Origin of the sequence: Streptomyces sp. GbtcB7, assembly GCF_019091445.1 — a bacterium.
Classification (GTDB): domain Bacteria; phylum Actinomycetota; class Actinomycetes; order Streptomycetales; family Streptomycetaceae; genus Streptomyces; species Streptomyces mirabilis.
Genome location: NZ_JAGXJM010000008.1, coordinates 55,020 through 111,524, shown reverse-complemented (window position 1 = coordinate 111,524; position 56,505 = coordinate 55,020). Strand labels below are relative to the sequence as shown.

The 56,505-nt window shown below is 70.7% G+C and carries 52 protein-coding genes, 1 tRNA gene and 1 riboswitch (2 of these 54 running past the window's edge); of the genes, 24 read left to right on the top strand and 29 right to left on the bottom strand.

Features of this window, described 5'->3' with window-relative positions; genetic code table 11:
- Both KVT44_RS15500 and KVT44_RS15495 read left to right on the top strand, forming a co-directional pair.
- Window positions 1–878, top strand: the 3' portion of a protein-coding gene (locus tag KVT44_RS15500; protein WP_254649431.1) for a hypothetical protein. 4 nt of this gene lie to the left of the window's left edge; 878 of the gene's 882 nt are visible here — the last part of the coding sequence; the start codon falls outside the window, past its left edge; the stop codon is at window positions 876–878.
- 59 nt (window positions 879–937) lie between these two features.
- Window positions 938–1,618 (top strand): Uma2 family endonuclease, encoded by a 681-nt coding sequence (locus KVT44_RS15495; protein WP_254649430.1) that lies wholly within the window; start codon window positions 938–940, stop codon window positions 1,616–1,618.
- On the opposite strand, the gene KVT44_RS15490 is transcribed toward KVT44_RS15495, so the two are convergent.
- From KVT44_RS15490 to thrC, 6 genes are all read right to left on the bottom strand, one after another.
- Complete coding sequence (locus tag KVT44_RS15490) at window positions 1,606–3,135, bottom strand: carboxylesterase family protein (protein WP_308314024.1); 1,530 nt, start codon at window positions 3,133–3,135, stop codon at window positions 1,606–1,608. The genes KVT44_RS15495 and KVT44_RS15490 overlap by 13 nt on opposite strands.
- A gap of 241 nt (window positions 3,136–3,376) precedes the next feature.
- Window positions 3,377–4,540: an NADH:flavin oxidoreductase gene (locus KVT44_RS15485; protein WP_217567470.1), complete on the bottom strand. Its 1,164-nt coding sequence runs from the start codon at window positions 4,538–4,540 to the stop codon at window positions 3,377–3,379.
- A 151-nt stretch (window positions 4,541–4,691) separates the two neighbouring features.
- Entirely contained in the window at window positions 4,692–6,314 is a 1,623-nt protein-coding gene (gene groL, locus KVT44_RS15480) for a chaperonin GroEL (RefSeq protein WP_054235146.1), read from the bottom strand.
- 344 nt (window positions 6,315–6,658) lie between these two features.
- On the bottom strand, window positions 6,659–6,865 hold the full coding sequence (locus KVT44_RS15475) for a cold-shock protein (RefSeq protein ID WP_019057200.1): 207 nt from the start codon (window positions 6,863–6,865) through the stop codon (window positions 6,659–6,661).
- A gap of 460 nt (window positions 6,866–7,325) precedes the next feature.
- Entirely contained in the window at window positions 7,326–7,601 is a 276-nt protein-coding gene (locus KVT44_RS15470; RefSeq protein WP_030941262.1) for a MoaD/ThiS family protein, read from the bottom strand.
- Between the two features lie 121 nt (window positions 7,602–7,722).
- On the bottom strand, window positions 7,723–9,051 hold the full coding sequence (thrC, locus tag KVT44_RS15465; RefSeq protein WP_217567469.1) for a threonine synthase: 1,329 nt from the start codon (window positions 9,049–9,051) through the stop codon (window positions 7,723–7,725).
- 17 nt (window positions 9,052–9,068) lie between these two features.
- Window positions 9,069–9,216, bottom strand: a riboswitch (SAM riboswitch).
- A 179-nt stretch (window positions 9,217–9,395) separates the two neighbouring features.
- On the opposite strand from thrC, the gene KVT44_RS15460 reads away from it, so the two are divergent.
- The gene (locus KVT44_RS15460; protein ID WP_099921975.1) at window positions 9,396–10,340 is read left to right on the top strand and encodes a glucosyl-3-phosphoglycerate synthase; all 945 of its coding nucleotides are present in this window, start codon (window positions 9,396–9,398) and stop codon (window positions 10,338–10,340) included.
- A 113-nt stretch (window positions 10,341–10,453) separates the two neighbouring features.
- On the top strand, window positions 10,454–11,851 hold the full coding sequence (locus tag KVT44_RS15455) for a trehalose-6-phosphate synthase (RefSeq protein ID WP_217567468.1): 1,398 nt from the start codon (window positions 10,454–10,456) through the stop codon (window positions 11,849–11,851).
- A 23-nt stretch (window positions 11,852–11,874) separates the two neighbouring features.
- Here the strand turns inward: KVT44_RS15455 and otsB are convergent, their stop codons facing one another.
- From otsB to KVT44_RS15440, 3 genes are all read right to left on the bottom strand, one after another.
- On the bottom strand, window positions 11,875–12,741 hold the full coding sequence (gene otsB / locus KVT44_RS15450; RefSeq protein ID WP_217567467.1) for a trehalose-phosphatase: 867 nt from the start codon (window positions 12,739–12,741) through the stop codon (window positions 11,875–11,877).
- 63 nt (window positions 12,742–12,804) lie between these two features.
- A complete protein-coding gene (locus KVT44_RS15445; RefSeq protein WP_060901731.1) occupies window positions 12,805–13,032 on the bottom strand; it encodes a DUF3263 domain-containing protein in 228 nt (75 codons plus the stop codon).
- A gap of 34 nt (window positions 13,033–13,066) precedes the next feature.
- A complete protein-coding gene (locus KVT44_RS15440; protein ID WP_254649429.1) occupies window positions 13,067–14,284 on the bottom strand; it encodes an extracellular solute-binding protein in 1,218 nt (405 codons plus the stop codon).
- 209 nt (window positions 14,285–14,493) lie between these two features.
- Here KVT44_RS15440 and KVT44_RS15435 point away from each other — a divergent pair, with 209 nt between their 5' ends.
- From KVT44_RS15435 to KVT44_RS15420, 4 genes are all read left to right on the top strand, one after another.
- Window positions 14,494–15,450 (top strand): ROK family protein, encoded by a 957-nt coding sequence (locus KVT44_RS15435; RefSeq protein ID WP_217567465.1) that lies wholly within the window; start codon window positions 14,494–14,496, stop codon window positions 15,448–15,450.
- On the top strand, window positions 15,450–16,595 hold the full coding sequence (nagA, locus tag KVT44_RS15430) for an N-acetylglucosamine-6-phosphate deacetylase (RefSeq protein ID WP_095853964.1): 1,146 nt from the start codon (window positions 15,450–15,452) through the stop codon (window positions 16,593–16,595). Before KVT44_RS15435 ends, nagA begins: the two co-directional genes overlap by 1 nt.
- Window positions 16,596–16,742: 147 nt before the next feature.
- Entirely contained in the window at window positions 16,743–17,660 is a 918-nt protein-coding gene (locus KVT44_RS15425) for a 1-phosphofructokinase family hexose kinase (protein WP_217567464.1), read from the top strand.
- 148 nt (window positions 17,661–17,808) lie between these two features.
- Window positions 17,809–18,156 (top strand): peptidase inhibitor family I36 protein, encoded by a 348-nt coding sequence (locus tag KVT44_RS15420; protein ID WP_190170831.1) that lies wholly within the window; start codon window positions 17,809–17,811, stop codon window positions 18,154–18,156.
- 98 nt (window positions 18,157–18,254) lie between these two features.
- Here the strand turns inward: KVT44_RS15420 and KVT44_RS15415 are convergent, their stop codons facing one another.
- On the bottom strand, window positions 18,255–19,232 hold the full coding sequence (locus KVT44_RS15415) for a CBM35 domain-containing protein (RefSeq protein WP_217567463.1): 978 nt from the start codon (window positions 19,230–19,232) through the stop codon (window positions 18,255–18,257).
- A 117-nt stretch (window positions 19,233–19,349) separates the two neighbouring features.
- Window positions 19,350–21,065: a diguanylate cyclase CdgB gene (gene cdgB / locus KVT44_RS15410; RefSeq protein WP_217567462.1), complete on the bottom strand. Its 1,716-nt coding sequence runs from the start codon at window positions 21,063–21,065 to the stop codon at window positions 19,350–19,352.
- Window positions 21,066–21,511: 446 nt separating this feature from the next.
- Here cdgB and KVT44_RS15405 point away from each other — a divergent pair, with 446 nt between their 5' ends.
- A complete protein-coding gene (locus KVT44_RS15405) occupies window positions 21,512–21,994 on the top strand; it encodes a flavin reductase family protein (RefSeq protein ID WP_217567575.1) in 483 nt (160 codons plus the stop codon).
- 30 nt (window positions 21,995–22,024) lie between these two features.
- Here KVT44_RS15405 and KVT44_RS15400 read toward each other — a convergent pair whose 3' ends face one another.
- The 3 genes from KVT44_RS15400 to arfB form a co-directional block, all read right to left on the bottom strand.
- Window positions 22,025–22,999 carry a sigma-70 family RNA polymerase sigma factor gene (locus KVT44_RS15400; RefSeq protein WP_217567461.1) on the bottom strand — a complete coding sequence of 325 codons (975 nt, stop codon included), beginning with the start codon at window positions 22,997–22,999 and terminating at the stop codon, window positions 22,025–22,027.
- An 84-nt stretch (window positions 23,000–23,083) separates the two neighbouring features.
- On the bottom strand, window positions 23,084–23,371 hold the full coding sequence (locus tag KVT44_RS15395; RefSeq protein ID WP_067371743.1) for a hypothetical protein: 288 nt from the start codon (window positions 23,369–23,371) through the stop codon (window positions 23,084–23,086).
- A gap of 108 nt (window positions 23,372–23,479) precedes the next feature.
- Window positions 23,480–23,908 carry an alternative ribosome rescue aminoacyl-tRNA hydrolase ArfB gene (arfB, locus tag KVT44_RS15390; RefSeq protein ID WP_054235131.1) on the bottom strand — a complete coding sequence of 143 codons (429 nt, stop codon included), beginning with the start codon at window positions 23,906–23,908 and terminating at the stop codon, window positions 23,480–23,482.
- 204 nt (window positions 23,909–24,112) lie between these two features.
- Between arfB and KVT44_RS15385 the strand changes: the two genes are divergently transcribed.
- The 4 genes from KVT44_RS15385 (at window position 24,113) to KVT44_RS15370 (ending at window position 26,950) form a co-directional block, all read left to right on the top strand.
- Window positions 24,113–24,688, top strand: a complete 576-nt coding sequence (locus tag KVT44_RS15385) for a TerD family protein (protein WP_054235130.1) — start codon at window positions 24,113–24,115, stop codon at window positions 24,686–24,688.
- A 199-nt stretch (window positions 24,689–24,887) separates the two neighbouring features.
- Complete coding sequence (locus tag KVT44_RS15380) at window positions 24,888–25,535, top strand: hypothetical protein (RefSeq protein WP_217567460.1); 648 nt, start codon at window positions 24,888–24,890, stop codon at window positions 25,533–25,535.
- A gap of 4 nt (window positions 25,536–25,539) precedes the next feature.
- Window positions 25,540–26,361 (top strand): SgcJ/EcaC family oxidoreductase, encoded by an 822-nt coding sequence (locus tag KVT44_RS15375; protein WP_217567459.1) that lies wholly within the window; start codon window positions 25,540–25,542, stop codon window positions 26,359–26,361.
- A gap of 70 nt (window positions 26,362–26,431) precedes the next feature.
- Entirely contained in the window at window positions 26,432–26,950 is a 519-nt protein-coding gene (locus KVT44_RS15370; RefSeq protein ID WP_217567458.1) for an N-acetyltransferase, read from the top strand.
- Between the two features lies 1 nt (window position 26,951).
- Here KVT44_RS15370 and KVT44_RS15365 read toward each other — a convergent pair whose 3' ends face one another.
- Complete coding sequence (locus KVT44_RS15365; protein ID WP_308314015.1) at window positions 26,952–28,379, bottom strand: M1 family metallopeptidase; 1,428 nt, start codon at window positions 28,377–28,379, stop codon at window positions 26,952–26,954.
- A gap of 135 nt (window positions 28,380–28,514) precedes the next feature.
- On the opposite strand from KVT44_RS15365, the gene KVT44_RS15360 reads away from it, so the two are divergent.
- Window positions 28,515–29,015, top strand: coding sequence for a hypothetical protein (locus tag KVT44_RS15360; protein ID WP_099925574.1), 501 nt, complete (start codon window positions 28,515–28,517; stop codon window positions 29,013–29,015).
- Window positions 29,016–29,047: 32 nt separating this feature from the next.
- Here KVT44_RS15360 and KVT44_RS15355 read toward each other — a convergent pair whose 3' ends face one another.
- Window positions 29,048–29,749, bottom strand: a complete 702-nt coding sequence (locus KVT44_RS15355) for a pentapeptide repeat-containing protein (RefSeq protein ID WP_217567456.1) — start codon at window positions 29,747–29,749, stop codon at window positions 29,048–29,050.
- A 184-nt stretch (window positions 29,750–29,933) separates the two neighbouring features.
- Between KVT44_RS15355 and KVT44_RS15350 the strand changes: the two genes are divergently transcribed.
- The gene (locus KVT44_RS15350; RefSeq protein ID WP_217567455.1) at window positions 29,934–30,914 is read left to right on the top strand and encodes a zinc-binding dehydrogenase; all 981 of its coding nucleotides are present in this window, start codon (window positions 29,934–29,936) and stop codon (window positions 30,912–30,914) included.
- A gap of 57 nt (window positions 30,915–30,971) precedes the next feature.
- Window positions 30,972–32,480, top strand: coding sequence for an MFS transporter (locus KVT44_RS15345; protein WP_308314014.1), 1,509 nt, complete (start codon window positions 30,972–30,974; stop codon window positions 32,478–32,480).
- Here KVT44_RS15345 and KVT44_RS15340 read toward each other — a convergent pair.
- From KVT44_RS15340 to KVT44_RS15330, 3 genes are all read right to left on the bottom strand, one after another.
- Window positions 32,469–32,951 carry a GNAT family N-acetyltransferase gene (locus KVT44_RS15340; RefSeq protein ID WP_099921957.1) on the bottom strand — a complete coding sequence of 161 codons (483 nt, stop codon included), beginning with the start codon at window positions 32,949–32,951 and terminating at the stop codon, window positions 32,469–32,471. The genes KVT44_RS15345 and KVT44_RS15340 overlap by 12 nt on opposite strands.
- A 63-nt stretch (window positions 32,952–33,014) precedes the next feature.
- Window positions 33,015–34,421 (bottom strand): FAD-binding oxidoreductase, encoded by a 1,407-nt coding sequence (locus KVT44_RS15335; RefSeq protein WP_217567454.1) that lies wholly within the window; start codon window positions 34,419–34,421, stop codon window positions 33,015–33,017.
- A 10-nt stretch (window positions 34,422–34,431) separates the two neighbouring features.
- Window positions 34,432–35,085 (bottom strand): rhomboid-like protein, encoded by a 654-nt coding sequence (locus KVT44_RS15330; RefSeq protein ID WP_180292952.1) that lies wholly within the window; start codon window positions 35,083–35,085, stop codon window positions 34,432–34,434.
- 34 nt (window positions 35,086–35,119) lie between these two features.
- Here KVT44_RS15330 and KVT44_RS15325 point away from each other — a divergent pair, with 34 nt between their 5' ends.
- Entirely contained in the window at window positions 35,120–36,067 is a 948-nt protein-coding gene (locus KVT44_RS15325; protein WP_308314012.1) for an aminoglycoside phosphotransferase family protein, read from the top strand.
- A 13-nt stretch (window positions 36,068–36,080) separates the two neighbouring features.
- Here KVT44_RS15325 and KVT44_RS15320 read toward each other — a convergent pair whose 3' ends face one another.
- Together KVT44_RS15320 and KVT44_RS15315 are read right to left on the bottom strand one after the other, a co-directional pair.
- Entirely contained in the window at window positions 36,081–37,712 is a 1,632-nt protein-coding gene (locus tag KVT44_RS15320) for an HEXXH motif domain-containing protein (RefSeq protein ID WP_308314011.1), read from the bottom strand.
- A 119-nt stretch (window positions 37,713–37,831) separates the two neighbouring features.
- Complete coding sequence (locus tag KVT44_RS15315) at window positions 37,832–38,002, bottom strand: hypothetical protein (protein WP_159055261.1); 171 nt, start codon at window positions 38,000–38,002, stop codon at window positions 37,832–37,834.
- Between the two features lie 195 nt (window positions 38,003–38,197).
- Between KVT44_RS15315 and KVT44_RS15310 the strand changes: the two genes are divergently transcribed.
- The 4 genes from KVT44_RS15310 (at window position 38,198) to KVT44_RS15295 (ending at window position 41,750) form a co-directional block, all read left to right on the top strand.
- A complete protein-coding gene (locus KVT44_RS15310; RefSeq protein ID WP_054232450.1) occupies window positions 38,198–38,500 on the top strand; it encodes a trypco2 family protein in 303 nt (100 codons plus the stop codon).
- Between the two features lie 3 nt (window positions 38,501–38,503).
- Window positions 38,504–39,619, top strand: a complete 1,116-nt coding sequence (locus KVT44_RS15305) for a trypsin-like peptidase domain-containing protein (protein WP_217567451.1) — start codon at window positions 38,504–38,506, stop codon at window positions 39,617–39,619.
- Between the two features lie 119 nt (window positions 39,620–39,738).
- Window positions 39,739–39,924 carry a hypothetical protein gene (locus KVT44_RS15300; RefSeq protein WP_143687814.1) on the top strand — a complete coding sequence of 62 codons (186 nt, stop codon included), beginning with the start codon at window positions 39,739–39,741 and terminating at the stop codon, window positions 39,922–39,924.
- Window positions 39,925–39,938: 14 nt separating this feature from the next.
- On the top strand, window positions 39,939–41,750 hold the full coding sequence (locus KVT44_RS15295; RefSeq protein ID WP_217567450.1) for an HEXXH motif domain-containing protein: 1,812 nt from the start codon (window positions 39,939–39,941) through the stop codon (window positions 41,748–41,750).
- 10 nt (window positions 41,751–41,760) lie between these two features.
- Here KVT44_RS15295 and fxsT read toward each other — a convergent pair whose 3' ends face one another.
- From fxsT to KVT44_RS15280, 3 genes are all read right to left on the bottom strand, one after another.
- Window positions 41,761–45,663, bottom strand: coding sequence for an FxSxx-COOH system tetratricopeptide repeat protein (fxsT, locus tag KVT44_RS60010; RefSeq protein WP_217567449.1), 3,903 nt, complete (start codon window positions 45,661–45,663; stop codon window positions 41,761–41,763).
- A gap of 415 nt (window positions 45,664–46,078) precedes the next feature.
- Complete coding sequence (locus KVT44_RS15285; protein WP_143687812.1) at window positions 46,079–47,500, bottom strand: hypothetical protein; 1,422 nt, start codon at window positions 47,498–47,500, stop codon at window positions 46,079–46,081.
- 174 nt (window positions 47,501–47,674) lie between these two features.
- Window positions 47,675–47,751: transfer RNA gene (locus tag KVT44_RS15280), tRNA-Thr, on the bottom strand.
- Between the two features lie 225 nt (window positions 47,752–47,976).
- On the opposite strand from KVT44_RS15280, the gene KVT44_RS15275 reads away from it, so the two are divergent.
- The 3 genes from KVT44_RS15275 to KVT44_RS15265 all read left to right on the top strand — a co-directional run bounded on the left by KVT44_RS15275 (window position 47,977) and on the right by KVT44_RS15265 (window position 50,646).
- Entirely contained in the window at window positions 47,977–49,113 is a 1,137-nt protein-coding gene (locus tag KVT44_RS15275; RefSeq protein WP_217567448.1) for an ABC transporter ATP-binding protein, read from the top strand.
- Between the two features lie 255 nt (window positions 49,114–49,368).
- Window positions 49,369–49,818: a hypothetical protein gene (locus tag KVT44_RS15270; protein WP_054232443.1), complete on the top strand. Its 450-nt coding sequence runs from the start codon at window positions 49,369–49,371 to the stop codon at window positions 49,816–49,818.
- Window positions 49,819–49,914: 96 nt separating this feature from the next.
- Window positions 49,915–50,646 carry a nucleotidyltransferase family protein gene (locus tag KVT44_RS15265; protein ID WP_217567447.1) on the top strand — a complete coding sequence of 244 codons (732 nt, stop codon included), beginning with the start codon at window positions 49,915–49,917 and terminating at the stop codon, window positions 50,644–50,646.
- Window positions 50,647–50,819: 173 nt separating this feature from the next.
- Here KVT44_RS15265 and KVT44_RS15260 read toward each other — a convergent pair whose 3' ends face one another.
- The 5 genes from KVT44_RS15260 to ispD all read right to left on the bottom strand — a co-directional run.
- Complete coding sequence (locus tag KVT44_RS15260) at window positions 50,820–52,505, bottom strand: DoxX family protein (protein WP_217567573.1); 1,686 nt, start codon at window positions 52,503–52,505, stop codon at window positions 50,820–50,822.
- 160 nt (window positions 52,506–52,665) lie between these two features.
- Complete coding sequence (gene rlmB / locus KVT44_RS15255) at window positions 52,666–53,607, bottom strand: 23S rRNA (guanosine(2251)-2'-O)-methyltransferase RlmB (protein WP_190170846.1); 942 nt, start codon at window positions 53,605–53,607, stop codon at window positions 52,666–52,668.
- A 144-nt stretch (window positions 53,608–53,751) separates the two neighbouring features.
- Window positions 53,752–55,152, bottom strand: a complete 1,401-nt coding sequence (cysS, locus tag KVT44_RS15250; protein WP_060895218.1) for a cysteine--tRNA ligase — start codon at window positions 55,150–55,152, stop codon at window positions 53,752–53,754.
- A gap of 186 nt (window positions 55,153–55,338) precedes the next feature.
- Window positions 55,339–55,848 (bottom strand): 2-C-methyl-D-erythritol 2,4-cyclodiphosphate synthase, encoded by a 510-nt coding sequence (gene ispF, locus KVT44_RS15245; RefSeq protein WP_099921946.1) that lies wholly within the window; start codon window positions 55,846–55,848, stop codon window positions 55,339–55,341.
- Window positions 55,838–56,505, bottom strand: partial view of a 2-C-methyl-D-erythritol 4-phosphate cytidylyltransferase gene (gene ispD / locus KVT44_RS15240; protein ID WP_217567446.1) — the 3' portion only. The gene runs 85 nt beyond the window's last position; the window shows 668 of its 753 coding nt (coding positions 86–753); the start codon falls outside the window, past its right edge; it ends in the stop codon at window positions 55,838–55,840. Before ispD ends, ispF begins: the two co-directional genes overlap by 11 nt.

Sequence of the window (56,505 nt, the reverse complement as noted above, 5' to 3'; positions counted from 1 at the left end):
CTGAAGCCAACTTTAGTGCTGCCCCCCGCCCTGCGCACGCCCTCCCCCACCCGATGGCCAACCCGGGTTACGGAAAACGCAGCGCCCCGGACCAACGCCCACGCACCAACCACGACTTCGTGCACCTCCCGCCCCGCGAGGCAGCGATCGCCGCGTACGTCGACCGGCTCCCCGACGGCGCCGACATCTCCGTAAAGACGCTGGCCAAGGAGCTCCCGTACGGCCAATGCGCCCTGCGCACCGCTCTCAACAACCTCACTCGGGCGGGCCACTTGCGCCGGGGCCGCGAACATCTGACCGAGTCGGGCGGCTCCCGCTGGGTCACCCGATCGTGGTTCACCCGAACGGCACGCGACGACGGCTGGTGGGCGACGTTCACACGCGGCGACGTACCGCAGGAGCCCCCGGACCGGTCGTCCGCCCCCAACCGCTCCCGCGCCCACATCCTGCTGGCGGCACTGGGCCGCACGACCCCGGCCCTGTCCCTCTCCGCCCGGGACTGCGCCGACCTCGCGCCCCTGCTCACGGAGTGGTTCGCGAGGGGCGCCACCGACGAGCACGTACTCCGGGCCCTGACTGCGGGCCTCCCCGTCCCCGTCCACAGCCCGGCCGCCCTCGTCCGCACCCGCCTGACCGCCAAGCTCCCACCGGAACCCGTACGAGAGACGCCACCACCACGCCCGCCCCTCCGCATCCTGGAGTGCGCGAAGTGCCGGGTTCCGGGCCGCCCGGAGGCCCTGCCCGGCGGCGTCTGCGGGCCGTGCCGGGGCGACACCGCCCCACGTCCCACCGGCCCCCTGACATCCACCGCAGTCCACGCCCACGCCGCCGCGGCCCGCGCGGCGATGGCCGACCGACGAGAAAGGGCACGCGCATGACCGCTCCAACGGTCCGGAAGCACACAGCCGGGGCACGATGGGAGGAAGGAGGCAACACCATGACCCCTGACACCGCCGAACGCCCGCAGATGTCTGCCGAGGACTTCGAAGAACTAGTCCGCAGGGCTCCAAGGGAGCTGCGGAACAGGCTGGAATTCCTCGGGGGAAGGCTGTGCGTCAGGCACGGACCTCTCGACATCGACGAGTTCGAGGAACTCGCCGCTGCAGCCCCCGAGACCGTTCGGCTGGAGTACATCAAAGGAAAACTAGAGGTCAAGGCAATGCCGGACGGCAACCACCGCGAGATCTTCGTCTGGCTGCAGGAGCAGTGCATGCAGTATCGCCCTGACCTTCGCCTGTATCCCGAGTCCGGCATCAAGGCGGAGGCCTACCGCAACGGCCGCGCCCGCACGGATGGGGCCGTCGCGCAGCGGGGCCACTTCAGGGGCCACGGCGAGTGGTCCGACTCCGAAGGCATCCTCATGGCCGTAGAAATCACCTCTCACGACCGGGACACCGACCGCCGAGACCGGGTGGACAAGCCGGCCGGCTATGCGGCGGCCGGCATCCCGATCTACCTCCTCGTCGACCGTGACAACAACACCGTCGTGGTGTTCAGCGAACCCAAGGACGGCCGATACCAGCAGTCCCCCTCCTACCGTTGGGGATCTGTCGTGGAGCTTCCCGCCCCCGTCGGTATCACCCTCAACACCGAGGAACTCAAGGACTACGCCGACTGACCGAACAACGGCAGCGCCCCGAAGTCATGGTGCTCCCAGAGGCGGCGCGAGGTCTCGTGCGGGTACGGGGTGACCGCGGAGTCCGTGTCGAAGACCTGGGTCGGCCGCCGCTCGGTGTCGTACGCGGGCCAGCCCGGGTCTCCGGTCGTGGCGAACGCCGTCCAGGCCGCGCGGAAGCGGGACGACAGGGCCTCGGCCTCCGGGGACGACCCGACCCCGGCGAACAGCATCAGGCCGAGGTCGGCGGCGAAGGTTCCGAACAGCAGCGGTACGTCGAGGCCGTGGCAGGCACCCAGCGCGCCTCCGTAGGCGGGCGCGGGCCAGGCCAGCTCGTAGACGTGCGCGCGGCCACCGCCCGCGATCTGCGCCTCGGCCAGGCGCAACGAGGGCATACGGAACACCGCGTCGGAGTGCACCCACTCGTAGAGCTCCTCGGGAGAGGCGTCAGGGAAAGCGGCGCGGTAGGCCCGCTCGCCGTCAGCCCCGGAGCCTGACCCCGACCCCGGTCCCACTCCCACTCCCGGTCCCGGTCCGAAGGTGCGCAGTGCCGCCGTCGCCTGCTCGTCCGTGATCGTCCCGAGTTGGCCGCCCAGCGCGGCGAACAGCCGGTACTCGTTCCGTGTGTGCCCGACGATCAGTTCCACGTCCCGTGCCGAGCCGGCCGCCAGCGCCTGCCAGGGGGCGGTCGGCAGTACCTCTCCGTCGACGACGGGCGAGAAGGCGGTCAGCGTGTGGGCGACCATGCCCCATCTGTCCTCGAACTCCCGCATCTTGGGCCCCAACGCCTCGCCCACGGCGGTCAGTCGGCGGGGATCCACCGAGGACAGGTCGGCGGCCGTCGGGCGCAGGCCAGCCTCGGCGGCGATGGCGGCGGCGATGTCGCGGGCGAGGTCGTCGGAGAAGAAGGGGCCGGGCACGCTCTGCGCGATCGCCCGGCCGAACAGCCCGGCCGCGCCGGGCATGGCCAGCAGTGAGGCGACGGACCCGGCGCCCGCGGACTCGCCGAAGACGGTGACCCGGCCGGGGTCGCCGCCGAAGGCCGCGATGTTCTCCCGTACCCATTCCAGGGCCGCGACCTGGTCGAGCAGCCCCCGGTTGGCGGGGGCTCCGTCGATCCGGGCGAAACCCTCCACGCCGAGGCGGTAGTTGAGGGTGACGACGATCAGGTCGCCGTCACGGGCGATGCGGCGGGCGTCGTATCCGGGGCTGCCGGAGTGGCCGAGCTTGTAGGCGCCGCCGTAGATCCAGACCATCACCGGACGGCGGGCGGCCGGGTCCGGGTCGGGCGTCCAGACGTTCACGGTCAGCCAGTCGTCGCCCATGGGGGCGTCGATCACCCCGGTACGGCCCTGGAATCCCGACTCCTGCGGGGGCGGCGGCCCGAAGGCGAAGGCGTCGCGGGTGCCGTCCCAGGCGGTCACCGGACGCGGGGCGGCGAACCGCGCGTCCCCCACCGGCGGTTCGGCGAACGGAATACCCCGGAAGACCACCAGCCCGTCCTCCCGGCGACCACGCACCGCACCGGCGTGGGTACGCACCACGCTCGCTCCTGCTGACGTCACGACGGCTCCCTGGGTACGGGTGGAACGGAACGGGTCCTTGAGGGAACAGCGTGCTACGAAACAACCAGGCGATCACCCCCCGGGGATGGGGAGGGTGATCGCCTGGATGCGATTTCGGACAGGTCGGGTCACGTCCGGTCCGATCCGGTCGGGCCGGGTCCGGACGGGGTCAGGTCCCGTCCGGTCGGCCCGAGGTTCAGCTGAGCGTGCTCAGCGCCTTCGGGTCGTACGACCCCAGCTCCTCGAGCCGTCCGTCCAGTACCTTCGCCGCCCACTCCGGGTCCTGGAGGAGGGCACGGCCCACGGCGACGAGGTCGAACTCGTCGCGCTCCAGGCGGTCGAGGAGGTTGTCGAGGGAGGCCACCTTGGAGCTCTCGCCCATGAAGGCCTTGATGAAGTCGCCGTCGAGGCCGACCGAGCCGACGGTGATGGTGGGCTTGCCCGTGAGCTTCTTGGTCCAGCCCGCGAGGTTCAGGTCGGAGCCGTCGAACTCGGGGAGCCAGTAGCGGCGGGTGGAGGCGTGGAAGGCGTCGACGCCGGCGGCGGCGAGCGGGGTCAGGATGGCCTCCAGCTCCTCCGGGGTCTCGGCGAGCCGGGCGTCGTAGTTGTCCGACTTCCACTGCGAGTAGCGGAAGAGGACGGGGAAGTCGGCCGAGACCGAGTCACGGACCGCGGCGACGATCTCCGCCGCGAACTTCGTACGGGCGACGGGGTCACCGCCGTAGGCGTCCGTACGCCGGTTGGTGCCCGCCCACAGGAACTGGTCGAGCAGATAGCCGTGCGCGCCGTGCAGTTCGACGCCGTCGAAGCCGATCCGCTCGGCGGTGGCGGCGGCCTCGGCGAACGCGGCGATGACCTCGTCCAGGTCGGTCTGGGTCATGGCCTTGCCGGTGCCCTCGGTGCCGTCGAGACGGATGCCGGAGGGGCCGACCGCGGGGGCGTCGGCGTACGGCGGCCGTCCCGCCTTGCGCACCATGCCGATGTGCCACAGCTGCGGAACGATCGTGCCGCCCGCCGCGTGCACCGCGTCGGCGACCTTCGTCCAGCCCGCGAGCTGCTCCGCGCCGTGGAAGCGCGGGACGCGGTCGCTCTCGCCCGCCGAGTCGTGGCCGACGTACGTGCCCTCGGTGACGATGAGGCCCACGCCCGCGGCGGCGCGGCGGGCGTAGTACCCGGCCACGTCCTCACCGGGGACGCCGCCCGGGGAGAACTGCCGGGTCATCGGTGCCATCGCGATCCGGTTCGGGACGGTCAGGCCGTTCAGCGAGACAGGGCGGGACAGGATCTCGGCCGCGCGGGAGGCGGGGGCAGTCGTAGACACGTGTGGGGGCTCCTCGGGTACCGGATGGTATGTGCGCATGCATCGATGGTGCGTCAACCACAACTCTCCGGCCGTTCATGTCATTCCGGCCGCCCGGCACGTCGCCCTGTGACCCCGGACACGCCCGAGGGCGGTACCCCCTGTTTCCAGGGAGTACCGCCCTCGGCAGGAAAACCGATCCTCGGAAGGATCAGAAGTCCATGTCACCGCCCGGCATGCCGCCCGGAGCGGCCGCGGAGGCCTTCTCCGGCTTGTCGGCGATGACGGCCTCGGTGGTCAGGAACAGCGCGGCGATGGAGGCGGCGTTCTGCAGGGCAGAGCGCGTCACCTTCGCCGGGTCGATGATGCCTTCGGCGATCATGTCGACGTACTCACCGGTCGCGGCGTTCAGGCCGTGGCCGACGGGCAGGTTGCGCACCTTCTCGACGATGACGCCACCCTCGAGACCACCGTTGACGGCGATCTGCTTGAGCGGGGCCTCCAGGGCGAGCCGCACGGCGTTGGCGCCGGTCGCCTCGTCACCCGAGAGCTCGAGCTTCTCGAAGACCGAGGAGGCCTGGATGAGGGCCACGCCACCACCGGCGACGATGCCCTCCTCGACGGCCGCCTTCGCGTTGCGAACGGCGTCCTCGATGCGGTGCTTGCGCTCCTTGAGCTCGACCTCGGTGGCGGCACCGGCCTTGATGACGGCCACGCCGCCGGCCAGCTTCGCCAGGCGCTCCTGGAGCTTCTCGCGGTCGTAGTCCGAGTCGGAGTTCTCGATCTCGGCACGGATCTGGTTGACCCGGCCCTGGACCTGGTCGGCGGAGCCGGAGCCGTCCACGATCGTGGTCTCGTCCTTGGTGATGACGACCTTGCGGGCACGGCCCAGCAGGTCCAGACCCGCGTTCTCCAGCTTGAGGCCGACCTCCTCGGAGATGACCTCGCCGCCCGTGAGGATGGCGATGTCGCCGAGCATGGCCTTGCGGCGGTCACCGAAGCCCGGAGCCTTGACGGCGACGGACTTGAAGGTGCCACGGATCTTGTTGACGACCAGGGTCGACAGGGCCTCGCCCTCGACGTCCTCGGCGATGATCAGCAGCGGCTTGCCGGACTGCATGACCTTCTCGAGGAGCGGCAGCAGGTCCTTGACGTTGCTGATCTTCGAGTTGGCGATCAGGATGTACGGGTCGTCGAGGACGGCCTCCATACGCTCCATGTCGGTGGCGAAGTACGCCGAGATGTAGCCCTTGTCGAAGCGCATACCCTCGGTGAGCTCAAGCTCCAGACCGAAGGTCTGGGACTCCTCGACGGTGATGACGCCTTCCTTGCCGACCTTGTCCATCGCCTCGGCGATGAGCTCGCCGATCTGGGTGTCGGCGGCGGAGATGGAGGCCGTGGAGGCGATCTGCTCCTTGGTCTCGACATCCTTGGCCTGCTCAAGGAGGGCACCGGAGACGGCCTCGACGGCCTTCTCGATACCGCGCTTGAGAGCCATCGGGTTGGCGCCGGCGGCTACGTTGCGCAGGCCCTCGCGGACGAGAGCCTGGGCGAGAACGGTCGCCGTGGTCGTACCGTCACCGGCGACGTCGTCCGTCTTCTTGGCGACTTCCTTGACCAGCTCGGCGCCGATCTTCTCGTACGGGTCCTCGAGCTCGATCTCCTTGGCGATGGAAACACCATCGTTGGTGATCGTGGGGGCGCCCCACTTCTTCTCGAGGACGACGTTGCGGCCCTTGGGGCCAAGGGTGACCTTGACGGCGTCGGCGAGCTGGTTCATCCCGCGCTCGAGACCGCGCCGTGCCTCCTCGTCGAACGCGATGATCTTGGCCATGTGAAGTGGTCCTCCCGGACTGGGGTGGATTGCTCCGGACCGCGCTGGCGCCCGCGACGGACGGCCTGCCTGCCCCGTGGTTCCTTGCACCACCTGGCCTGCGGGCCTCACCGACCCGGTCCTTCGTTATCACTCTCACCTTCAGAGTGCTAACGCCAATGATTAGCACTCGCCCCTGCCGAGTGCAAGCGCCTTCCCTTGATCCGCAGGTGAGAAGGGGCGCGCAACCCGCGCGTCGCGCCGGTGCGCGAGCGGGCCCACGACAGTGCGCGGGCAGACCGAAGGGCTCGTACCCCATGGGATACGAGCCCTTCGTCACGTCGAACAGTCAGTCGGCGCGTGCTTCAGCTGGTCGCGAGCCGGACCATGTCCGCCTGCGGCCCTTTCTGGCCCTGCGAGATCTCGAAATCGACCCGCTGACCCTCTTCCAGGGTGCGGTAGCCGTCCATCTGAATCGCGCTGTAGTGGACGAAAACATCCGCACCACCGTCGACCGCGATGAAGCCGTACCCCTTCTCCGCGTTGAACCACTTGACGGTGCCCTGAGCCATGCCTAACTCCCCTATTACTGGCCCTTGCACAGGACCGCACTTCGCGGACCCGGGTCAGACCTCACCCCCCAACGGTTGGGGGTGTGCGCCGGAACGCGTCGACCGCGGCTGAATGTATCTGTCCAACTGCCGTCTGCAACAGGTCAATCGGACGAGAATTCCGGGCACGACCGATCGGGAATATAGGGAGAATTTGCGAAGATTCAGGGCAAGTCGGGCCCCATAAAAGCCATATAAGGCTCAAAAGCGCGGGACACTTTGGCTACTTCTTGCCGGACTTCGGGCGCGAACTCATATGCGCCCGGCATGCAAAGTGGAGCGGGTTCCCCAACTGTACCGCGCTCAACCATGCAGAATTGCCCCCTCCGCTTCTCTCGCGGAGGGGGCAATTCGATGAACTCTCGGTAATTGGCATTACCAAGGGTAACTATCTCACCCTGGGTAACGGCTCGCGGGGCGGTCAGCCACCGGCGACGGCGGGGATGATCGAGACGCCCGCGCCGTCCGGCGTCGCCGTCTCCAGACCCTGCTCGAAGCGGACGTCGTCGTCGTTCACGTAGACGTTGACGAACCGGCGCAGCTTGCCCTGGTCGTCCAGGACGCGCGCGGCGATACCCGTGTGGTTCTTCTCCAGATCCGCGATGACCTCGCCGAGGGTCCCACCCTCGGCCGTCACCTCGGCCTGACCACCGGTGTAGGTGCGCAGGATGGTGGGGATGCGGACGTTGACGCTCATGCGGTGACCTCCCGGTCGGATTTTGGCGTACGGATGGGGAGCGCCCCGTCAGGGGCGCGGGGAACTGCGCGACCAGCCCCCACCAGCCCGCAGCCGAAAGACAGCCCTTCCAACGAAGCGCTTACGCAAGCCCAGCTTCCCGGAAGGAGTCCAGGCTCGGACGAATGGTCGCCGTCAGACCCGTGCCGGCCACCGCATCCAGGGTCTTGAGCCCGTCCCCGGTGTTCAGGACCACGGTCGTCAGACTCGGGTCGAGCAGCCCGTTCTCGATCAGCTTCTTGGTGACACCCACGGTCACCCCACCCGCCGTCTCCGCAAAGATCCCCTCCGTACGCGCGAGCAACTTGATCGCATCGACGACCTGCTCGTCGTTCACATCCTCCACGGCCCCACCCGTGCGCCGCGCGATGTCCAGCACGTACGGCCCGTCGGCCGGGTTGCCGATGGCGAGCGACTTGGCGATGGTGTTCGGCTTCTGGGGCCGTACGACGTCGTGGCCGGCCTTGTAGGCGACGGACACCGGCGAGCAGCCCTCGGCCTGGGCACCGAAGATCTTGTACGGCTTGTCCTCGACCAGTCCGAGCTTGATCAGCTCCTGAAGACCCTTGTCGATCTTCGTGAGCTGGGAGCCGGAGGCGATGGGGATCACCAGCTGGTCGGGGAGCTTCCACCCCAGCTGCTCGCAGATCTCGTACGCGAGGGTCTTGGAGCCCTCCGCGTAGTACGGCCGCAGGTTGACGTTGACGAAGCCCCAGCCCTCGCCGGCCGGGTCGCCGATCAGCTCGGAGCAGAAGCGGTTCACGTCGTCGTAGTTGCCCTCGATGCCGACGAGCTCGCCGCCGTAGATCGCGGCCATGACGACCTTGCCCTGCTCCAGGTCGTGCGGGATGAACACGCAGGAGCGGAAGCCGGCGCGGGCGGCGGCGGCGCCCACGGCGCCGGCGAGGTTGCCGGTGGAGGAGCAGGAAAGGGTCGTGAAGTCGAACGCGCGGGCGGCCTCGATGGCCTGGGCGACGACGCGGTCCTTGAAGGAGTGCGTCGGGTTGCCGGAGTCGTCCTTGACGAAGAGCTTGCCGGCCTCGACGCCCAGCTCGCGGGCGAGATTGTCGGCCTTGACCAGCTTGGTCCAGCCGGGGTTGATGTTCGGCTTGTCGGCGACGTCGGCCGGGACGGGGAGCAGCGGCGCGTAGCGCCAGATGTTCGCGGGGCCCGCTTCGATACGTGCCCGGAGCTCTTCGGTTTCGTAGGCCGAGAAGTCGTACGCGATCTCCAGCGGGCCGAAACACTCCTCGCAGGCGAAGACCGGGCCGAGCGGCACGCGGTGCCCGCACTCGCGGCAGGAAAGCGCGGCGGCGGGTCCGAGATCCACACCGACTACGGTGGTGGTGTCGCCCGCGACAGGGTTCGTGGTGCTTGCAACAGTCGAACTTGCAACAGTCTGCGCAGCCATGGAGGCGAGGCCCTTTCTCCTCATCTTCCTCACGACGCACTTCGCCGTGAGACGGATTTGGCACCTTCCCTAGCCGGGAGCCTCGCCACATCAATGTGACAGGAACCAGCTGGAGGGTTGCCGGGGCTTCATCGGGCCGTATCCCTCTGCCCCTCTGGATGAGCGGTATTCGGTTGTGTCGTGCGGGTGGTGCGGTGGTCCGCAAATGATCTACGACATGCGATGGTCATCCGCGTTGTTCAAGACTGTAACCGAAGGCCAGGACAGTTGAGATAGTCGTCCGAACCGCGAGATGGATCACACCGTGAGACACCGGGTGATCAGACAGTGAGGAGCCGCAGACTGTGCTGAAGGAAACTGAGCGCTGGCTGAGCAATCGCTCCTGGTCCGTGACCGATCGCCCGCTCCACAGACTCATGTCCGCCAAACGGGCCACGGGCTCCTCGGTGAGCGTCGTCCTGCCTGCGCTGAACGAGGAGGAGACGGTCGGCGAGATCGTCGCCATCATCCGCCACGACCTGATGCAGCAGGTGCCCCTCGTCGACGAGATCGTCGTCGTCGACTCGGGCTCGACCGACCGCACCTCGCAGGTGGCCGCCGCGGCGGGCGCGCGCGTGGTGCACCGGGACGAGATCCTGCCGCGCATCCCGACCGTGCCCGGCAAGGGCGAGGTGCTGTGGCGTTCCCTCCTCGTGACGAGCGGGGACATCGTCTGTTTCATCGACGCGGACCTGAAGGAGTTCTCCTCGGACTTCGTCTCCGGGATCGTGGGGCCGCTGCTCACCGAGCCCGGTGTGGACCTCGTCAAGGCGATGTACGACCGTCCGCTCGGCGGTGCGGCGGGGCAGGGCGGCCGGGTCACCGAACTCATGGCCCGCCCCCTCCTCAACATGCACTGGCCGCAGCTGGCCGGCTTCGTGCAGCCGCTCGGCGGGGAGTACGCGGCCCGCCGCTCGCTGCTCGAACAGCTCCCCTTCCCCGTCGGGTACGGGATCGAGCTGGGCATGCTGATCGACGCCCTGCACCTGGTGGGCCTGGACGCGCTCGCCCAGGTCGACGTGGGCGTGCGCAAGCACCGCCACCAGGACGGGCAGGCGCTGGGCAGGATGTCCGCCGCGATCTACCGCACGGCCCAGCTCCGGCTGGCCCGCGGCCACCTGATCCGCCCGGCCCTCACCCAGTTCGAACGGGGCGGGGACGGTTTCGAGCCGCGCACGTACTCGGTGGACACGGAGGAACGTCCGCCGATGGTCGAAATCTCCGAATACCAGAAACGCAGGGCCGCGTAAGGCGCCCCTGCAAGGGGCGCGGGGAACTGCGCGAGCAACCCCCACCGGCCCGCAGACGGCATACGGCTGAAGGGAACGTTTGAGCGTTTCCGCACCGGGCTAGATTTCGAGGCATGGCTTCCCCCGCTTCAACGCAAGGCGCCCACAACATCCTCGTCGCCTCCAACCGCGGCCCGGTCACCTACGAGGTCCAAGAGGACGGCTCGCTGCGCGCCAAGCGCGGCGGCGGCGGGCTGGTCTCGGGCCTCTCCGCGATCGGGCCGGACGCGGGGGCCCTGTGGGTGTGCTCGGCGCTCGGCGACGGCGACCGCGAGGCGGTCCGGCGCGGGATCGCCGAGGACGGCGTACGGATGCTGGACATCGACGCCGACGTGCACGCGGACGCCTACAACGGCATCGCGAACTCCGTGCTGTGGTTCGTCCACCACATGCTGTACCAGACCCCGCTGGAGCCGGTCTTCGACGCGGAGTTCCGGCGCCAGTGGGCGTCGTACGAGGCGTACAACCGCGCGTTCGCCGAAGCGCTGGCCGCGGAGGCGGCGCGGGGCGCGGTGGTGATCGTCCAGGACTACCACCTGACCCTCGTCCCCGGGATGCTCCGCGAGCTCCGCCCCGACCTGCGGATCGGCCACTTCTCGCACACCCCCTGGGCGCCGGTCGACTACTTCCGGATGCTGCCCGACGACATCGCCGAACAGGTGCTGCGCGGCATGCTCGGCGCGGACCGGCTCGGCTTCCTCACCCAGCGCTGGGCGGACGCGTTCACCGCCTGCTGCGACGCGCTCGTCGGCGGGCTCGGCGACACCCGGATCGGCGTGCACGGGCTCGGCGCGGACGCGGACTTCCTGCGCAGGCGCTCGCACGAGGCGGACGTCGCCGACCGGATGGCCGCGCTGCGCGAGCAGATCGGCGAGGGCCGCAAAACGATCGTACGGGTCGACCGGACCGAGCTGTCGAAGAACATCGTGCGGGGCCTGCTGGCGTACCGGCAGCTGCTGGAGGACCACCCGGAGTGGCGCGAGCGCGTCGTCCACGTGGCCTTCGCCTACCCCTCCCGCCAGGACCTGGCCGTCTACCGCGACTACACGGCCGAGGTCCAGCGGGTGGCGACCGAGATCAACTCCCAGTACGGGACACCGGGTTGGACCCCGGTCGTCCTCCACGTCAAGGACGACTTCGCCCGCTCCCTGGCCGCGTACCGGCTCGCCGACGTCGCCCTCGTCAACCCCATCCGCGACGGCATGAACCTCGTCGCCAAGGAGGTGCCGGTCGTCTCCGACGAGGGGTGCGTGCTGGTGCTCTCCCGGGAGGCGGGGGCGTACGAGGAGCTGGGCGAGGACGCGGTGGTGGTGAACCCGTACGACGTGGTCGGCACCGCGCGGGCGCTGGACGCGGCGCTGACCATGCCGGTGGGGGAACGGGCGGAACGTACGAAGCGGTTGGCTGCCGCCGGGACCGCGTTGCCTCCGGCGCAGTGGTTTCTTGAGCAGTTGCGGGAGTTGGAGGGGTAAGGGGTATCGGTCGGGTGCGGGCGCTAGTGCGCCGCCAATGCCTTCAGCAGGCGTACGACTCCCGCTGGGCCGTCGACGACGAGGTCGGCTCGTTCGGCCAGTTCGGTGACTTCCGCGCTGCCGCTGCACACCAGCAGGCCCGGGACGCCGTCCGAGCGGAGTTTGTCGACGGCGGCGAAGGCGGGGAGGTCGCCCAGGTCGTCGCCGGCGTACATGACGGCTTCGGCGTGGACCTCGCGGACGTACTCCAGGAGGGCGACGCCCTTGTCCATGCCCGGAGGACGGAGTTCGAGGACCATCCGACCGGGTTCGACGATCAGGCCGTGGCGGGTGGCGAGGTCGGTGAGGGGTTCGCGCAGTGCCTCGAACGCGGCCTGGGGGTCCTCCGCGCGGCGGGTGTGGACCGCGACCGCGCGGCCCTTCTCCTCGATCCAGGTGCCGTGCCAGGCGCCGATCCCGTCGAGGACCCCGGGCAGCTCGGCGCGGACGGCGGCGACGCCGGGGTGCGGGGCGGGGGCGTTGACGGTGCCGGTGCGGGCGTCCCAGCGTTCGGCGCCGTAGTGGCCGAGGACGACGAGGTGGTCGAGGCCCGGGACGCCCGCGAAGCCGCCGTGGCGGACCGCCACGCCGGCCGGGCGGCCGGTGACGACGGCGACGGAGGCGACCTTCGGGGCGAGGGCCGCGAGGGCGGGGACCGCGTCGGGGTGAGCGCGGGCCTGCTCCGGGTCGGCGACGATGGGGGCGAGTGTTCCGTCGAAGTCGAGCGCGATGACGGCCCGGTCGGGCCGGGTGAGGATGGCGTCGAGGCCGTCGCGTCCGGCGGGGGTCACGGGTGTCGGCAAGGGGTCCGTGACGTCCGGGGATTCCGGGTTTTCCGAGTGGCTGCCCATGCCCCGACCCTATCCGCGCACCCCCGGGCGCACCCACGGCTCACCGAGTCACACCAGGCGGTGTCAGCGTTCCGCGCGGCGGGTGTCCCGGATGCGGCGGAGGCGGTTCACCGTGATCGGGTCGTGGGCGAGGGCGCGGGGGTCGTCGAGGAGGGCGTTGAGGAGTTGGTAGTAGCGGACGGGGGCGAGGCCGAGTCGCTCGCGTATCGCTCGTTCCTTCGCGCCGGGCCCCGCGAAGGAACGGCGCTCCATGGCGAGGATCCCCCGCTCCCTCCCGCTCAGTTCGTCCATGACCGCACCGTAGCGCCCACCACCGACAGCGGAGCTACCCCGCGGAGTCCATCGTGGTCGCACTCTGCTGGAGCGAGCCGAGGATCCCGGCCGGGCTGCCGTCCGAGGAGACCGCCTTGCCGATCTGCTTCTTGATGTCGGCGCTGACGGCGGCCCAGGACGTCTTGCCGACCGGATAGAGCTGGGAGGAGGGGAGCTCGTCCAGGAACGGGGTGAGGTCCGCGTCGTCGCTGTCCGCCGCCATCGCCTCGGACGCGGACGTCGTGACCGGCAGCAGGTCGTACTCGTGCGAGAAGGCGAGCACGTTCTTCTCGCTGTAGACGTAGTCGAGGAACGTACCGATCTGTTCCCGGTGGCCGTTCTTCTTGAAGGCCATCATCCAGTCGGCGACACCCATCGTGGCCCGGCTCTTCCCGCTGACGCCGGGCATCGGCACCATTCCGAACTTCACGCCCTTGTCGGCGGCCATCTTCATCAGCGTGGGGTGCCCGTTGAGCATCCCGACCTCGCCGCGCGCGAACGCCGCGAAGGCGTCCGCACGATTGAGCTTCGCGGGCGCGACCGGTCCGGTCAGCCCCTTGCCGACCAGGTCGTCCTTGAGCCAGGTGAGGGTGGCGACGTTCTGGGCGGAGTCGAGGCTGTAGGTGCCGACGTCGTCGGTGTAGCCGTCGCCGCCGCTCAGCAGCCACTGCATGGTCTCGGCCTGCGCCTCCTCGGGACCAAGGGGCAGCGCGTACGGGATCTTCACTCCCCGGGCCTTCAGCGCCTGCGCGTCGGCGGCCAGCTCGCTCCAGGTCGTCGGCGCGCTGAGACCCGCGGCGGAGAACAGCTTCTTGTTGTAGAAGAGCAGCCGGGTGGAGGCCGCGAACGGCATGCCGTACTGCACCCGGTTCATCTTCCCCGCATCGGTGAGCTGCGCGACGAAGTCGGCCTGGACGGGTATGGAGAGCACCTCTTCGGCCTTGTACAGCTCGCCCTTGTCGGCGTAGTCGGCGTACGCGCCGATCTGTGCCATGTCAGGGGCGTCGCCCCGCGCCACCATCTCCTTGACCTTGCGGTCGACGTCCGTCCACGGGTAGACGGTGACCTCGACCTTGGTCCCGGGGTGGTCGGCCTCGTACGCCTTGACGAGCTCGTCCCAGTACTTCTGGGAGCTGTTGGCCTCGGAGTCCCCGTAGTCGGCGGCCACGAGCCTGAGGGTCACGTCCCCGGAACCGGCCGAGCCGCCGCAGCCCGCGAGGGTCGCCGTCATGCCCAGTGCGGACGCCGCCGCGATCAGTACTGTCCTACGTCCTGTCCTACGCCGCTGCACCGCACTTCTCCCAACCCCCGGCCGCCCCTGTCCAGAGGCCGTCCGTCTTTGCTTCTGCGTCCGTTGCATCCGTCTCGGAATGCGGATACAAGGTCTACACCACGCGAGTGGACTAGACCTCTCCTGGGGTAAGGGGCGACACTGTCCCCGTGAGACATGTCATCGCCCTCGATGTGGGCGGCACCGGGATGAAGGCCGCCCTGGTCGGGTCGGAGGGCGAGCTCCTCCACCAGGCCCGTCGCGCCACGGGCCGCCAGCGCGGTCCGGACGCCGTGGTCGCCGCGATCCTCGACTTCGCGGCCGAGCTGCGCGCGTACGGCGAGCACCACCTCGGCGAGTCCGCGGCGGCCGCCGGAGTCGCCGTCCCCGGCATCGTCGACGCCGGCCAGGGCGTGGCGGTGTACTCGGCCAACCTGGGCTGGCGCGACGTCCCGATGCGCCGGCTGCTCGGCGACCGGCTGGGCGGGGTGCCGGTGGCGCTCGGACACGACGTGCGCACCGGCGGGCTCGCGGAGGGCCGGATCGGCGCGGGGCAGGGGGCCGACCGTTTCCTGTTCGTCCCCCTCGGCACCGGCATCGCGGGCGCGATCGGCATCGACGGCGGCGTCGAGGCGGGCGCGCACGGTTTCGCGGGCGAGATCGGCCATGTCGTCGTACGCCCCGGCGGGACCCCGTGTCCGTGCGGGCAGCACGGCTGTCTGGAGCGGTACGCGTCCGCCGCCGCCGTCAGCCAGGCCTGGGCCGAGGCCTGCGGGGACCCGGCGGCGGACGCCGCCGACTGCGCGAAGGCCGTCGAGTCCGGGGACGCTCGGGCGCGGGAGGTCTGGCAGGACGCCATCGACGCGCTCGCCGACGGGCTCGTCACCGCGCTCACCCTGCTGGATCCGCGCACGCTGATCATCGGTGGCGGTCTCGCCGAGGCGGGGGAAACCTTGTTCACACCGCTACGGGCCGCCGTCGAGCGGCGCGTCACCTTCCAGAAACTGCCGTCCCTCGTCCCCGCGGCCCTCGGGGACACCGCCGGCTGCCTGGGCGCGGGCCTGCTGGCCTGGGACCTGCTGAATCAGCCGACCACTTCCCGACCGACTTCGGAGGTAACCACCTGATGGCCCCTAGAACGGTTCTCGCCGGTGCCAGGGTGGTACTGCCCACCGGAGTCGTCGACGACGGTCGTGTGATCGTCGACGGCACACGCATCGCCGGCAGCGCGCCCTCGTCGGCGCGGACACTGGACCTGTCGGGCCACTGGCTCGTCCCCGGCTTCGTGGACCTCCACAACCACGGCGGCGGCGGTGCCTCCTTCACCTCCGGGACCGTCGAGGAGGTCCTCCAGGGCGTCCACACCCACCGGCTGCACGGCACCACCACCCTCGTCGCCTCGACCGTGACCGGCGATATGGACGGCCTCGCCCAGCGCGCCGGGCTGCTCTCCGAGCTGGCCGAGCAGGGCGACATCGCGGGCATCCACTTCGAGGGCCCGTTCATCTCGCCGTGCCGCAAGGGCGCGCACTCCGAGGAACTGCTGCGCGACCCGGACCCGGCCGAGGTCCGCAAGCTGATCGACGCGGCGCGCGGCCGGGCCAGCATGGTCACCCTCGCCACCGAGCTGCCCGGCGGCATCGACTCCGTACGCCTGCTGGCGGAGCACGGGGTAATCGCGGCGATCGGGCACACGGACGCGACGTACGAGCAGACGGTGGAGGCCATCGACGCAGGCGCGACCGTCGCCACGCACCTGTTCAACGCCATGCCCGCGCTCGGACACCGCACGCCCGGCCCGATCGCCGCCCTCCTCGAGGACGAGCGGATCACCGTCGAACTGATCAACGACGGCACCCACCTCCACCCCGCCGCGCTCCAGCTGGCGTTCCATCACGCGGGCGCGGACCGGGTGGCGTTCATCACGGACGCCATGGACGCGGCGGGCTTCGGCGACGGCCGCTACCGGCTCGGCCCGCTGGAGGTCGAGGTCAGCGAGGGGGTCGCCCGGCTGGTGGAGGGCGGCTCGATCGCGGGCTCCACGCTCACCCTCGACCGCGCCTTCCAGCGGGCGGTGACCGTCGACCGGCTGCCGGTCGAGGACATCGTCGCGGCCCTGTCCGCCAACCCGGCCCGCCTGCTCGGCCTGTACGACAGGGTGGGCTCGCTGGAACCGGGCAAGGACGCCGACCTGGTGGTCCTGGACGCGGAGTTCGCCCTCAAGGGCGTGATGCGCCGGGGCGAATGGGTGGTTGACCCACAACTGGGGTGATTCGCCCTCCGGTTGGACCGCGATGTGACGTACGGCGGTCGTCCCGGGACTGGGCCGACCGCCGTTGTCTTTGGCATGATCGAGCCTCCGGATTCTCCGGAACTCGAAACTGTCGGTCAGCGCATTCATCGGGGGAGGTCGGTCCAGGTGATCCTCACGGTCACGCTGAACACCGCTCTCGACATCACCTATCGCGTACGGTCCCTGCGCCCGCACACCTCGCACCGGGTGACCGAGGTGACCGAACGCCCCGGCGGCAAGGGCCTGAACGTGGCCCGGGTGCTCGCCGCCCTCGGCCACGAGGTGACGGTCACGGGCTTCGCGGGCGGCGTGACGGGCCGCGCCCTGCGGGACCAACTCGCGGACACACCCGGGGTGGTGGACGCGCTGATCCCTGTCGCGGGCTCAACCCGCCGCACCATAGCCGTGGTCGACACGACGACGGGTGACTCGACTCAACTCAACGAACCAGGACCGGAGATCACCCCTGCCGAGTGGGCGGCCTTCCAGGAGGCCTACGAGGTGCTGCTGCGCTCCGCATCGGCGGTGGCCCTGTGCGGCAGCCTGCCGCCGGGGGTGCCGGTGGGCGCGTACGCGGGGCTGATAAAGGCGGCCCGCTCGGCGGGTGTCCCTGTACTCCTCGACACCAGCGGGGAGCCGCTGCGGCGGGGTGTGGCCGCCCGGCCCGACCTGGTCAAGCCGAACGCCTACGAACTGGCCGAACTCACCGGTTCCCACGACCCGTCACGCGCGACCCAGGACGCCCGCCGACGCGGGGCGAGAGCGATCGTCGCCTCACTGGGCCCGCAGGGCCTGCTGGCGCTCACCCCGGAGGGCCGCTGGCACGCGACCCCGCCCGCCCGGGAACACGGCAACCCGACCGGCGCGGGCGACTCCGCGGTCGCCGGCCTGCTCTCCGGCCTGGTCGAACAACTCCCCTGGCCGGACCGACTGACCCGCGCGGTGGCCCTGTCGGCGGCGACGGTCCAGGCCCCGGCGGCGGGCGAGTTCGACCGCGCGGCCTACGAGAAACTCCTGGCGCGAGTGTCAGTGACGGCGGCGTGACAGCTTTGGAACCCTTGCCGGATATGCCCGCCTGACAAGTTGGCCGAGAAACGCCCTTCCCCCTCACGTCTGCCGGATGATCGGATGATCATTCGTTCGCCACATCGACCAATGGCGAAAGAAAAGAATCAGAATCGGGGAACCTTATATGAGCATGCTCAAGAAAAGCCTGACAACGGTGGCTGTGGCCGGCGCATTGCTGGGCGGCACCTTTGCCACACCGGCCGCGGCGGCCGATCCCAACACCTGCCCGAAGGGCAAGTTCTGCGGATGGTCGGGGACGAACAGGACCGGGACCAGGACGGTCTACTCCGAATCGCCCGGCTGTATCCCTCTCGACCACATCGCCCGGTCCGTCTCGAACCAGACTTCTTACACTCTGGTTTTCTGGAAGGCCACCCTCGGCTGCGCCACCGGCACCAAGCTGGTCACTCTGAAGCCGGGCACCTACTCGGACAACCCCGGCAGCGCCAACTCGGTTGAGATTTTCGGCTGAGTGCGCCAAGAGCGCTTAACCTGAAGTTCACCATGTTCGACAGCCGCCGGAAATCAACACCTCCGGCGGCTGTCGCGCTTGACGGACCGCATCGGCCTCTATTTGGTGAGGTAGACCTGGTCCAGGACGGCGTTGCACTGGTTGCCGTCGTTGCAGGCGATCGCGATCGTGTTGGTGCCCTGGGTCAGCGTGACGTTGGCCCAGGTGGTCTTCCAGCCCTTTTCCCAGTCGCCTGCGGGAGTGTTGCCGAAGTTCTTCATGCTCAGCGGCTGGGAATTGGCCTGTCCGTCGACCAGCAGGGTCGCGTCGGCGTCCGTGCCGGGGACGCCATAACGTACGTACAGCCGATAGGTACCGGCCTTCTGGATGCCGTTGACGGTCCAGGTGACCTTCGCCCCGACCTGATTGAAGCCGGTCACATATATGCCGCCGTCGGCCTTGGCACCCTTGAACTCAGACGCCGTGGTGGTCCCGCCTTCCAGTCGCAGCGCCTTCGCATCTGTCTTCGGCAGCTCTCCCGAAGCCGACACGGAGCTGGTGCTGGACGGGGATGGAGAGGCGCTCTGGGACGTGGACGTGGACGCGGAAGCGGAGGCGCCGCTGCTCGCCTTGTTCTCGTCCCCGTTGCCGTTCATCATGGCGACGCCGATGCCGATGACGACGGCGGCGACCACCGCGATCGCGCCGATCAGCAGGCCCTTGGTGTTCGGTCCGCGGCCGCGACCGCCGCCTCCCGACGACTGCCGGCCGGTCGGGGCCCCGCCGGGGACCGTCTCGGGCGCCGCGTAGTGCGCGTTCGGCTGGCCGTAGGCGCCCTGCTGCGGCACCTGGCCGTACGGTGCGGTCGGGGCGGCCTGCTGGCCGTACTGCGCGGTCGGAGCCTGCTGGCCGTAACCGGGCTGCTGCTGTCCGTACTGGCGTTCGCCGACCGCCCGCACCCGGTTGACCGAGCCGGGGTAGCCGTAGCCGCCGCCTCCGCTGGGCGGAGTGGCGCCGTTGGCCTGACCGTCGGCGTACAGATAGCCGAACGGGTCGTCGTCCTCGGGCGTGCTCGCGCCGTTGTTGCCGGGCGTCATCCCTTGGTCTCCTCAACAGGTGCGGTTCAGATGCGGTACATGGATGAATGGCGAGCCTACCCGCTCCCAAGGGGCCAAACGGGTGGGCTTCACCGCATCAACCCACTGACCTGTGACTTATCCGGCACGCCGATGCTGTTTGGGACGAGACCGTTTCTCGACGTACATCCGTTCGTCAGCGGATTTCAAGACCTCGTCCGCCGTCATGCCACAGTGTGCCCACCCGATGCCGAAGCTGGCGCCCACCCGGACGGCCCGGCCGTCCACACGGATCGGCGGGATGATCGCGTTCCGCAGCCGTACGGCGAGGTCAGCCGCGTCGGCCCGGCCGAGCCCGTCGGCGAGCACCACGAACTCGTCGCCGCCGAGCCTGGCCACCGTGTCGCCGTCCCGGACACCGTTGGTCAGGCGTCTGGCGACCTCGATGAGCACCGCGTCGCCCGCGTTGTGCCCGAAGCGGTCGTTGATCGACTTGAAGCCGTCGAGGTCGCAGAAGAGCACCGCGAGCCCCTTGGTGCCGTCGTCCGTCTCACCCTCGGGCGCGATGGTGTGCACATGATGGTCGAAGGCGTCGTACGCGTCGAAGCCCGGCCCGAGATCGAACCCGTGCCCGCTCCCGTTGCCCGCGCCGCCGCCGAGGTGGTTGTCGTAGGAGTTGTGCTCGGCCGCCTGGTCCGCGAACGGACCGTGCCCGTACGCCGCGTCCAGCGACTCGACCGTGCCCGGCTGAAGGGCCCCGGGGCGCTGGCAGAGGCGGGAGCCGAGGCGGGAGCGCAGCTCGGCCGAGTTCGGCAGGCCGGTGAGCGAGTCGTGCGAGGCGCGGTGGGCGAGCTGGAGCTCGCGGCGCTTGCGTTCCTCTATGTCCTCGACGTGCGTGAGCAGGAAGCGGGGGCCGTCGGCGGCGTCCGCGACCACGGAGTTGCGCAGCGAGACCCAGACGTAGGTGCCGTCGCGGCGGCCGAGTCTGAGCTCGGCGCGCCCGCCCTCGGCGGACGTCCGGAGCAGGGTTCCGATGTCCTCGGGGTGCACGAGGTCGGAGAAGGAGTAGCGGCGCATCGCGGAGGCGGGCCGGCCCAGGAGGCGGCACAGGGCGTCGTTGGTGCGCAGGATGCGGCCGTGCTGGTCGCCGCCCATCTCGGCGATGGCCATGCCGGAGGGGGCGTACTCGAAGGCCTGCCGGAAGCTCTCCTCGCTGGCGCGCAGGGCCTGCTGCTCCCGCTCGAGGCGGACCAGGGCGCGCTGCATATTGGCTCGTAGACGCGCGTTGCTAATGGCGATGGCGGCCTGGAAGGCGTACATCTGGAGCGCCTCGCGTCCCCACGCGCCGGGGCGCCGCCCGTTGCGCGGCCGGTCCACGGACAGGACGCCGATCAGCTCACCGGTGCTGCCCCCGGAGATGCCCGGGGTGTACATGGGGGCGAAGAGGCGGTCGGAGGGGTGCCACTCGTCCTCGAAGCGCGGCGCGGGCCCGTCGGTGTACCACTGCGGTACGTCGTCGTCGTCGAGGACCCAGCCCTCGGTGTGCGGAATGAAGCGCAGATCACCCCAGGCCTCGCCCATGTTCAGCCGGCGGTCCCAGGAGGCGCGGGAGCCGACCCGGCCGGTGATCAGTGCTTCGGCGGCGGAGTTGCCGGCGAGCGCGGCGACCACGAGGTCGCCGTCGGGGCGTACGAGATTGACACACGCCAGCTCGTAGCCGAGGCCCGTGACCACGCCGTCGGCGACGGTCTGCAGCGTGTCCGCCAGGCTCCGCGCGGTGTTCATGTCCGCCATCACCTGATGGAGCTGCCGCAGGGTCGCAAGACGGACGTAGGGCTCCGACTCGGTCTCCATTCGCCCTCCCCTCGAGACCTCGCAGCAACTCCAGGGTTGTCTTCGGCGTACCTGGTTCTCTTACGGTTCTCTCGCGTACTACTTGGTAGCTTCGTGCATAGCTTCCACGCCACTGAATCACAGCGCGCTGCCCACTCGGTACACAGGGTCAACAAAATATGGCTCCTGTGACTCAAGTCACAGCGGAAGATGAGCAATTGAGTGGGGTTTCTGCATTTCCCCCGTGTGTTTACTGAACGCTTATTTGGACGCTGTGTAGACACTGTGAGCAGTTGTGTCCGTCCCGAGACCTAGGACCAGACTTAGGACCCGGCTCGGACCGAGGCCCGATGTGGCTCCCCGGGGTCGGAGACTAGCGTTTCGGCGTGCTGAACACTCCCTCTGCCGCTCCACTCACCCCCTCCGTGCATGCTGAGGGGGTGAGCAACGACGAGTTCCGTGCCGCCATGTCCCGGCTGGCCGCGGGTGTGGTCCTGGTGACCGCGCACGAGCCCGCGCTGGACCCGGAAGGCCCCGGCGGCGAGGACGTCGGCATGACGGCGACGGCCTTCCTGTCCGTCTCCCTGGACCCGCCGCTCGTCATGGTCAGCCTGCGCGAGGGCTCCCGCATGGACGACCTGCTCGACGAACAGCCCCTGTGGGCCGTCTCCGTGCTCTCCGAGAGCCAGCGCCACATCGCGGGCCGCTTCGCCATGAAGGGCCGCATCAGCGACCGCCTGCTCTTCGAGGACATCCCGTACGTCCGTGGCGAGGCGTCCGGGGCACTCCTGGTGCGCGGCGCCCTGACGACCCTGGAGTGCCGCACCGAGCAGCGGGTCGCCGCCGGTGACCACATCCTCGTCATCGGGCGGGTGCTGGCCGCGTCGGTACCGAGCGGGGACGGCGGACCGCTGCTGTACTTCAAGGGGCGCTACCGGCAGTTGGGCTGACGCCCCTTCTCCGAGGGCCGGGGGCCGGGGCTACCGGTCGAGGACGGTGACGTCCAGCCCGGCCAGCCGCTCCGGGTCGTTGAGGATGTCGATGACGGCGATCCTGCCGTGCACGACCGTGAAGGCGAGGACACCGACGGGGCGTCCCTCCACGACCACGACCACACCCGCGGCGCCGTTGACGAGCGCGGGCCGCGCGATCCGGGCCAGGTGCGCGTACCCGCTCGCCCCCGAGGCCACGGCGAGGGCACCGGCCGTCACCCCGGCCTCGCTCCGGGCCACCACGTCCGGGTCGAGCACGGCGACGAGCGCGTCGAAGTCGCCCTCCCGCGCCGCCGCGAGGAACGCGTCCACGACCGCCCGCTGCCGCGCCAGGTCGGGATCGGGCGTGGGCGCCCCGCCCTGGACCCTGCGCCGGGCCCGGCTGGCGAGCTGACGGGACGCCGCCGACGTACGGCCCACGAGGGGCGCGATCTCCTCGAAGGGCACCGCGAACAGGTCGTGCAGCACGAAGGCGAGCCGTTCGGCGGGCGTCAGTGTCTCCAGTACGACCAACAGGGCGAGGCCCACCGAGTCGGCGAGCAGCGCCTCCTGTTCGGGGTCGATGCCCGAGACGGGGCTGAGCACCGGCTCCGGCATCCGGACACCGGGCCCCTCGGCGAGGGGGCCGAGCGGCTCCTCACCACGACTTCGGCGGGAGCGCAGCATGTCGAGACAGACCCGGCCGACCACGGTCGTGAGCCAGCCGCCGAGGTTGTCGACCTGGTCGGCGTCGACGCGGCTGAGCTTGAGCCAGGCCTCCTGGACGGCGTCGTCGGCCTCCGAGAGGGAGCCGAGCATGCGATAGGCGACGGCGCGGAGGTGACCGCGGTGGGATTCGAATCGCGCGGCGAGAAATTCGTTCGCGTTCGCGCCGCCCTTCGCGTTCTCTGCCTTCTTCGCGTTCGCGTTCTTCGCATTCTTGTCGTCATTCCCGTTCTCTCCGGGAAATTCGCTGTCGCTCATACGTCACATCTCCTGGTCGCCGCCGCGGTCCGGCACGGACTTGCCCGTCATGGCATTGACGGACCGCGGCCTGCTGATGTGACGTCACGTCTCCGGTACGGCGCTCAGTCGCAGTCGGCTGCCGTCCCCGGAGCGCTCCACTTCGACCTCGTTCACGGAATCGTCCGCGAAGCGGAGGGTGAAGTAGGGACTGGCCTCGATCAGGAACTGCATGTCCTCACGCGCGCCGCTGTCCAGCGGCGCGGAGACGACGGCGTCCCACGCACGGGCGTCGGGCACGGCGGCCTGCCGCAACCGGACGGGGATCCGCGCCAGGCAGGTCGATCGATTGGCCCACCACTCGAGGTGCGCCCTGTCCTCGTATCCGTCCATTCCATGAGATTAGCGACAACTCGGCACAAAGGCCTGTCACCTCATACCCACGCAGTGGCCGACACGCCCGCGGAAGACTCGCGGGTGCGGCGGGTGCCGCGGGTGCTCCTAACCCCAGTCGCGTCCGGAGCGGCCCCGCTTGGTGTCGGAGCGCTGTTTCTTCTCGCGCAGCCGCCGCTCGTTGATCCCCCGGGGGATGCGGGTGGCCCGGCGGGGCTTGGGCGGTGGCGCGGTGGCCTCGGCGAGCAGGGAGGCGAGCCGTACGGCCGCGGTCTCCCGGTTGCGCCACTGCGACCGGTGCTCGGACGCTCGGACGCCGATGACGCCGTCGACGAGCCGCCCGGCGAGCTTGGCGAGGGCGCGCTCCTTCCAGACCGGGGGCAGCGCCTCGGTCTTCGCGAGGTCGAACCTCAGCTCGACCTGCGAGTCACTGGTGTTGACGTGCTGTCCGCCGGGCCCGCTGGAGCGGGAGAAACGCCACAGGAGCTCGGCCTCGGGGAGGGAGACGGAGCCGCGGATGACGTAAGGACCAGGCATGGGTCCATGGTCGCGTGGATGTCCGGTCCACGTCACCCCGTTTTCGCCGCCACGTGTCCGCCAAGAGGGTAAAGAAAGTAAAGAGGGCAGGAACCTTCGACACCCCTCTTGGCGTTCTTAGGGGTAGCTGTAGCTTCGTGCCCGTACGAAGCCCATACGTACGGGCACAGCGCACGTACGCAACGAGGGAAGGGACTCCCAACAATGGCTGTAAGCCTGTCCAAGGGTGGCAACGTCTCGCTCACCAAGGAGGCTCCGGGCCTGACCGCCGTCACCGTGGGCCTCGGCTGGGACGTCCGCACCACCACGGGCACCGACTTCGACCTCGACGCCTCGGCCATCGCGGTCAACACCCAGGGCAAGGTCTACTCCGACGGTCACTTCGTCTTCTTCAACAACAAGCAGACCCCGGACCAGACCATCGTCCACACCGGCGACAACCGCACGGGCGAGGGCGCGGGCGACGACGAGGCGATCAACGTCAACCTGGCGGGCCTCCCCGCCGACGTCGACAAGATCGTCTTCCCGGTCTCCATCTACGACGCGGAGAACCGCTCGCAGAACTTCGGCCAGGTCCGCAACGCCTACATCCGCATCATCAACCAGGCCGGCGGCGCCGAGATCGCTCGCTACGACCTGAGCGAGGACGCCGCCACCGAGACCGCCATGGTCTTCGGCGAGCTCTACCGCAACGGCGCGGAGTGGAAGTTCCGCGCGGTCGGCCAGGGCTACGCCTCGGGCCTCGTGGGCATCGCCCAGGACTTCGGCGTCAACGTCTGATCCGTACAAAGCGGTTGAAGGAGCCCCTGGCCCGGGACACCGGGCCAGGGGCTCCTCGCGTTCCCACCGCCCGCGCCCCGCTCCCCGTCTCCATAGGGATATCCCCATGTTCCGAGCAAGGTACTGAAACCTTCAAGCATTCACCTCTAGGCTCCCGGGCGTCCCACTCACCCCCCACGGGAAACGGAGCCCCCACCTCATGTCCCACTCCCTGTCCGACTTATCGGACGAGCACTGTACGAACGACAGCGCTCCCCCCACCGTCCTGATGGACAACCAGGCACTCGACGACTTCCTCACCGCCGCGGTCACCGAGTACCAGCTCATCACCCCCCGAACCCCCCTCCCCTGCTTCGCCCTCCTCCTGGGCAACGCCGGCCGGGGCACCCTCCACATCGAACGCGTCGCCTTCGGCCGCAACGCCCGCACCTCGGACCCGGCCGCCCGCCTCGAGTTCAGCGAGACGATCGTGCCCCGCTTCGGACCGGCCTACGAGAACGAGCACCGCGCCTGGTGGATCGACTCCCGGGACCTCCTCAAGGCCTCCAAGGAAGCGGACGCCCTGGGTCTGGAACTGCTGGGCTCCATCCACATGCACCCCGACTGGCACCGCCTGGGGCCGCCGCAGGAACGCGGCGTCGTGCTCAGCGAGCGCCCCACCCCCATGGACCGCCACGTCTTCGGGCAGACGGCCTGGCCGATCAACATCATCTGCTACCTGGAGCGCCGGGCCGACGCGTTCTACCACGCGCTCGCTGCCTGGGCCCCGCCTCCGGCCGAACATCTCGACAGCGACTGCGCCGAACTCCCCCTGCGTGTCCGTACGAGCACCGCGGCAGGTGTCTGACGTCATGACGACCGCCGAAACGCACGCGATCCACGCCCTGTGGAAAACGATGGCCCGCGCCTGGGCATCGGCCGACGCCGCGCTCTTCGCCTCCGTCTTCTCCCCGGACTGCGACTTCACCACGGTGCGGGGGGACAAGCCACCGGGCCGGGCGGGCATCGCGGCCGGCCACGACCGCCTGTTCCGCACGCAGTACGCCTCGACGCGACTGGACGCGCGGATCGTCGCGGTCCGTCACCTGCGTCCCGGCCTGGCAACGGTCGAGGCCGAGTCGACGGTCCTCACCGCCGCGGGCACGCCCCTGGCGAAGACACACGCCTTGGCGGTGGCGGAGCGGACCGCCGCCGGGGACTGGCACCTCACCGCGTTCCACAACATGATCCCGGCGATCCCGAAGGAGACAGCCGCCGTGCCGCAGCCCACCGAGTCCGAACAGGCCCGTCCCAAGCTCCGCCACCTGGCGATCGTCGCCAAGGACCCGGAGGAACTCGCCGCCTTCTACACCTCGGTCTTCTCGATGGAACTCTTCCACCGGGACCCCGACGGCAGTTGCTTCCTCTCCGACGGCTATCTCTCCCTGGCCCTCATCAAGCACCGCCTCGACGGTGACACCCCGCTCGGCATGAACCACTTCGGATTCCACGTCTCCGACACGGAGGCCACCTCGGCGGCCCTGGTCGAAGCGGGCGCGGACAAGCCAGCCGAACGCTTCACCAACCGCCCCTTCGCCGAATACCGGGCCATGGACCCGGAGGGCAACTGGTTCGACCTCTCCGCACACGGTTTCGGCGGCCCCCGTCCCCCGTCCGCCCCTGACGAGACCTGACCGTCCCCGCTCCTCCCCACCCGTGCCCGGCCACCACCGGGCACGGGACCGATTGGCTAGCCTGCACCGGGTGATTCTCGAAGCCCTCGTACCCGGCCACGACATCCCCGTCGCCGTCCTCACCGAACTCACCTCCCTCTACGCCTCCCAGCACGAGTTCTTCTCCCTCAGCGGGGACTTCCCCGACGCCCACGACATCCGGCCGGAGCAGGTCGCGGCGGCGCTCACCGAGGAGATGGCGCATCCGGGGGCCGAGGTGCTGCTCGCGCGGAGTGCGGGGCGACTCGTCGGGGTCGCGATCACCCTCGCGCACCACCCCGACCCCACCGATCCGGATCCGTGGATCGGGCTGCTGATCGTGGACGCGCGGGAGCGGCGGAAGGGGTACGGGCGTCAGCTCGCGGCACTCGTCGAGGAGCGGTTCCGCCGCACCGGCCGAGACGCCGTCCGCCTCGCCGTCCTCGACAACAACCCCCAGGGCCTCGCCTTCTGGACCACCCTCGGCTACGAGACCATCGGTCACCGCGAGGACCGCCGACTGGGCCGCCCCTGCGCGGTACTGCGCAAGGCGCTGAACGGGAGGACCTGAGTCACGCCCGGGGCGGCTTGCCCTCTCCGTACAGCCAGTCCTTCCAGATGCCGCTGAAGTCCTTGTCCGGGGCCTTCTTCTCGACGTAGGCCGTGAAGTCGGCCGTGGACACGTTGGCGTGGCGGTGGGTGGCGGCCCAGCCCTGGATGATGTCGTAGAACGTGTCGTCGCCGACGGTCCGGCGGATCTTGTGCAGGACCATCGCGCCACGCTCGTAGACGGGCGGGTCGGAGATGTGGGCCGTGCTGGAGGGCTTGGCGGGCGGGAAGGCCCAGATCGCCTTGTTCTTCTCGGGGGTGTCGTAGTAGTCGCCCCGGTAGAGGGAGTTGAAGATCTCGTCGGCGCTCTCGCCGTCGTGGTCCTCCTGGTACAGCCACTCCGCGTACGTGGCGAAGCCCTCGTTGAGCCACATGTCCTGCCAGGACTTGGGGGTGACGGAGTCGCCGTACCACTGGTGGGCCAGTTCGTGGACGAGGATGCCGGTCTCCGGGGCGCCGGGGAAGACGGGGCGGGTCTGGGTCTCCAGGGCGTAGCCCGCGGCACCGCTGCGGTCCACGATCGCGCCCGTCGAGGAGAAGGGGTACGGGCCGAAGTTGTACGCCTCCCAGTCCATGATCTCGGGGATCTCGGACAGCACCTTCTTCGCGGCCGCGGTCTGCGTCGGGTCCACCGCCACGTACACGGGCAGGCCGTTCTTCGTCGTCGAGCGCGTGATGTCGTACCGGCCGATCGCGACCGTGGCGACATAGCTCGCCATCGGTTCGGCGGTGTGCCAGGTGAAGGTTTTGCGGCCGTCGGCCGTCGTCGTCTCGCTCGTCAACTCGCCGTTGGAGACCGCCCGCAGGTTCTTCGGGACGGTGACGGCGATGTCGTACGTCGCCTTGTCGGAGGGGTGGTGGTTGCCGGGGAACCAGGCCATCGAGCCGGTGGGTTCACCGAGGGCGAGGGCGCCGTCGGCCGTGCGCAGCCAGCCCTCCTGCGAGCCGTCCTGGTCGGTGAGCGTCTCGGGGGTCCCCGAGTAGCGGACCGTCGCGCGGAACGTCTCACCCTTGTCGAGGTCGGTGTGCGGGCGCACGGTCAGCTCCTGGCCCGCCCGGTTCCAGCGGGCCTCCTTGCCCTCGACGGTGACGGCGGTGACGTCCAGGCCCTTCAGGTCCAGGTCGAAGGCGCTGAGATTCTGGGTGGCCCGGGCGGTGATCTCGGCGGTGCCGTCGAGATGGTGCGCCTTGGGGTCGTAGGAGAGGGTCAGGGCGTAGTGCGTGACGTCGTAGCCGCCGTTGCCCATCTTCGGGAAGTACGGATCCCGGACCCCGGTGGCACCGGGCTTGCCGTGCACACCACCACCGCCGCACGCGGTGAGGGTGAGCGCGAGAGCGAGGGCGAGGGCCGGGGCCGGAGCAAAGCCGACGGCAACGGAAGATCGGGGCACACCAGCGATCCTACGAGGCCCCGGCAACCCCACCCGGGCCACGCACCCCGCCCGAGGGCCCGGCCGGTGGGGGCCGGTCGCGCCCGCGCGGCGGAGCCGTGTCCCCTCCCCCAGGCCCATGACACCATCACCTACGTGCTCGACATCGGCTACGCCCTCTCCAACCGCTTCCCCGACCCCCCGCAGACCGACTACCGCCGCGCGGACGTCCACGCGCTGCGGCACGACCTGTTCTGCGGTGACGTCTATCTCGCCGACACCAAGGCGGACCGGGAGCTGTCCACAGCCTGGGGATGGGTGCCGGTGCTCGACTTCGCGTGGGCCCTGTGCGACATCGTGGAGCAGCTCGACCGGGACCCGCGCGGCAGCCGGGCCTCGCGCCCCCAGCACGCGGAGCTCGACTTCACCGAGTCGACGGACCGCATGCTCTTCGAGCGGCGCTTCGGCTGGGTGGACATCGAGGCCGACTGGATGCCGGGCGACGAGAAGCCGCTGACCTTCTCCCACTCCGCACTGCGCCGCGAGGCCCGCGACTTCCTGCACGACCTGATCGCCGACCTCACGGACCTGCACGACGACCTCGCCGAGAACCCGGCGATCTGGACCCTCCAGGCCCGCTTCCCCCGAGTGGGCTGAGACCCCCGTACTCCCCACTCGGCCCCGGCTCATTACGCTCCCGGTCCCGGCCCCCCGTCCACCCGCACTCCAAGCGCCGCGGCGAACACGGGCGCCAGGTCGAGCAACTGGCTCGGACTGATCACCGCCCCCGCCAGCCGGTCCACGCCCCGTGCGATGTCCAGCTCTGCCGCGTGGCGCAGGTCCACGTCCGTCAGGGTGGCCGCGGTGAGGTCCGCCCCCTTCAGGACGCAGTCCACGAACTCCACGCGCTCCAGCCGGGCGGCCCCGAAATCCGGCTCGACCAGCACGCATCCCTCGAAGACGACGTCCTTGAGCCGGGCCTTGCGCAGGTTCAGATAGTCGATCTTGCCGCCGCGGATCAGGACCCGCTCCAGCACCGCCCCGTGCAGCTGCACCCCGCCCAGGCGGGCGTCCACCAACTCGACGTCGCGCCAGGTCGACTCGGCGAGATCGGTGCCCACGCCCCGTATGCCCGTCAGGACCGAGTCCAGCAGTCGCGCGTGGTGCAGTCGCGTCTCGTCCAGCGCGCACCCCGTCAGGGCGCAGTCCATGAAGGTCGCTCCTCCGCCGTCCTGACCGACGAAGTCCGCCTCCCGGAACTCCAGCCCGTCATAGTCCCCGTCCGGCTCCAGCTCGGAGCCGTCATGGGGTTCCAGCGGCGGCAGCCGCACCTCCGGCCGCCGCGCCCCCTGGCCCCGCCCGCTCGCCCTGCCCGCCGCTTTTCGCACCATGTCCCCCATCCTGCACTCCGCCACTGACAACGCCCCCGACCCGTGCCTCCGACCACGCACGCCCCTCACCCACGCCTTGACCTCAAGCGCGCTTGAGGCTGAACGCTGAGCCGCACCACCACCGAGCGATCAAGCACACATCGAGCGATCAACGCACGCCAGCACGTCAGCGAGGGAGACCGTCATGCACGCCATCCGCCTGCACACCTTCGGCCCGGCCGAGAACCTCACCTACGAGAAGACCGAGGATCCCGAGCCGGGCCCGGGGCAGGTCCGTATCGCCGTGGCCGCGGCCGGTGTCCACCTCCTGGACGCCGCCCTGCGCGCGGGTGCCCGGGGCCCGGGGCCCGCCCCCACCCCGCTGCCCACGATCCCCGGCCGTGAGGTCGCCGGCACCGTCGAGTCCCTCGGCGCGGGCGTCGAAGGCCACTGGCTCGGCAGGCGCGTCGTCGCCCACCTCGGGTTCGCCCCCGGGGGCTACGCCGAACTGGCCGTCACCGACGTCGGCCGCCTGCACGAGATCCCGGAGAACCTGGACTTCGCCCGGGCCGTCGCCATGATCGGAACGGGCCGCACGACGATGGGCATCCTCCAGTTCGCCGAGCTGGGCCCCGGCTCCGTGGCCCTGATCCCCGCCGCCGCGGGCGGTATCGGCACCCTGCTCGTGCAGTACGCCCGGCACACGGGTGCCACCGTGATCGGTCTCGCGGGCGGCCCGGAGAAGGTGGCCCGCGTCCACGAGAACGGCGCCGACCTGGCCGTCGACTACAAGGACAGCGGCTGGCCGGACCTGGTCCGCGCCCATCTGGACGGGAAGCCGGTCACCGTCGTCTTCGACGGCGTCGGCGGTGACGTCGCCCGCGCCGCCGTCGACCTCCTCGGCCCCGGCGGGAAACACCTCGTCTTCGGCTGGTCCGGCGAGGGCATCCAGAGCGGCGGGCCACTGCTCGTGGAGGGGGTGTCCGAGCAGGTCCTCGGCCCCGTGATGCTGCGCGCGGCGGGCGGCCCCGACCCCGTCCGCACGCTGGAGCTGAGGGCTCTCGCCGAAGCCGCCGCTGGCCGCCTCACCCCGGCCGTGACCCGTTTCCCGCTGGCCGCGGCGGCCGGGGCCCACCGGGCCCTGGAGAGCCGCGCCACCCTCGGAAAGGTGGTCCTGGAGCCGTGACCAGGATCAACTGCCCGGTAAGATGCGATACATACCAATTCATGGTCTTCTGGGCAAGTGAGCGCCACCCGATCAGGTGAACGCGGCGCCCCTGGAACCTCCGAAGGCGCCGACTCCCGCCGCTGGTGGGGCCTGGTGATCATCGCCCTCGCGCAGCTGATGGTCGTCCTCGACGCGACCATAGTGAACATCGCGCTTCCCTCCGCACAGCGCGCCCTGGGCATGTCCGACGGCAACCGGCAGTGGGTCATCACCGCGTACACGCTGGCCTTCGGTGGTCTCCTGCTGCTCGGCGGCCGGATCGCGGACCTCGTCGGCCGCAGACGCACCTTCGTCTTCGGCCTCATCGGCTTCGCGGCGGCCTCCGCGATCGGCGGCGCGGCCGGCAACTCGGCCATGCTCTACGGCGCCCGCGCTCTCCAAGGCGCCTTCGCCGCCGTCCTGGCCCCCTCCGCGCTCAGCCTGCTGACCACCACCTTCACCCAACCCAAGGAGCGCGGAAAGGCCTTCGGCGTCTACAGCGCCCTCGCGGGCAGCGGCTCGGCGATCGGACTCATCATGGGCGGGCTGCTGACCGAGTACCTGAACTGGCGCTGGTGCCTGTACGTCAACATCCCCATAGCCGTCATCGGGGTCTTCGGCGCGTTCGCGCTGCTGCCCGACCCCCCGGGCAACGCCCGCGCCCGGCTCGACATCCCCGGTGTGGTGCTCGGCTGCGGCGGACTGGTCACGATCGTCTACGGAGTCAGCGAGGCGGAGGCGCGCGGCTGGACGGACCCGCTGGTGCTGGCCCTCCTCGCGGGCGGAATCGTGCTGCTGACCGCGTTCGTGTACTGGCAGACGAGGGCCCCGAGCCCGCTCCTCCCGCTCCACATCATCAAGGACCGCACGCGCGCGGGCTGCTTCCTGACGATGGCCCTCGCCGTCATCGGCATGTTCGGCATTTTCCTGTTCATGACCTACTACCTGCAGGTCGTCCTCGGATACTCGCCCGTGTGGGCGGGCCTGGCCTTCCTGCCCATGACGGCCGCGATCGTCATCTGTACGACGCAGATCTCGGCGCGGCTGCTGCGCCGCGTGGCACCGCGCGTGCTGATGGTCCCCGGAGCACTCCTCGCGGCCTCCGGGATGCTGTTCTTCACCCGCCTCACGGTCGACGCCGACTACGCGGGCCGGCTGCTGCCCGGTCTGATCCTGATGGGCCTCGGCATGGGCCTGATCTTCATGCCGGTCTTCGCCACCGCCACCGCCGGGGTCGCCCCACAGGACTCCGGCGTGACCTCCGCGACGGTCAACACCTCACAGCAGGTGGGCGGTTCGATCGGTACGGCCCTGCTGAACACCATCGCCACCACCAGCGGCGCGGCGTACATCGCCGCGCACCTCACCAACACCGCCCGGAAGGCCCTGATCGTCCGCGAGGGCATCGTGCACGGCTACACGGTCGCCATCTGGTGGGCCGCCGGAATCATGCTCCTGGCCGGTCTGGTCGCGGGCCTCATGGTCACCGCGAGAACCCCCAGACACGCGGCCACACCGGCCCCCGTGCCCGAGTCAGTCCCCTGAACCCGGCTCCCCCAGCTCCCGCAGCGCCCCGTCCGTCAGCCGGTAGACCGTCCACTCGTCCTGCGGACGCGCGCCCAACGCCTCGTAGAACTCGATGGAAGGCCGGTTCCAGTTCAGGACCGACCACTCCAGACGCTCGTACCCGCGCTCGACGCAGATCCGTGCCAGCTCGGTGAGCAGCGCCTTCCCGTGCCCGCCGCCGCGCGCCCCGGGCCGGACGTACAGGTCCTCCAGGTAGATCCCGTGCACCCCGCGCCAGGTCGAGAAGTTCAGGAACCACAACGCGAAGCCGACCGGTTCCCCCGCCGCCTCCGCGATGTGCGCGAACGCGGCCGGCCGCTCCCCGAACAGCGCCTCGTGCAGCTGCTGCCGGGAGGCCTTCGCCTCGTCCGGCGCCTTCTCGTACTCGGCGAGTTCACGGACCATCGCGTGGATGACGGGGATGTCGTCGGGGGTCGCGGTGCGAATCATGGGCGCAGTTTCACACACACGTGAAGAACCCCTCGCAGGGGGACAGAAAGGTCCGCCCGGTGGTCAGTGCCGGCCCGCGACGCGGTCCGCCATGCGTGCGAGCCGCGACGACTGCGCACTGTGTGTAGTGAGTTCGCGGCGGTCGGCCGTGCGGTAGGTGGCGTACATGCCCTGCACGCCCAGCCAGCGAAACGGCTCCGGCTCCCACTTGCGGACCTTGTGGTCGACCCACGGGAGGGTGGTCAGGTCGGTCGGGCCCGCCTGGCCCGAGTCCTGCTGGATCAGGTCCCGCAGGGTGCGCGCGGCGAGGTTCGTCGTCGCGACGCCGGATCCGACGTAGCCGCCCGCCCAGCCGAGGCCGGTGGAACGGTCCAGGGTGACGGTGGCGCACCAGTCGCGGGGGACGCCGAGGACGCCCGACCAGGCGTGCGCCACCCGTACGCCGGCCAGGGAGGGGAAGAAGCGGACCAGGATCTCGTGGAGGGCGTCGATGGTCGCCTGCTGGGTGCGGCCGTCGTTGTCGGTGCGCGAGCCGAAGCGGTACGGGACGCCCCGGCCGCCGAGCGCGATGCGGTCGTCGGCGGTGCGCTGTGCGTACATGTAGGCGTGCGCCATGTCCCCGAGCGTCTCGCGGCCCTCCCAGCCGATCGTCGCCCACTGCTCGGGGGTCAGCCGCTCGGTCGCGATCATGGAGGAGTTCATGGGCAGCCAGGTGCGCTTCTGGCCCTTCAGGGAGGCCGTGAAGCCCTCCGTGCAGCGCAGGACGTAGGGGGCGCGCACAGTGCCGTACGGCGTGACCGCGTGCTTGGGGCGGATCTCCGTGACCGGCGTCTTCTCGTGGATCGTGACGCCGAGTGCCTCGGCGGCCGCCGCCAGCCCCTTGATGAGCTTCACCGGGTGCAGACGCGCCCCGTGCGGGGTCCAGGTCGAGCCGACCGCGTCCGCGACCCGGACGCGCTCGACGGTCTCCCGGGCGCCGTAGAGCTCGCGGTCCTTCTCGCCGTAGGAGAGCTCGTGCTCGTGGAAGGACTTCAGGCGGGCCAGCTGGGCGGGCGTGTAGGCCACTTCGAGGACGCCGCCCTGGTGGACGTCCGCCTCGATGCCCTCTTCGGCGGTGACCCGGACGACCTCGTCGACCGTCTCGTTCATCGCCTTCTGGAGACGGACCGCCGCCTCGTGGCCGTGCAGCTTGGCGTACCGGTCGCGGCCCGCGATGCCGTTGTAGAGCCAGCCGCCGTTGCGCCCGGAGGCGCCGTAGCCGCAGAACTTCTGCTCCAGGACGGTGACGCGCAGGAAGGGGGCCGCCTTCTTGAGGTAGTACGCGGTCCACAGGCCCGTGTAGCCGCCGCCGACGATCACGACGTCGGCGGTCGCGTCGCCCTGGAGGGGCTCGCGGGGCTCGGGCAGACCGTCGTCCGCGTACCAGAAGGAGATGCCGCCGTTGACCGTGCCGCTTCCTGCGCTGCTCATGGGCGGGACGTTAACCCCTGAGGGTGGCCAGTGTCTCCTTCGGATTCCATGCTTTTCCGCGGCCTCTGACCAGCGGATAGCAGCAGAGACCTATCAGGATCGATATGAAATGCCCGAAATCGGTGAAGGTACGGCCGGTGAGCAGCGGCAGGCCGTAGACCGCGAGGATGACCGCCAGATAGAGGTACCGCCACGGCATCGCGACGCGGTACGTGAGGACCCCTACGACGCCCGCCAGCGCGTAGCTCACCCCGATGTCCAGGGTGTCGACCGCCGAGTGCGGCGCCGCCCCGCGCCGGATCGCGCCCAGCAGCGCTCCCTCGCTGATCAGCGTCGCCAGGACGTGCGCGGCCACCGCGACCGCCAGCCAGCGCAGGGTGCCCAGCCAGCGCTCCGCCTGGGCGTGGAAAGCGGTGAACAGGACGGCGTACGGCAGCCAGAGACCGCCGTCGATCCACATCGCGCTGGTGATCAGCACCCGTACGGGGTTGTCCGACAGCTCGTGGATGTTCGTGGACCGCTGTCGCAGGAAGTCCTCTTCGAAATCCGGAGACATGTGGTGCAGAGCCACTGTGGTGACGAAGAGGACCGCCAGCCACACGTAGGTGCCGGGGGCACTGCGTAGGTAGCTCCCGGCGCGGTGCAGGGCCCCGTCAATACGCATGAGCCGCCTCACCGCCGCACGTAGGCTCGGCTCTGTGATCGACGTTCCGGTGGGTCTGGCCGCCTCGCAGGACAAGTACAACGGAGCGGCGGGGCGCGCCTTCGTCGCCGGGCTGCCCGAGCGGGCCGCGCACTTCCTGGAGCGCTGGGAGCTGCGCCTGGACGGCCCCTCCATGCACGGTGTCACGGCGCTGGTCCTGCCGGTGCTGCGAGCCGACGGCACCCCGGCCGTGCTCAAGCTCCAGCTCCTGGACGAGGAGAGCGCGGGTGAGCCGGCCGCCCTGCGTGTCTGGGACGGTGGCGCGGCCGTACGCCTCCTCGCCCACGACGAGGCCACCTGCACCCTGCTGCTCGAACGACTCGACCACACCCGCATGTTGACGCACCTCCCCGACACACGCGGGGCCGTCCTGGTCGTCGCGCGGCTGCTGGCCCGGCTGACGGCCGTACCGGCGCCGGAGGGGATGCGGCGGCTCGGTGACATCGCGGAGGCCATGCTGGAGCGGGTGCCGGGGGCCCTGAAACTGATCGCGGACCCGGCCGAGCGTCGTCTCGTCGAGGACTGCGCGGCGGCGGTGCGCGAGGTGGCGACCGAGCCGGGTGACCGTCTCCTCCACTGGGACCTCCATTACGACAACGTCCTCCAGGACCTCCGGGACCTCCAGGACCCCGACGGTCTCCAGGACGGGGGCGCCCGCTCCGTCGGCCGCGGGCCCTGGGTCGCCATTGACCCCAAGCCGCTCGCGGGCGACCCCGGCTTCGACCTCTGCCCGGCGCTCGGCAACCGCTTCGAGCCCGCCGAGATCCGCTGGCGCTTCGACGCGATGACCGACGTCATGGGCCTGGATCGCGAGCGGGCCCGTGCCTGGACCCTCGGTCGTGTCCTACAGAACACTCTGTGGGAAATCGAGGACGGCCGCCCGCTGGAGGCGGTCCAGCTGGAGATCGCGCGCCGACTGCGGGGCGCCCCGCGCGGAGCCTAGGTCCTACTTCGGCTCAGGTCCCGTTCGCGAGGGCGCGCCCCAGTGCCAGCGGATCGGCCTGTCCGTCCAGTTCGCCGTGCAGGGCCATCGCCAGTTCCGGGCGGGCCAGCAGACCGTCTCCCGCCGGGTCTCCGGCGGCCCGTGCCGCGAGGCCGAGCCCCACCCACGTCTCGGGGTCGCCGTCGCCGCGGCCGATGCGCGCACGGAACACGCTCAGGGCCTCGGCGGTGCGGCCTTCCACCAGGGCGATGTCCTCGAGGCGCGCGCCTGCGACCACCGCGCCGGGGTCGTCCCGTAGCGCCGCGAAGCCCGCGGGGTCCGCCAGCAGCCATCGCAGCAGCACCGCCCGGGTGTCGATGCCCCGCGCCGGACTGCCCGGGACGGGCCCGGGCTCGGGCTCGTCCGTCGTCCTGGGCAGCGGGTTTCCGTCGGCCCAGGCTGCCGCGTGGGCGCGGAGGGTCCCCGGCGCGGGCCGCAGATGGCAGGCGCGCCAGGTGGCACGGTGGTCGGCGACCGCCAGGGCCGCCGCGGCCCGGACCCGGGCGTCGACCGGTTCGTCGAGCCAGGGCTCGATGCGCCGCGTCAGCTCGGCCACCAGCCGCCGCCCCAGATCGTTGAGCCCGTCCGCCGAGCCGACGGCGCGCAGCGCGTACGCGGTCTGGCTGCGCCACAGCGCGAACTCGAACTGTCCGAGGGCGTGGCCGCGCCGCCGCCAGAACGCGGTGACGCCGAAGAAGGCGTACACGCCCTGGAGCAGCCCGCCCAGGGGACGGGGGTCGTCGCGCCAGGGGGCGTAGTGGAGCCGGGTGCCCTGGTCGTCGTACAGGGTGAACAGGTGCATGAACGCGCTGAGCTTGTTGTGCTGGAACTCGTGCACCAGCGTCGAGGCGAACTGCTCGGCGTCGTCCGGGGCCGATGCCAGGGCGGTGCCGAAGGCGTCGCCCGAGGACGCGCTGTGCGGCCGGAACCGCTCGGCGCGCGGACGGGGCACCACCGACACCAGCCCACCGGCCAGCGCCTCGGCCACCTCGGTGTCGGTGCGCCGCAGGATGTCCCAGGCAGGGCCGAACAGTTCCTGCCACTCGGCGGTGGAGTCGATCGGTTCCACCCCGGCCGGTGCGCGCAGGTCGCGGTAGGGGTCGGTGTCGTCCAGGAGCAGGGTGCAGCCGTCGGCGCGCAGTTCGGTCAGGGCATGCCAGTCCGGCCCCCCGAGTGGGCGTCCGCCGATCCGCACGGATCCCGCGGAGGCGCTGACCTCGGCCACGTCCCAGTCCGCCCGGCCGGGCACCCGCATCGCCCCGAGCGCGGGCAGGACCACCCAGCCGTGGCGGACCGGAACGTCGGTACGGAACTCCAGGCCGACGCGGACGGCCGCGGCTGCGGCGATCGCGTGGAGGTGCCCTGTGTCCGCCCAGAGGGGTGCGTCGTCCTGGGCCGTCCCGCGCAGCCGGCGCAGCGTGTGCGCCGCCCACACGCCCACGGCCGGATACGCCAGCAGGTCTTCCACCGCCTCCTTGGACACGGCCCAGGCGCGCGACAGCAACTTCCAGCCGTCCGCCAAGGGGGGCAGGGGGCCGGCCGGTGCCGTCGCGGCCGAGTCCAGCAGGGCCCGGACGACGAGCAGCCGCCAGCTCCGCTCGCTCACACGCAGACGGACCACCGTCGCGGGGCCGCCCCCACCGCACAGCAGTTCGTCGAACGACTGCGACGGCAGAACGTGGGGCAGAACGTGGGACCGGGCCGTCTGGTGCACCTCTCGCGCCGCTACGCGTCGCGCTGCGGGTTGTAGCCGCCGAGGCTGCTCGCGGGGTCGTCGATACGGCTGAGCAGTCGGCGCATGGAGCCCTGCGCGGACGGCAGGTCCAGCTGGGGCCACGCGTCCAGCGGAACGTCGCTGAGGTCGATCAGCTCGGACTCGACTCCGGACTTCTCCATGGCGGCGCCCCTGTAACAGTGAAGTGATGCGATCAATGCCTTAGATATCACTGAATATGGCGTTTCCAGGGATTTCAGGCTACTTGAGTGACCCTATTGCATCAAAGCCGTCACGCAGGGCCACAGCGCGGAATCGGCCCGGATCGGGTGACGGAAGGGCGGTGGGAGCACGGCCGGTGGGGGTAGGGACCGGGTGTGATTGAACTCGCTGAACTGATCGAGGAGTTGCGCAGGGAACTGACCGCGGCCCGGACGGCCGCGGAGGGGGAGGATCTGTACTTCGAGGTGGGTCCGGTGGAGCTGGAGGCGGCCGTGGTCGTGGAGCGGTCGGCGACGGCGGGCGGCAAGATCCGCTTCTGGGTGGTGGAGGCGGGCGCGGACGGACGGGTGGCGGACAGCGTCACGCACCGGGTGAAGCTGACGCTCGACCCACGCACCCACAGCGGCGGCGGACGGGCCCCGTGGGTGGGCGGGGCCGAGGCCGAACGAGAGCGCTGAGCCGTGGCGGCACAGGATCCGCGCCGCGGACTGGATCCGGTCCGGGTGGCGGAGGTGATGGTGCGACCGCTCGCGGGGCGGGGCCCCGGACGGCGCGGCTCCGGCTACCGGGTGGGTCCCTGGTGGGTGCTCACCGCCGCACACGTCGTCCGTGACGCGAGAACGGGAGCCACCGACGTACGGTTCGAGGCCGACCGCGCCGACGAGTGGACCGTGGCCGCCCGGGTGGTACTGGCCTCGGAGAAGGCCGACGTGGCACTCCTCGAACTGGACGGATCCGCGCCGCGCGGCGTCCACGCGGCCGTGACCGAACCTCCCTCGTACGGGGCCGTGCCCGACGCGGACCTCGTCCTGCCGTGCAGCGCGATGGGCTTCCCCCGGTTCAAGCTGCGCGAGGACCGGATGCGACGGCTCGACGACGGCTCGGCGTCCCAGTACCGCGACTCCTGCCACGCGACGGGCATGACCTCGGTGCTGTCCAACCGGCGCGAGGGCACGCTCGAACTCGCCGTCACCCCGCCCGAGTCGGACGCCGAGCCGGACCGGTCGCCCTGGGAGGGCATGTCGGGCGCGGCTGTCTGGCACGACGACGCGATCGTCGGCCTGGTCAGCGCGCACCACCGCACGGACGGTCTCGGCCGCCTCGCCGCCGTCCGCGTGGACCGCTGGTACGAGCTGTTGACCAGGTCCGAACTGGCCCTGCTGCACGAGTGCGCCGGCCTGCCCGCGTCGGCGCCCGAGCTGCCCCGCATCCCGTCCGCACCGACCGCCGCCGCGGGCCCGGTCACCCTGGCCGACCTGCGCGAAGACCTGCCGCTGCGCGAACTCGACGGCCTGGTGGGCGCGTTGACGGCACTGCCTACGGTGAGCGACCGCACCACCCTGGCCCTGGTCCTGGGCAGCATCAACCCGGCCATCGCGGCCATGAGTCCGAGGACACCGGCGCTGAGACCGGACGTGTTCGGAATCCTGCGGACCTGCCTGCGCTACCCGGGGACCTTGGACCAACTCCTCGAAGCGATACGGTTGGTGGAGGGCGACTCCGCCGGGGTGGCCCGCATGGACGAAGAGGCGGTGGAGTTGTCCCGGCGCCACCGCCGAGCCGGTGAGAGCCGCTGACCTGATATGGCGGGGCCGCGCGGGCGCGGGGTTTCATACTCCGTGCGGTGGGTCATTATCAGGAGGATGCGAGCCGCCAGCATCCACAAATGCAGCCGGGGGGAAGGGGTTTGGCCGTCATGGAGCCGACTGTGGCCGCCGTCGAGTCCAGCCTGGTCGATCTCGCGGGGGTGTCTCTTGAAACGCTGCGCTCCATGGACAGCCGAGTTCTCGCCGCTTCGGTACAGGAACTACTGCCAGGAATCGACCACCAGCTGGCCAGCGTCGCCGGCGTCGACGGCGGCCGCGGCGAGCGTCTCGACTGACGCCGGGGCCGCGTATGAGCGCTGAGCCGCCCCTGCCTCGCCATCACCTTCCACCCGACAGGCTGGCCGAACTGGTCCGCGGCGAGGGCGGTCCGGCCACTGTCGACCTTTTGCTCGGCGGCGAGCGGAGCCGCCGTCTGCTGCTGTTGCGGATGCTCGACGACGCCACCGACCTCGGCCCCGCTTGGAACCTTCTCAGCGAAGCGCAGCACCGCGCCCCGCATGTCGTCGACGACCTGCTCATGTATCCGCAGACGGGCATGTGGCTGACCACGGCGCTGCGCCGACTGCGCGGCAGGGCGCCGAAGGAGGAGCCGCCGCTGTGGGTGGAGCTCGGCCACATGCAGGCCCTCGCGGCCGCCGCGGCGCTACGCGCGGAGCTCGACTTCTCCATCGAGGTCCCGGTGCGGCACGGCCGGGTATCGCTGCCGACCCTCGGCTGTGCCGTACTGCCGGTGGCGGAACCCTGGGCAAGGGCCACGGTACGGGCCGAGGGCGGACGCACGGTGGTCGAGACGGCCGGGGTCGAGGTCGCCGTACCGTCGGCGGCCGGATCGGCGGGACCCGGGTGGCATCCGGTACGCCGACTCACGGTCGGCCCGAAAGAGCGGCAACTCGACATCGCTCTGGACGACGTGGACCCGTACCGCACCTATCCGGAGCCGACAGAGCCGCGCCCGCTGTCCGGTGAGGCCGCGGCGCAGTGGCGGCGGATGCTGGAGCAGGCTTGGGAGTTACTGCTGCGAGAGCAGCCCGAAACGGCCGAGGCGATGCGGCGGGGGATGTTCTCGCTGACACCGACCCCGGCAGGCGAAAGGTTTCGGCCGCGCAGTGTGAGCGCGGGGGACGCCTTCGGCGGCGTCGAGGCCTCGGAGCCGGACGACGCCGTACAGCTGGCCGTCACCCTCGTACACGAGTTCCAGCACACCAAACTGGGCGGACTGCTCCATCTGACGCCCCTGCTGACACACGGCTCCGACGGGATCAAGGAGCTGTGGTACGCCCCCTGGCGCAACGATCCCCGGCCGCTTGAGGGGCTGCTCCAGGGCATCTACGCGTTCGCGGGGATCGCCCGCTTCTGGCGCGAACACCGCCGGGCCACGTCCGCGCGGTCCGCCATGGCCCACTTCGAGTTCGCACTGTGGCGGACCCACGTGGCGACCGCGATGGAACAGGTTCACCACCATCCTCGTCTGACGCCCCTCGGCACGACTCTGCTGGACACGCTGCGCGACCACTGCGCGCAGTGGCTGGCGGAGCCCGTTCCCGAGGAGTATCTGGCCCTCGCGCGGCTGTGCGCCGACGACAACCTCGCCCGTTGGCGGGCCCACCACCGTCGGCCTCCCACACCGGCGGTCGAGGCGACCGTACGCGCGTGGCTGGACGGGGCGAGCAGGCCGCCCCGCTCCCTGGCGTCCGAGCCCGAGATCGTGCCCGACCCCTCGGCACGCTGGCTGGACAGCCTGGCGATCCTCGTCCGTCACCGCCTCAGCGGCGTTGACGACGACCGGATCCCACTCGACGCACCCGAGAAGGCCGCGGCCCGGGTCACCGGAGCACTCACCGGTGACGCCCTGCTGGCCGTGGGCGACGCGACGGCCGCCCGGCACGCGTACCTGGCACACCTGGCTGCGGAGCCCGGTCCGGCCGGCGCCTGGGCCGGCCTCGGCCGCGCCCTCGCCGTGGCGGACACCGAACCGAGGGCGGCCCGCCTGCTGTGCCACCACCCGGAACGCGCGCGAGCGGTTCACCAGGCCCTGCTCCGGATCACGGGCACCGCACCGGACCCGATCCGCCTTGCCACCTGGCTCGAGCCCCCGGTCTGACCGGCGGGGATCACATCGGCATCGGGTCGATGTCGCAGTCGCTGCGCTGCCTGGACCGGGCCTGCGCGGTCGCCGGGTGGGGAGCGGATTCGGCGGAGTTGAGGCGGGGCTCGTCCAAAACCCTCTCCATACGCGCCAAGGTGTCCTCGCGCAGCGCCTCGCCCTCCGCCTCCTCGCCAAGGGCGATGAGGTCCAAGGAGAGGTTCGCCGCGCCCACCAGCGTGGTCGGATGGTTCTCACCCATCCGCGTCCGGCACAACGCCACCGTCTTCTCTCCGAGTTCGCGTGCTTCCGCCACCCTGCCCAGCGCACTCAGGTCGCTCGCCAGGTTGATGGCACAGGCCAGCACGATCGGATGGCTCGCCCCGAGGCGCGCGGTCAGCGACTCCAGTGCCGCCTCGTCCAGTTGCCTGGCCTGCTCCACCCGGCCCAGCAGCCGCAGCGTCACCGCCAGGTCGACGTCGGCCGACACGGCGTGCGGGTGGTCAGGCCGGAAGATGGTGCGGAAGCCTTCGCAGGCCTTCTCACCACGCTCCCGCGCCTCCTCCAGATCGCCGTTGTGCCGCAGCGCCACCGACAACGCGAGCGCGGCAGTCTGGGACTCCGGATGGGTGGCACCGTAGCGCCGGGTGAACTGGTCGAACGTCTCACGTGCCAGTTCCAGCGCGGTGACGTGGTCGCCCTCCTTGCGGCACGCCTCGCTCAGTTGGCGCATGGACCGCAACGTCGTGGGGTTCCCGGCCCCGAAGGTCGCCCGGTACCCGTCGACGACCGCCTGCTGAAGCGAACGCGCGCCGACGTAGTCACCCGTCTCACGCACGTCGACCGCGACGCTCGCCTCGGTCACCAGTGCCTGCTGGTGATCGCGGCCGAACAGCCGTGTCTTCATCGCGTGCGTGTGCCGGTCCAGTTCCAGCGCGCGCTGGAACTCGCCGACCACCCGCAGGCTCACCCCGAGGTTGTGGGCGGTGACCAGCGTGGTCGGGTCGTCCTCGCCGAAGGCACGCCGAGCCCGTTCGTAGGCCATCTCGTCGAGTTCGGCTCCGGCGAGGAAGTCCCCCTGATGGCGCCGTACCGCGGCTTCGAGGTTCAGCGCGACCAGCGCGTCCTCACGGGTGTCCTCCTGGTCCGCGGGCGCGGTGCGGGCGTAGACCGCCTGGAACGAGGCCACGACCCGGGAGGCGTCCTCGTGGCGCCCCACCATCAGATACAGGAAGCCCAGCCACCAGCCCATGAGGAGCGCCTGCTGGTCCTCCTCCCCGAACAGCCGCTGCCAGGTGCCCCAGGCCTGCTCCGAGAACTCGAGGGCAACCCGGTGGTCACCCCAGTACCACAGGTACTTGGCGACGTTCATCACCAGCTCGCGCACCCACGGCTGGTCGGACTCGACGGCGTCCGACGCGATGACATGGCCGTACAACTCGGCGTAGCGAGGCCAGTTGGCCGCCTGGTTGGGCCCCTTCGGGTCGGCGGCAGCAAGCAGTGTGTGGGCCCCATTGCGCATGCGTTTCTGTTCCTCTGGGGTCATACGGTGGATCAGCACGGCCTGGACGAGGCGGTGCATCTCGATCGAATTGGTCCGGTGGTCGACACGGGCGAGCGAGTAGCGGTTGATCTCCCGTATGGCACGGGCCAGCCGCATCGGGTCGTTGAGGGCCCGGTCCAGCTCGGGGTCGATCCTGGAACCGCCGAGACCGGAGAAGATCGAGCGCGAGATGGGGTCGGGCGCGAAGTAGGAGCACAGCTGGAGCAGACGCAGGGCTGCGGGGCTGCGGGTCTCCAGGTGGTCGAGCGAGACGTTCCACGCGGCCGCGACGGGAAGCTGGTAGTCCGGCGGCGGGGACACCTCGAGGAGCTCATTGCGCTTGTGCTCGAACAGACGCAGGTACTCCGAGACGGGCATCCCGGTCTCCGCCCGCCACGCGGCGGCCTGTTCCAGGGCGAGCGGGAGGTCGCCCAGCGCGTCGGCGAGCCGGTCCGCCTCGGCGTCGGCGAGATCCTCCCCGTAGGCGCTGGAACGCCGCAGCAGCTCCTTGCTCTCCTCCCGGGTGAAGACATCGACCTCCAGGGAGGGACCCACGACGCTCCAGCGCCGGTTGCGGGAGGTGACGAGGATGGTGCCGCTGCCGCCCGTGGGGAAGTAGTCGCGGACGCGTTCGGGGCTGTCGGCGTTGTCGAAGATCAGCAGCCAGCGGGAGTACGGCCGGCCCTCGCGCAGCGCCTCCCGCACCGCGGGGCCCGCGATGTTCGCCTCGGCGCTGGTGCCCAGGCCGAGCCGCTGGGCGAGTTCCACCAGGGCCTGGCCGATCTGGCCGGGGCGCTCGGCGGGGATCCACCAGACGATGTCGTACTCCGACTGATGCCTGTACGCGTATTCGATCGCCATCTGGGTCTTCCCGACACCACCCATGCCGTGGATGGCTTCGGGCAGCACGGTGGTCGTGCCTTCCCGAAGGCGCTCGCTCAGTCGCTCCAGAAGGTCCACACGGCCGGTGAAGTTCGGGTTGCGCGGGGGGATGTTCCCCCAGATGCGCGGCTGCGCCGAACGCGCGTTCTCCACCGTGGGCTGCTGCGTGGTGGCCATGTTCGTGGCTCCTTCTGAAGTTGTCTCGGGCCCCCTCGGGGCGTGTGCGGCATCCCGCTGGGCCCGGGTGGTGGGGTCCTGGTGCCGCGTGTGGGTACGTGCGTCCTTGCCCAGGTTGACCGTGTTCTGCAGGTCGTACGCGCGCACTGCCCGCGCGAGACGCTCGGCCTGGGGCAGGAAGCGTCCGGACAGGGCGCGCAGCGCGGCCAGTTCGATGCGCAGGAACGCCACGTTCCGCGGGGTCACGGGCGGCACAACGGTCGTCTCGAGGAGTTCGTCCGCGGCGGGCAGGACCGGGTCGGAGCCCTCCGGGACCGCCATCAGCACCCGTACGTCGTGCAGCACCCGGACGGTGTCCCGGCGGCGGGCCAGCGCCAATAACTCCTGGCGGATGTTCGGGCCGAAGGAGAAGACCACGTCGGCCGCGCGTTCGGCCTCCGCGCCCGCGGGCCGCACCAGACCACTCATCAGCAGTTCGGTGAGGTGGGCGGGTCCGGCACCCGGCACCGAGGCCGTCAGGGCGCTCATGACGGGCAGCGTCAGAGGAGCCGCCGCGAGGCGGGTGGCCAGCGCGAACGCGGTGGGCGAGGCGGCGGCCCGGAACTCCGAGACGCGCTCCCACGGGGGTACGGCGCTGGCGGGGTCGGGCACGTCGTCGACCCAGGGCACGGCACGCGCGGCGTCCGGCCGCTGCTTCCAGTCGCGGGCCCGCACGCCCGACATCTCCACGCCGTCCGAGGCCCGGCCCGTCACCAGGTCGACCCAGCCGGTGAGGGAGTGACCGGTCCGCTCCAGGACCGGGACGGGCACCACGCCGGCCCGTGCCGCCGTGTCGTCGTCCACCGGTTCGAGGGGTGAGGTGCGCAGCTCCCAGCCCAGGGAGTCGTTGGGCGCCCAGGGGTGCCCGGAGCGCAGGCGCATGCGGTAGACGTCCAAGCCGGTACGGAACCAGAGCCTTTGGGGCAGCAGGTGCATGACCGCGAGGGGCTCGGAGCGGCCAAGTTCGCGCAGCAGCGGCAGCACCGCGTCCGAACGCCAGCCCGCGGCCAGCCCGTCGGTCAGTACCAGCACCACCCGGTGTTCGCCCACGGGCGGGGGCAGGTGCTCCAGCCGGATCCGGCCCGGCTCGGTGTCGTCCGAACTCAGCAGCCGTAAGCGGGTGATCGGGCCCAGCGCCTCCTGGCGGGCGAGTTCGTCGGCCAGTCGGGTGACCGTCTCGTCCCAGACCCGCATGGTCACGTAGTCGTCGACCACGAGCAGTACGTCCGGCGGCACGTCCGGGCGGTCCGCGGAAGAAGCCCGTCCGAGGCCACGCAGGGCGTGCGACACCACGTCGAGTGACGCGTCGTCAGAAGCCGATGCCGATGCGGATACCGATGCGGATACCGATGCCGATGCGGATGGTGGTCGTGGACCGTCGTCACACTGCATAAGCGCCCTCAGAGCGTCCGGTCATGCCCGACGACGGAGGGAGCACCGAGGAGGAGTCCCGCAGTCCGCGGGCATGCGTGACATCCACGTGCCAAGCCTGGCAGTGGTCTGCTTGCGGTGCAACATGGCAGGCCACAGGAGACGGTAGAAGGGTCCGAAAGTCAATCGCCGGGTGGTACTTGCCCCCTGGGGACAGCCGGTGGCGCTGTCTCATCAATAGCCTGACAGTCGGCGCTGACGTGTGCAAGACCGTGTGGCATCCGCCTCCGCGCGCCGGTCGGAGGCCCCTTCCGGGCCATGGGCGCATGATGACCTACACCGGTCCGGGCGGACTCGGCTTGCGCTCGGGATCGTCGAGCAGAATGGCCAGATGGCGACCCACGTGCAGGTCCCACGCCCCGGGGCCTAGGGCCAGCGCGTCCTTGCGCCACTCCCCGACCCGTTCCGCCAGGCTGCCCAGCCCCCGGTCCTGGAGTATCTCGCCGATGGCGTCCTTGAATTTCGGGTCCCCGCAGTCGTTGCGGTGCCAGATCATCGCGGGCACCCCGGCCCGCAGCCCGGCGAGGACCTCGCGGCGGCCGGTGCCCGACTCGTCGCCCGGGGGCTGGCTGAGCACCAGGCACACCGCGTGCCGGTCCTCCTTCAGCTCACGCTCCAGATGGAAGAAGTACGCCTCGTCCTGCGCCGGGCTGCTCCAGTGCGGGTGGCTGTCCGCCGGGCGCTCCCGCAGCTGCCGCCACTTGTGGTGCCAGGGCCGGTGCCAGGCGGCCCGCTGCAGGCGCTCGATGCTGCGCACCACCACCGGATAGTCCATGACCAGCGGGGTCGGGGCCTCGGAGCCGGACTCCTTCGACCACCACTCCACGGGCTCGTTGAGCAGCTCCCAGGGCAGGATGAACTCCAGGATCACCGGCTGCCGCAGGTCGGCCCACTTCTCCTCGGCCTCCTCTATCAGTCGCTCCACCGCGCCCGGGAGCTCCTCCCGGCCCAGGTGGACGGTCTCGCCGCGCACGGGATGCCAGCCCTCGGAGTCGGACTGGCGCCAGTGCGAGAGGTAGTACCTGTCCGGCTCGATGCGGTCCGGCTCGAACTGGATCATCAGATACGCGGGGACGAGGGAGGGCGCGGGCTGCGGAAAGTCCGAGTGCTGCCAGTCCGCCAGCAGGCCCTCCATGCCCAGGGCGAGGGTCTGGGTGCGGTTGAAGCGGCGCAGTACCTCGGCGGCCTCCGACTGGCCGTCCTCCATCAGCCGATCGGCCGACAGCGCCAGGAAGGCCATGCTGGGCGGGAGTTCACCGGCCGGCGAGTTCTCGCCCGCCAGCCGCAGGAAGACCTGCCACCCCGTCTGGCACCACCCGGGCAGCTCCTGGACCCGGGAGCGGCTCGCGCGGCGCGCCATGACGGCCAGATCCGTGGAGCCCATCGCCAGCAGGACGGGCCGCAGGTGACCGAGATCGGCGTTGTTGAAGAAGTCGACGGCCTCCCACTCGTCCACGAGCGGCCACAGCTCGGCGACCGTCGCCGACTGCTGTTCCACGTACTCCAGCGACCGCACCAGGCAGGCCAGGCCGTCACCGACGGCCGTGCACTCCTTCACCACCTGTAACAGCCACGGCCGCAGCCGATCGCCGCCGAAGGGTTCCACGGGCGCGGCCAGTTCACCGGCCAGCAGATCCCGCCAGACCTCGCGGCTGCTCCCCTGGCTCACCGTGGCCGACCCCTGCAACGCGTCCACGATGGAGACAATGAGCTCGTTGCGGACCCGATCCGGACTGCGCCCTCTCACCCCGTTACCTCCACACAGCTGGCGCGGCACCCTGATGGTGCCCAACAGGGTAAGGCCGTAAAGCGGGGCATGGCAGGGAAAAACACGGGCACCACCGCGGGATGCCCGTGTTGTTTGCGCTGTTGGAGCCCCCTGTCGGATTCGAACCGACGACCTTCGCTTTACAAGAGCGGCGCTCTGACCAGCTGAGCTAAGGAGGCCTGCACGCGTGTGCCCGTGCAGTGTACCCAGGTCCCAGCCGGGCCCTCTCGAAAATTTCCGCGAAGTTCACAGCCCCCTGGCTACTGACAGACCAGGTGAACGCCAGGTACCGTCCTGAGCCAGTTCACTCTTGTGGACTACACCACCGCGAAGGCTTCGCGGTGGACACCACCTTTACAACGGATCGTCCGGCACGTTCCTGCCGGTGAAGGGGGCCCCTCACCATGGCCACTGTCTCGTTCGACAAGGCAACCCGGATCTACCCGGGTTCCGACAAGCCCGCCGTAGATGCTCTGGAGATCGACATCGAGGACGGCGAGTTCCTCGTCCTCGTCGGTCCCTCCGGCTGCGGCAAGTCCACCTCGCTCCGCATGCTCGCGGGGCTCGAGGACGTGAACGCCGGCGCCATCCGCATCGGTGACCGCGACGTCACGCACCTGCCGCCCAAGGACCGGGACATCGCCATGGTGTTCCAGAACTACGCGCTCTACCCGCACATGACGGTCGCCGACAACATGGGCTTCGCGCTCAAGATCGCCGGTGTCCCGAAGGCCGAGATCCGCCAGAAGGTCGAGGACGCGGCGAAGATCCTCGACCTCACGGACTACCTCGCCCGCAAGCCGAAGGCCCTCTCCGGCGGTCAGCGCCAGCGTGTCGCGATGGGCCGCGCCATCGTGCGTGAGCCCCAGGTCTTCCTCATGGACGAGCCGCTGTCGAACCTCGACGCCAAGCTCCGCGTCTCGACCCGTACGCAGATCGCCTCGCTGCAGCGCCGCCTCGGCATCACCACCGTGTACGTCACCCACGACCAGGTCGAGGCCATGACCATGGGCGACCGTGTGGCCGTGCTCAAGGACGGTCTGCTCCAGCAGGTCGACTCGCCGCGCAACATGTACGACCGCCCCGCGAACCTGTTCGTCGCCGGGTTCATCGGCTCCCCCGCCATGAACCTCGTCGAGGTCCCGATCACGGACGGCGGCGTGAAGTTCGGCAACTCCGTCGTGCCGGTGAACCGCGAGGCCCTGAAGGCCGCCGCGGACAAGGGCGACCGCACCGTCACGGTCGGCGTCCGCCCGGAGCACTTCGACATCGTCGAGCACAACGGCGAAGCCGCCAAGTCGCTGTCCAAGGACTCCGCGGACGCCCCGGCCGGCCTCGCCGTCTCGGTGAACGTCGTCGAGGAGCTCGGTGCCGACGGTTACGTCTACGGCAGCGCCAAGGTCGACGACAAGCTCACGGACCTGGTCGTCCGCGTCAGCGGCCGCGCGGTCCCGGACAAGGGCGCCACGCTGCACGTCGTACCGCGGCCGGGCGAGACCCACGTGTTCTCGACCTCCACGGGCGAGCGCCTCTCCGACTGACCGCCCTGATCACCCTGATCACCGCGAAAAGCAAGTCGGGGGGATGAAAACCGCGCCGCGGTCGAATTCACCCAAGTTGACGAAGAGGGCCCCACAGCCTGCTGTGGGGCCCTCTTCGTTGTCGACAAATACCCCGGCAAGCCGGTCATTTCGATCGCCGTACGTCAACTCGCCACCCAGCGAAAGCCGTTCCCCTATCCCCCGAACTGATTACTAAATGTCGCCAAATCATCACCCCGCGCTACCCTCACTCGCGTGAAGCACTCCACCACTAACCAACGGACCCGGCGTGGCCGTGGCCCCGCGCGCCGGATCGGTCGCACCCTCGCCCTCGTTCTGCCTGTCGTCCTGGTGCTCTCCGGGACCCTGGCGGTCACCCGAGTCAACTGGTCGGGGAACTCCTCGGACTCGGTGCTCACCGCCTCCTCCTCGGACGTCTCCTCGCGTGCCGTCTCCCGTGCCCCGCAGGACGTGCTGCGCGACCGGCTCCTGCTGGAGCTCCAGGAGAAGAACCCGGGCGTCGCCCTCACCCACCTCCAGGAGGCCGTGAACGGCCGCCCGTCGCTCGCCAAGCACTGCGTCTCCATCGCCCGCGCCCTCGGCCGCGCCGCGGTCCGCGCGTACGGCCCGACACGCGCCCAGGCGTTCGCGCGCCCGGTCTGCGACACGTCCTTCGCATCGGGGGTCGCGGCCACGCATCTCTGAGCCCCCACCGGCCCCACCTGTTCTGTCAGGTAACAGCTGCTTAAGGGAACGGTTGCCGACAGAAGCCGTGAGCGGGGCGCCACGTACAGTTCGGGCATGACCCATCCGAACGCCGCGTCACGCCCCGTTCAAGCCGTTGTCCTGGCCGGTGGTCAGGGCTCCCGACTGCGTCCCTACACCGACGACCGGCCCAAGCCGATGGTCGAGATCCCCGGCACCGGGACCCCGATCATCGGTCACCAGCTGACCTGGCTCGCCGAGGAGGGCGTCACCGACGTCGTCGTCTCCTGCGGCCACCTCGCCGAGGTCCTCCAGAAGTGGCTGGACTCTGCCGACCTCCCGGTCAACATCACGACGGTCGTCGAGACGGAACCGCTCGGCCGGGGCGGCGGCCTGAAGTACGCCGCCGCGCACCTCCCCCACCCGGACAAGCCCTGGTACGCGACGAACGGCGACATCTGGACCCGTTTCTCGCTGCGCGACATGGCGGACTTCCACACCGAGCGCGACGCCGTCGCGACCCTCGCCCTCGCCCGCCCGCGCATCCCGTGGGGCGCCGTCAAGACCGACGGCTTCGGCCGCGTCACGGACTTCATCGAGTCCCCGCCGACCACGTACGAGATCAACGCGGGCGTCTACGTCTTCTCCGCCGAGTTCGCCGACCTGCTCCCCGAGCGCGGCGACCACGAGCGCACCACGTTCCCGCACCTGGCCCGCGAACGCCGCCTGGCCGGCTTCCCGCTCCCGCAGGGCGCCTACTGGCGCGCCATCGACACCGCGAAGGACCTCACGGAGGCGGCGAGGGAACTCGCGGCCCTGGGACGCTGAGAAGCCGCCTCCCGGCAGTACGAGGGCTGAGAAGCCCCTTCCTGGCAGCACGAGGACCGAGAGCCCCTTCCCGGCAGTACGAGGGCCGAGAGCCCCTTCCCGGCAGTACGAGGACGGGCCCCGCACATCTGATGTGCGGGGCCCGTCCTCGTATCGCCAGGGGGCGTTACGCGCTACCCGAGGAGACCGCCGACCAGCTTGTCCGAGCCGCCGGAGGTGCCACCACCACCGCCGCCGCCGCTCGAACCGCCGGAGGAGGTGCCGCCGCCCGAGCCGCTGCCGCCGGTGCTGGAGCTGCCGCCGCTGGACGTCGGGCCCGCGCTGGTGCTGGGGGCCTGGTGGACCGGCGAGGACTGCTGGGGCGGGGCCTGGCCGGTGCCCTGGGTCTGGCTGGGGCCGCTGGTGACCGTGCCGCCCGTCTCACGGACCGTGGCGCCCGGCGTGGTGGCCGCGCCCGACGGCGAGGAGGAGCTGCCGTGGGTGGGCGCCTTGGCCGAGGCCGAGGGAGTGGTGGTCCTGTGCTGGGGCGTGCCGGGCTCCTCGGGAAGCGGGGAGCCGGGCAGTTCGTTGCGCGGGGCCTCGCCCGGTCCCGGCACGACCACCCGGTCGGCGTCACGGACGGCACCGCCGAGGAGCGAGCCGACGAGGAGCGTGAGGCCGACGACGATGGCCGAGACGAGCGCGCCGCGGCGCAGCACCCGGTACCGCAGGTCCCAGATGTCGGCGCGGGGCCCGAGCGTGCGCCAGGCCTCGCTCGCGAGGCGTCCGTCGACGGAGTAGACGGGCGCGCCCGCGATGATCAGCGGCGACCAGGCGGCGAGGTAGATGATGTCCGGCGCGTCGTACGCGGGGACCGTCTTCCAGCTGACGGTGACGATGAGCGCGGCCGACAGCATCGCGCCGACCACGGCGGCGACCCGCTGCCACAGCCCGAGCACCGTGAGGACGCCCACGATGACCTGGAGGAAGGCGATGACGAGCCCGGAGCCGACGGGGTGCTGGAGCGCGAACTGACGCAGCGGCTCGGCGACGTCCCAAGGGTGCAGCGTGTTCAGCCACTTGACCATGGAGCCGCGCTTGCCGCCGTCGAAGTAGACGGGGTCGCAGAGCTTGCCCATGCCGGCGTAGATGGAGATGAAGCCGAGGAAGACGCGGAGCGGGAGCAGCACCACGCCGAGGTTCATCCGGCGCCCGGGGTAGTAGGCGTGCCGGACCGGGTCCGAGCCGTGCCGCCTGGCCGGTGTGGCGCCGCCGTGGCCGTCGTCGTCGGGGTCCTCCGCCGCGAACTGCCCGCCCAAGTAGCGCGGTTCGTCGTACGCGCTGTCCACGCTGCGCATGTTCGGCAGCAGCCGGGTCCCCGCGGAGTCGTGGTCGTGGCCGCGCTGGCTGCCGACGAGGGGCGTCCCGACCGTGTCGACGGTCAAGTCGCCCGCGTAGCCCTGGTGTTCGTCGAGGCGGGGGATGACCTGGGTGGCGCCGCCGTCACCCGTCGGGTCCGCGACGCCGTGGCGCACGCTGGTGCTGCGCACTGCCTGCAGAAGGCGGTGGGCGCCGGTGTCGTCGGGGTCGGACCGCCCGCTCCAGACGACGGGTGCGCGGCGGCGGGCCCCGGCGGCCGGACCGCCCGCTCTGCCCGCCGTACCGACGACGGGGATCCGCGCGGTGTCGTCGGCGCTCAAATGCCGTGCGACGCGCCAGGATGGGGTCCGCGTCGCGCCGCCTAGCTGCACGCGGAAGCTCGCATGATTGACGATGACCTGCGCCGGATCGCTCGGCACCTTCACCATGCTCAGCGCGGGAGCGTCGTCGAATCCCGACGAGCGGTCCCCCGTGGGTGTGCGGGGTGTTCTGGTGTCCACACTCATCTAACCGAGTGATGTGTGTTTAGGACACTGCTTTGACCGCGCAGATCTGTCCGGACCGCGTCAAGGTCATCCCGAACATCCCGATTGCCCCACGGGGGTGACTCACTCAGACGTCCACTCAAACACCTGTTCAGATATCCGTTCGGACGTCTGTTCAGACGCGTCGGCGCGAGGCCTCGTACAGCACGACTCCCGCCGCGACACCGGCGTTCAGCGACTCGGTGCCGCCCGGCATCGGAATCCGTACCCGGAAGTCACAGGTCTCGCCGACCAGTCGGGACAGTCCCTTGCCCTCGCTGCCGACGACGATGACGACGGGACCGCCGAGGGCCTCCAGATCACCGACCTCGACCTCGCCGTCCGCGGCGAGTCCGACCACGACGAGACCGGCCTTCTTGTATGACTCAAGGGCCCGCGTCAGGTTGGCGGCGCGGGCGACGGGCGTACGGGCTGCGGCACCGGCCGACGTCTTCCAGGCACCGGCGGTCATGCCGGCCGCGCGCCGCTCGGGCACGACGACGCCGTGGCCGCCGAAGGCCGAGACGGAACGGACGACGGCACCCAGGTTCCGGGGGTCGGTCACGCCGTCGAGGGCGACGATCAGCGGGTCCTGGCCCTCGTCGTACGCGGCGGCCGCGAGGTCCTCGGGGTGCGCGTACTCGTACGGCGGGACCTGGAGGACCAGACCCTGGTGGTTGAGCCCGTTGGTCATGCGGTCGAGCTCGGGGCGCGGGGCCTCCATGAGGTGGATGCCGCCGCGCTCACCGGCGAGCTGGAGCGCCTCGCGCACCCGCTCGTCGTTGTCGATGAACTGCTGCACGTACAGCATCGACGCGGGCACGCCCTCGCGCAGCGCCTCCACGACCGAGTTGCGCCCGACGACCATCTCGGACGTGCCCTTGCCGCCGCGCCCGCGCGGGGCGGGACGGCGTGCGACCTGCTTCGCCTTGGCGCCCGCGATGCGGTTCTTCTTGTGCCCCTTGCGCATCTCGGCGGGCGGGGTGGGGCCCTTGCCTTCCAGGCCCCGGCGTCGCTGGCCGCCACTGCCGACCTGCGCGCCCTTCTTGCCGGACATGCGGCGGTTGTTAGCGGCCATGACCTACCTGTCTGTGTGAGGCGAGCGTGCGTACGTTCTTGAAGTGTCGTATATGCAGTGTGCCGCCCGGAGGCCCGGGCGGCACAATCGATCAAGGTCGGGGGCCCCTGGGAGACCCCGAGAAAGCCCCGAGGGCAGGGCCGCTCAGCGGGGGCCGAGCGTCCAGCGCGGCCCCTGCGGGCCGTCCTCGATGACCAGACCGGACTGGTTGAGCTGGTCGCGGATGGCGTCCGCGGTGGCCCAGTCCTTGCGGGTGCGGGCGGCCTCGCGCTGGTCGAGGACCATCCGGACGAGGGTGTCGACGACGCCGTGCAGATCCTCACCGCGGTCGCCCTCGCCGGCCCACTGCTCGTCGAGCGGGTCGAGCCCGAGGACGCCGAGCATGGCCCGTACCTCGGCGAGACGGGCGACGGCGGCTTCCTTGTCGTCGGCGGCCAGGGCCGAATTCCCCTGTCGCACGGTCGTGTGCACGATGGCGAGCGCCTGCGGGACGCCCAGGTCGTCGTCCATCGCCTCGGCGAAGGCGGGCGGCACCTCGGCGGCGGGCTCGACGACGCCCCCCGCCTTCTCGACGACCCGCTGCACGAAGCCCTCGATGCGCGCGAACGCCGATTCGGCCTCGCGCAGGGCCTCTTCGCTGTACTCGATCATCGAGCGGTAGTGCGGGGTGCCGAGGTAGTAACGCAGCACGATCGGACGCCACGTCTTGACCATCTCGGAGACGAGTACGGAGTTGCCCAGGGACTTGGACATCTTCTCGCCGCTCATGGTGACCCAGGCGTTGTGCACCCAGTACATGGCGAACTCGTCACCGAAGGCCTTGGCCTGCGCGATCTCGTTCTCGTGGTGCGGGAAGATCAGGTCGATCCCGCCGCCGTGGATGTCGAACGCGGGGCCCAGGTACTTGTGGGCCATGGCGGAGCACTCCAGGTGCCAGCCGGGCCGGCCCCGTCCCCACGGCGTCTCCCAGCTCGGCTCGCCCGGCTTCGCGGACTTCCACATGGCGAAGTCGCGCGGGTCCCGCTTGCCGGTCTCACCGACGCCGGACGGCTGCTGGAGGTTGTCCAGCTCCTGGTTGGACAGCTGGAGGTACCCGGGGAAGGACCGCACGTCGAAGTAGACGTTCCCGTCCGCCTCGTACGCGTGCCCGCGCTCGATGAGCCCGCGCATCATCTCCACCATCTCGGTGATGTGCCCGGTGGCCCGCGGCTCGTAGGTGGGCGGCAGGCAGCCGAGCACGGCGTACCCGTCGTTGAACGCGCGCTCGTTCTCGTACCCGATCGACCACCAAGGGCGGCCCTGGTCCGCCGACTTGGTGATGATCTTGTCGTCGATGTCGGTCACGTTGCGGATGAACGTGACGTCGTACCCGCGGTACTCGAACCAGCGGCGCATGATGTCGAAGTTGAGGCCCGAGCGGATGTGCCCGATGTGCGGTGCGGCCTGCACGGTGGCGCCACACAGGTAGATCGAGACACAACCCGGCTTGAGCGGGGAGAAGTCACGGATCTGCCGGGCGCTGGTGTCGTACAGGCGAATGGTCACCACTCCAGGGTAGTGGGCCACGGGGAGTGCCCCGCGACCTTCCCTCGCAAGGAGGACTTATTCGTGACATCTGCGGGCGGCCATCGCCCTCTCGACACCATCGGCACCGGCACCGGGGCCGGGGCTGACGCGCGTGCACTGGCACCGGGGCCGACGCGCGTGCACCGGCACCGGGGCCGACGCGCGTCAGGGCGTGCGGGCCACCAGGGCCGTGGCGATCGCCATCAGGCCCTCGTCGCGGCCCGGGAAGCCGAGGCCGTCCGTCGTGGCTCCGGAGACCGACACCGGTGCCCCGACCGCCTCGGAGAGGATCTTCTGCGCCTCGTCCCGTCGCTTCCCGATCTTCGGGCGGGGCCCGACGACCTGGACGGCGACGTTGCCGATGGTGAAGCCCGCCGCGCGGACGATCCGCGCGGCCTCCGTCAGCAGCGTGACCCCGGACGCGCCGGACCACTCGGGCCGCCCGGTCCCGAAGTGGGCGCCGAGGTCACCGATCCCCGCCGCCGAGAACAGCGCGTTGCAGGCGGCGTGCGCGACGACGTCCGCGTCGGAGTGCCCGGCGAGCCCCGGCCCCTCGCCCTCCCAGAGCAGCCCGGCGCACCACAGCTCCCGCCCCTCTTCGAAGGCGTGGATGTCGGTACCGATGCCGACCTGCGGCAGCACCACGGGCACCGGCGCGGGTGACTCAGAAGCCATCGTTGGCCCTCCTGCGTGCGAGGACCGCCTCCGCGAGGACGAGGTCCAAGGGACGCGTCACCTTGAACGCCTCCTCGTGCCCCGGCACGACCACCACCCGCTCCCCGAGCTGCTCGACCATGCTCGCGTCGTCGGTCACGTTGTCGGTGACGGTCTCGTGCGCGCGGACGAGGGTGGCGCGGTCGAACCCCTGCGGCGTCTGCACGGCCCGCAGCCGCGCCCGCTCGGGCGTGGCGACGACGGGCTCCGGCATCCCCAGCTCGCTCGCCGGCTCGACCTCCTTGACGGTGTCCGCGAGCGGCAGCGCGGGTACGACGGCGGGCGCGCCGTCGCGTACGGCCTCGATGACGGCGTCGACCGTGTCGACCGGCACGAGCGGGCGGGCCGCGTCGTGCACGAGGACGATGTCGATGCCGGGGGGCAGCGCGTCGAGCCCGTACTTCACGGACTCCTGACGGCTGTCGCCGCCGGGGACGACGAGGAAGTCGGTCCGCTCGGGCAGCGCGTGCGTGTCGAGCAGCGCCTTCACCTCGGCGGCACCGTCGGGCGGGGCCACGACGACGACCAGCGACACCGCGCGGGAGGCGGCCATGGCGCGCACCGCGTGGATGAGCATGGGGGTACCGTTCAGCGCGCGAAGCGCCTTGGGGGCGCCCG

What these genes read in the sequence shown, in the direction of transcription:
- KVT44_RS15495 (WP_254649430.1), top strand. Translation starts at nt 938, where the DNA reads ATGACCCCTGACACCGCCGAACGCCCGCAGATGTCTGCCGAGGACTTC.
- KVT44_RS15485 (WP_217567470.1), bottom strand. Translation starts at nt 4,540, where the DNA reads ATGCGCACATACCATCCGGTACCCGAGGAGCCCCCACACGTGTCTACG.
- groL (WP_054235146.1), bottom strand. Translation starts at nt 6,314, where the DNA reads ATGGCCAAGATCATCGCGTTCGACGAGGAGGCACGGCGCGGTCTCGAG.
- KVT44_RS15475 (WP_019057200.1), bottom strand. Translation starts at nt 6,865, where the DNA reads ATGGCTCAGGGCACCGTCAAGTGGTTCAACGCGGAGAAGGGGTACGGC.
- KVT44_RS15470 (WP_030941262.1), bottom strand. Translation starts at nt 7,601, where the DNA reads ATGAGCGTCAACGTCCGCATCCCCACCATCCTGCGCACCTACACCGGT.
- thrC (WP_217567469.1), bottom strand. Translation starts at nt 9,051, where the DNA reads ATGGCTGCGCAGACTGTTGCAAGTTCGACTGTTGCAAGCACCACGAAC.
- KVT44_RS15455 (WP_217567468.1), top strand. Translation starts at nt 10,454, where the DNA reads ATGGCTTCCCCCGCTTCAACGCAAGGCGCCCACAACATCCTCGTCGCC.
- otsB (WP_217567467.1), bottom strand. Translation starts at nt 12,741, where the DNA reads ATGGGCAGCCACTCGGAAAACCCGGAATCCCCGGACGTCACGGACCCC.
- KVT44_RS15445 (WP_060901731.1), bottom strand. Translation starts at nt 13,032, where the DNA reads ATGGACGAACTGAGCGGGAGGGAGCGGGGGATCCTCGCCATGGAGCGC.
- KVT44_RS15440 (WP_254649429.1), bottom strand. Translation starts at nt 14,284, where the DNA reads ATGACGGCGACCCTCGCGGGCTGCGGCGGCTCGGCCGGTTCCGGGGAC.
- nagA (WP_095853964.1), top strand. Translation starts at nt 15,450, where the DNA reads ATGGCCCCTAGAACGGTTCTCGCCGGTGCCAGGGTGGTACTGCCCACC.
- KVT44_RS15420 (WP_190170831.1), top strand. Translation starts at nt 17,809, where the DNA reads ATGAGCATGCTCAAGAAAAGCCTGACAACGGTGGCTGTGGCCGGCGCA.
- KVT44_RS15415 (WP_217567463.1), bottom strand. Translation starts at nt 19,232, where the DNA reads ATGACGCCCGGCAACAACGGCGCGAGCACGCCCGAGGACGACGACCCG.
- cdgB (WP_217567462.1), bottom strand. Translation starts at nt 21,065, where the DNA reads ATGGAGACCGAGTCGGAGCCCTACGTCCGTCTTGCGACCCTGCGGCAG.
- KVT44_RS15405 (WP_217567575.1), top strand. Translation starts at nt 21,512, where the DNA reads ATGTCCCGGCTGGCCGCGGGTGTGGTCCTGGTGACCGCGCACGAGCCC.
- KVT44_RS15400 (WP_217567461.1), bottom strand. Translation starts at nt 22,999, where the DNA reads ATGAGCGACAGCGAATTTCCCGGAGAGAACGGGAATGACGACAAGAAT.
- KVT44_RS15395 (WP_067371743.1), bottom strand. Translation starts at nt 23,371, where the DNA reads ATGGACGGATACGAGGACAGGGCGCACCTCGAGTGGTGGGCCAATCGA.
- arfB (WP_054235131.1), bottom strand. Translation starts at nt 23,908, where the DNA reads ATGCCTGGTCCTTACGTCATCCGCGGCTCCGTCTCCCTCCCCGAGGCC.
- KVT44_RS15385 (WP_054235130.1), top strand. Translation starts at nt 24,113, where the DNA reads ATGGCTGTAAGCCTGTCCAAGGGTGGCAACGTCTCGCTCACCAAGGAG.
- KVT44_RS15380 (WP_217567460.1), top strand. Translation starts at nt 24,888, where the DNA reads ATGTCCCACTCCCTGTCCGACTTATCGGACGAGCACTGTACGAACGAC.
- KVT44_RS15375 (WP_217567459.1), top strand. Translation starts at nt 25,540, where the DNA reads ATGACGACCGCCGAAACGCACGCGATCCACGCCCTGTGGAAAACGATG.
- KVT44_RS15355 (WP_217567456.1), bottom strand. Translation starts at nt 29,749, where the DNA reads ATGGTGCGAAAAGCGGCGGGCAGGGCGAGCGGGCGGGGCCAGGGGGCG.
- KVT44_RS15350 (WP_217567455.1), top strand. Translation starts at nt 29,934, where the DNA reads ATGCACGCCATCCGCCTGCACACCTTCGGCCCGGCCGAGAACCTCACC.
- KVT44_RS15340 (WP_099921957.1), bottom strand. Translation starts at nt 32,951, where the DNA reads ATGATTCGCACCGCGACCCCCGACGACATCCCCGTCATCCACGCGATG.
- KVT44_RS15335 (WP_217567454.1), bottom strand. Translation starts at nt 34,421, where the DNA reads ATGAGCAGCGCAGGAAGCGGCACGGTCAACGGCGGCATCTCCTTCTGG.
- KVT44_RS15330 (WP_180292952.1), bottom strand. Translation starts at nt 35,085, where the DNA reads ATGCGTATTGACGGGGCCCTGCACCGCGCCGGGAGCTACCTACGCAGT.
- KVT44_RS15315 (WP_159055261.1), bottom strand. Translation starts at nt 38,002, where the DNA reads ATGGAGAAGTCCGGAGTCGAGTCCGAGCTGATCGACCTCAGCGACGTT.
- KVT44_RS15300 (WP_143687814.1), top strand. Translation starts at nt 39,739, where the DNA reads ATGGAGCCGACTGTGGCCGCCGTCGAGTCCAGCCTGGTCGATCTCGCG.
- KVT44_RS15295 (WP_217567450.1), top strand. Translation starts at nt 39,939, where the DNA reads ATGAGCGCTGAGCCGCCCCTGCCTCGCCATCACCTTCCACCCGACAGG.
- KVT44_RS15275 (WP_217567448.1), top strand. Translation starts at nt 47,977, where the DNA reads ATGGCCACTGTCTCGTTCGACAAGGCAACCCGGATCTACCCGGGTTCC.
- KVT44_RS15265 (WP_217567447.1), top strand. Translation starts at nt 49,915, where the DNA reads ATGACCCATCCGAACGCCGCGTCACGCCCCGTTCAAGCCGTTGTCCTG.
- rlmB (WP_190170846.1), bottom strand. Translation starts at nt 53,607, where the DNA reads ATGGCCGCTAACAACCGCCGCATGTCCGGCAAGAAGGGCGCGCAGGTC.
- ispF (WP_099921946.1), bottom strand. Translation starts at nt 55,848, where the DNA reads ATGGCTTCTGAGTCACCCGCGCCGGTGCCCGTGGTGCTGCCGCAGGTC.